Annotated in this window: 59 protein-coding genes (2 of these 59 running past the window's edge); 24 read left to right on the plus strand and 35 right to left on the minus strand. The window is 61.2% G+C overall.

The window, feature by feature from the left end; all coding sequences use genetic code 11:
- Together AC3WMV_RS21605 and AC3WMV_RS21610 are read right to left on the minus strand one after the other, a co-directional pair.
- Positions 1–1,435, minus strand: partial view of a TonB-dependent receptor gene (locus tag AC3WMV_RS21605; RefSeq protein ID WP_103368872.1) — the 5' portion only. It extends 698 nt beyond the left edge of the window; only the first 1,435 of its 2,133 coding nucleotides appear in the window; the start codon lies at positions 1,433–1,435; its stop codon lies beyond the left edge, outside the window.
- A 92-nt stretch (positions 1,436–1,527) separates the two neighbouring features.
- Positions 1,528–1,917, minus strand: coding sequence for a DUF2946 domain-containing protein (locus tag AC3WMV_RS21610; RefSeq protein ID WP_097090306.1), 390 nt, complete (start codon positions 1,915–1,917; stop codon positions 1,528–1,530).
- A gap of 94 nt (positions 1,918–2,011) precedes the next feature.
- Between AC3WMV_RS21610 and AC3WMV_RS21615 the strand changes: the two genes are divergently transcribed.
- The gene (locus AC3WMV_RS21615; protein WP_103368871.1) at positions 2,012–2,452 is read left to right on the plus strand and encodes a DUF3995 domain-containing protein; all 441 of its coding nucleotides are present in this window, start codon (positions 2,012–2,014) and stop codon (positions 2,450–2,452) included.
- Positions 2,453–2,568: 116 nt separating this feature from the next.
- Here the strand turns inward: AC3WMV_RS21615 and AC3WMV_RS21620 are convergent, their stop codons facing one another.
- The 7 genes from AC3WMV_RS21620 to AC3WMV_RS21650 form a co-directional block, all read right to left on the minus strand.
- A complete protein-coding gene (locus tag AC3WMV_RS21620; protein ID WP_095136490.1) occupies positions 2,569–2,931 on the minus strand; it encodes a Na+/H+ antiporter subunit G in 363 nt (120 codons plus the stop codon).
- Positions 2,928–3,206, minus strand: a complete 279-nt coding sequence (locus AC3WMV_RS21625) for a K+/H+ antiporter subunit F (protein WP_003225959.1) — start codon at positions 3,204–3,206, stop codon at positions 2,928–2,930. Before AC3WMV_RS21625 ends, AC3WMV_RS21620 begins: the two co-directional genes overlap by 4 nt.
- Positions 3,203–3,691, minus strand: a complete 489-nt coding sequence (locus AC3WMV_RS21630; protein ID WP_097090308.1) for a Na+/H+ antiporter subunit E — start codon at positions 3,689–3,691, stop codon at positions 3,203–3,205. Before AC3WMV_RS21630 ends, AC3WMV_RS21625 begins: the two co-directional genes overlap by 4 nt.
- Positions 3,688–5,367 carry a monovalent cation/H+ antiporter subunit D gene (locus AC3WMV_RS21635; protein WP_096796381.1) on the minus strand — a complete coding sequence of 560 codons (1,680 nt, stop codon included), beginning with the start codon at positions 5,365–5,367 and terminating at the stop codon, positions 3,688–3,690. The genes AC3WMV_RS21630 and AC3WMV_RS21635 overlap by 4 nt, the downstream gene beginning before the upstream one ends.
- Entirely contained in the window at positions 5,364–5,708 is a 345-nt protein-coding gene (locus AC3WMV_RS21640) for a Na+/H+ antiporter subunit C (RefSeq protein WP_003225953.1), read from the minus strand. The genes AC3WMV_RS21635 and AC3WMV_RS21640 overlap by 4 nt, the downstream gene beginning before the upstream one ends.
- Complete coding sequence (locus AC3WMV_RS21645; RefSeq protein WP_095136487.1) at positions 5,708–8,626, minus strand: monovalent cation/H+ antiporter subunit A; 2,919 nt, start codon at positions 8,624–8,626, stop codon at positions 5,708–5,710. The genes AC3WMV_RS21640 and AC3WMV_RS21645 overlap by 1 nt, the downstream gene beginning before the upstream one ends.
- A 189-nt stretch (positions 8,627–8,815) precedes the next feature.
- Positions 8,816–9,751 (minus strand): DMT family transporter, encoded by a 936-nt coding sequence (locus AC3WMV_RS21650; RefSeq protein ID WP_103368870.1) that lies wholly within the window; start codon positions 9,749–9,751, stop codon positions 8,816–8,818.
- Positions 9,752–9,836: 85 nt separating this feature from the next.
- Here AC3WMV_RS21650 and AC3WMV_RS21655 point away from each other — a divergent pair, with 85 nt between their 5' ends.
- From AC3WMV_RS21655 to AC3WMV_RS21665, 3 genes are all read left to right on the plus strand, one after another.
- On the plus strand, positions 9,837–10,400 hold the full coding sequence (locus AC3WMV_RS21655; protein WP_103368869.1) for a helix-turn-helix domain-containing protein: 564 nt from the start codon (positions 9,837–9,839) through the stop codon (positions 10,398–10,400).
- A complete protein-coding gene (locus AC3WMV_RS21660; protein WP_103368868.1) occupies positions 10,401–11,795 on the plus strand; it encodes an FAD/NAD(P)-binding protein in 1,395 nt (464 codons plus the stop codon).
- Positions 11,796–11,929: 134 nt separating this feature from the next.
- On the plus strand, positions 11,930–12,265 hold the full coding sequence (locus AC3WMV_RS21665) for a hypothetical protein (protein WP_096796386.1): 336 nt from the start codon (positions 11,930–11,932) through the stop codon (positions 12,263–12,265).
- A gap of 122 nt (positions 12,266–12,387) precedes the next feature.
- Here AC3WMV_RS21665 and ppnN read toward each other — a convergent pair whose 3' ends face one another.
- Positions 12,388–13,761 (minus strand): nucleotide 5'-monophosphate nucleosidase PpnN, encoded by a 1,374-nt coding sequence (ppnN, locus tag AC3WMV_RS21670; RefSeq protein ID WP_103368867.1) that lies wholly within the window; start codon positions 13,759–13,761, stop codon positions 12,388–12,390.
- 223 nt (positions 13,762–13,984) lie between these two features.
- Here ppnN and AC3WMV_RS21675 point away from each other — a divergent pair, with 223 nt between their 5' ends.
- Positions 13,985–14,512: a DUF3087 domain-containing protein gene (locus AC3WMV_RS21675; RefSeq protein WP_103368866.1), complete on the plus strand. Its 528-nt coding sequence runs from the start codon at positions 13,985–13,987 to the stop codon at positions 14,510–14,512.
- Here the strand turns inward: AC3WMV_RS21675 and AC3WMV_RS21680 are convergent.
- The gene (locus AC3WMV_RS21680) at positions 14,509–14,895 is read right to left on the minus strand and encodes a DUF2784 domain-containing protein (RefSeq protein WP_103368865.1); all 387 of its coding nucleotides are present in this window, start codon (positions 14,893–14,895) and stop codon (positions 14,509–14,511) included. The genes AC3WMV_RS21675 and AC3WMV_RS21680 overlap by 4 nt on opposite strands.
- Before the next feature lie 152 nt (positions 14,896–15,047).
- Here AC3WMV_RS21680 and AC3WMV_RS21685 point away from each other — a divergent pair, with 152 nt between their 5' ends.
- From AC3WMV_RS21685 to AC3WMV_RS21695, 3 genes are all read left to right on the plus strand, one after another.
- Positions 15,048–15,746: an AzlC family ABC transporter permease gene (locus AC3WMV_RS21685; RefSeq protein ID WP_103368864.1), complete on the plus strand. Its 699-nt coding sequence runs from the start codon at positions 15,048–15,050 to the stop codon at positions 15,744–15,746.
- A complete protein-coding gene (locus AC3WMV_RS21690; RefSeq protein ID WP_166497451.1) occupies positions 15,746–16,057 on the plus strand; it encodes an AzlD domain-containing protein in 312 nt (103 codons plus the stop codon). Before AC3WMV_RS21685 ends, AC3WMV_RS21690 begins: the two co-directional genes overlap by 1 nt.
- A gap of 62 nt (positions 16,058–16,119) precedes the next feature.
- Positions 16,120–16,263, plus strand: coding sequence for a hypothetical protein (locus AC3WMV_RS21695; RefSeq protein WP_178085259.1), 144 nt, complete (start codon positions 16,120–16,122; stop codon positions 16,261–16,263).
- Between the two features lie 43 nt (positions 16,264–16,306).
- On the opposite strand, the gene AC3WMV_RS21700 is transcribed toward AC3WMV_RS21695, so the two are convergent.
- The 4 genes from AC3WMV_RS21700 to AC3WMV_RS21715 form a co-directional block, all read right to left on the minus strand.
- Entirely contained in the window at positions 16,307–16,579 is a 273-nt protein-coding gene (locus AC3WMV_RS21700; RefSeq protein WP_095136479.1) for a hypothetical protein, read from the minus strand.
- A gap of 339 nt (positions 16,580–16,918) precedes the next feature.
- Positions 16,919–17,608: an SOS response-associated peptidase gene (locus AC3WMV_RS21705; protein WP_103368624.1), complete on the minus strand. Its 690-nt coding sequence runs from the start codon at positions 17,606–17,608 to the stop codon at positions 16,919–16,921.
- A gap of 48 nt (positions 17,609–17,656) precedes the next feature.
- Positions 17,657–18,502, minus strand: a complete 846-nt coding sequence (locus AC3WMV_RS21710; protein ID WP_103368623.1) for an ABC transporter permease — start codon at positions 18,500–18,502, stop codon at positions 17,657–17,659.
- 60 nt (positions 18,503–18,562) lie between these two features.
- The gene (locus AC3WMV_RS21715) at positions 18,563–19,549 is read right to left on the minus strand and encodes an aliphatic sulfonate ABC transporter substrate-binding protein (protein ID WP_103368622.1); all 987 of its coding nucleotides are present in this window, start codon (positions 19,547–19,549) and stop codon (positions 18,563–18,565) included.
- Between the two features lie 292 nt (positions 19,550–19,841).
- On the opposite strand from AC3WMV_RS21715, the gene AC3WMV_RS21720 reads away from it, so the two are divergent.
- From AC3WMV_RS21720 to AC3WMV_RS21730, 3 genes are all read left to right on the plus strand, one after another.
- Positions 19,842–20,789, plus strand: coding sequence for an ABC transporter substrate-binding protein (locus tag AC3WMV_RS21720; protein ID WP_103368621.1), 948 nt, complete (start codon positions 19,842–19,844; stop codon positions 20,787–20,789).
- A 131-nt stretch (positions 20,790–20,920) separates the two neighbouring features.
- A complete protein-coding gene (locus AC3WMV_RS21725; protein WP_103368620.1) occupies positions 20,921–21,820 on the plus strand; it encodes a polysaccharide deacetylase family protein in 900 nt (299 codons plus the stop codon).
- 109 nt (positions 21,821–21,929) lie between these two features.
- Complete coding sequence (locus tag AC3WMV_RS21730) at positions 21,930–22,172, plus strand: DUF1652 domain-containing protein (RefSeq protein WP_103368619.1); 243 nt, start codon at positions 21,930–21,932, stop codon at positions 22,170–22,172.
- A 4-nt stretch (positions 22,173–22,176) separates the two neighbouring features.
- Here the strand turns inward: AC3WMV_RS21730 and AC3WMV_RS21735 are convergent, their stop codons facing one another.
- A complete protein-coding gene (locus AC3WMV_RS21735; protein ID WP_098964369.1) occupies positions 22,177–22,539 on the minus strand; it encodes an NUDIX hydrolase in 363 nt (120 codons plus the stop codon).
- Positions 22,540–22,761: 222 nt separating this feature from the next.
- On the opposite strand from AC3WMV_RS21735, the gene AC3WMV_RS21740 reads away from it, so the two are divergent.
- On the plus strand, positions 22,762–22,959 hold the full coding sequence (locus AC3WMV_RS21740) for a DUF2188 domain-containing protein (RefSeq protein ID WP_096796397.1): 198 nt from the start codon (positions 22,762–22,764) through the stop codon (positions 22,957–22,959).
- Positions 22,960–23,021: 62 nt separating this feature from the next.
- On the opposite strand, the gene AC3WMV_RS21745 is transcribed toward AC3WMV_RS21740, so the two are convergent.
- Positions 23,022–23,261, minus strand: coding sequence for a hypothetical protein (locus AC3WMV_RS21745; RefSeq protein ID WP_027612987.1), 240 nt, complete (start codon positions 23,259–23,261; stop codon positions 23,022–23,024).
- Positions 23,262–23,447: 186 nt separating this feature from the next.
- Between AC3WMV_RS21745 and AC3WMV_RS21750 the strand changes: the two genes are divergently transcribed.
- Together AC3WMV_RS21750 and AC3WMV_RS21755 are read left to right on the plus strand one after the other, a co-directional pair.
- The gene (locus AC3WMV_RS21750; protein WP_003225912.1) at positions 23,448–23,783 is read left to right on the plus strand and encodes a hypothetical protein; all 336 of its coding nucleotides are present in this window, start codon (positions 23,448–23,450) and stop codon (positions 23,781–23,783) included.
- Positions 23,784–23,967: 184 nt separating this feature from the next.
- Positions 23,968–24,573, plus strand: coding sequence for a DUF6338 family protein (locus tag AC3WMV_RS21755; RefSeq protein ID WP_103368618.1), 606 nt, complete (start codon positions 23,968–23,970; stop codon positions 24,571–24,573).
- Positions 24,574–24,713: 140 nt separating this feature from the next.
- Here the strand turns inward: AC3WMV_RS21755 and AC3WMV_RS21760 are convergent, their stop codons facing one another.
- The gene (locus tag AC3WMV_RS21760; RefSeq protein WP_103368617.1) at positions 24,714–25,598 is read right to left on the minus strand and encodes a LysR substrate-binding domain-containing protein; all 885 of its coding nucleotides are present in this window, start codon (positions 25,596–25,598) and stop codon (positions 24,714–24,716) included.
- 159 nt (positions 25,599–25,757) lie between these two features.
- Between AC3WMV_RS21760 and ydiJ the strand changes: the two genes are divergently transcribed.
- Positions 25,758–28,784, plus strand: a complete 3,027-nt coding sequence (ydiJ, locus tag AC3WMV_RS21765; RefSeq protein ID WP_103368626.1) for a D-2-hydroxyglutarate dehydrogenase YdiJ — start codon at positions 25,758–25,760, stop codon at positions 28,782–28,784.
- On the opposite strand, the gene AC3WMV_RS21770 is transcribed toward ydiJ, so the two are convergent.
- Positions 28,717–29,406 carry a paraquat-inducible protein A gene (locus AC3WMV_RS21770; RefSeq protein ID WP_103368616.1) on the minus strand — a complete coding sequence of 230 codons (690 nt, stop codon included), beginning with the start codon at positions 29,404–29,406 and terminating at the stop codon, positions 28,717–28,719. The two genes, ydiJ and AC3WMV_RS21770, sit on opposite strands and share 68 nt — an antisense overlap.
- The gene (locus tag AC3WMV_RS21775) at positions 29,403–29,999 is read right to left on the minus strand and encodes a paraquat-inducible protein A (RefSeq protein ID WP_003225887.1); all 597 of its coding nucleotides are present in this window, start codon (positions 29,997–29,999) and stop codon (positions 29,403–29,405) included. The genes AC3WMV_RS21770 and AC3WMV_RS21775 overlap by 4 nt, the downstream gene beginning before the upstream one ends.
- 182 nt (positions 30,000–30,181) lie before the next feature.
- Here AC3WMV_RS21775 and AC3WMV_RS21780 point away from each other — a divergent pair, with 182 nt between their 5' ends.
- The gene (locus AC3WMV_RS21780; RefSeq protein ID WP_097090324.1) at positions 30,182–31,351 is read left to right on the plus strand and encodes an acetyltransferase domain-containing protein; all 1,170 of its coding nucleotides are present in this window, start codon (positions 30,182–30,184) and stop codon (positions 31,349–31,351) included.
- Positions 31,352–31,354: 3 nt separating this feature from the next.
- On the opposite strand, the gene AC3WMV_RS21785 is transcribed toward AC3WMV_RS21780, so the two are convergent.
- Positions 31,355–32,251 carry a LysR family transcriptional regulator gene (locus tag AC3WMV_RS21785; protein WP_103368615.1) on the minus strand — a complete coding sequence of 299 codons (897 nt, stop codon included), beginning with the start codon at positions 32,249–32,251 and terminating at the stop codon, positions 31,355–31,357.
- Between the two features lie 102 nt (positions 32,252–32,353).
- Between AC3WMV_RS21785 and AC3WMV_RS21790 the strand changes: the two genes are divergently transcribed.
- Positions 32,354–33,898: an MFS transporter gene (locus AC3WMV_RS21790; RefSeq protein ID WP_103368614.1), complete on the plus strand. Its 1,545-nt coding sequence runs from the start codon at positions 32,354–32,356 to the stop codon at positions 33,896–33,898.
- A gap of 132 nt (positions 33,899–34,030) precedes the next feature.
- Here AC3WMV_RS21790 and AC3WMV_RS21795 read toward each other — a convergent pair whose 3' ends face one another.
- Complete coding sequence (locus AC3WMV_RS21795; RefSeq protein WP_027612996.1) at positions 34,031–35,422, minus strand: aldehyde dehydrogenase family protein; 1,392 nt, start codon at positions 35,420–35,422, stop codon at positions 34,031–34,033.
- Positions 35,423–35,525: 103 nt separating this feature from the next.
- Here AC3WMV_RS21795 and ptrR point away from each other — a divergent pair, with 103 nt between their 5' ends.
- On the plus strand, positions 35,526–36,404 hold the full coding sequence (ptrR, locus tag AC3WMV_RS21800; RefSeq protein ID WP_103368625.1) for a putrescine utilization regulator PtrR: 879 nt from the start codon (positions 35,526–35,528) through the stop codon (positions 36,402–36,404).
- Positions 36,405–36,487: 83 nt separating this feature from the next.
- Positions 36,488–37,150, plus strand: coding sequence for a M24 family metallopeptidase (locus AC3WMV_RS21805; RefSeq protein ID WP_027612998.1), 663 nt, complete (start codon positions 36,488–36,490; stop codon positions 37,148–37,150).
- Positions 37,151–37,153: 3 nt separating this feature from the next.
- Here AC3WMV_RS21805 and AC3WMV_RS21810 read toward each other — a convergent pair whose 3' ends face one another.
- Both AC3WMV_RS21810 and AC3WMV_RS21815 read right to left on the minus strand, forming a co-directional pair.
- Positions 37,154–37,777 (minus strand): glutathione S-transferase family protein, encoded by a 624-nt coding sequence (locus AC3WMV_RS21810; protein WP_103368613.1) that lies wholly within the window; start codon positions 37,775–37,777, stop codon positions 37,154–37,156.
- 104 nt (positions 37,778–37,881) lie between these two features.
- On the minus strand, positions 37,882–39,297 hold the full coding sequence (locus AC3WMV_RS21815; RefSeq protein WP_103368612.1) for a purine-cytosine permease family protein: 1,416 nt from the start codon (positions 39,295–39,297) through the stop codon (positions 37,882–37,884).
- 344 nt (positions 39,298–39,641) lie between these two features.
- On the opposite strand from AC3WMV_RS21815, the gene AC3WMV_RS21820 reads away from it, so the two are divergent.
- Positions 39,642–40,553, plus strand: coding sequence for a LysR family transcriptional regulator (locus AC3WMV_RS21820; RefSeq protein WP_027613001.1), 912 nt, complete (start codon positions 39,642–39,644; stop codon positions 40,551–40,553).
- A 24-nt stretch (positions 40,554–40,577) separates the two neighbouring features.
- On the opposite strand, the gene argE is transcribed toward AC3WMV_RS21820, so the two are convergent.
- The 5 genes from argE to AC3WMV_RS21845 form a co-directional block, all read right to left on the minus strand.
- On the minus strand, positions 40,578–41,726 hold the full coding sequence (argE, locus tag AC3WMV_RS21825; protein WP_103368611.1) for an acetylornithine deacetylase: 1,149 nt from the start codon (positions 41,724–41,726) through the stop codon (positions 40,578–40,580).
- The gene (locus AC3WMV_RS21830) at positions 41,723–42,400 is read right to left on the minus strand and encodes a DUF1028 domain-containing protein (RefSeq protein WP_103368610.1); all 678 of its coding nucleotides are present in this window, start codon (positions 42,398–42,400) and stop codon (positions 41,723–41,725) included. Before AC3WMV_RS21830 ends, argE begins: the two co-directional genes overlap by 4 nt.
- A gap of 129 nt (positions 42,401–42,529) precedes the next feature.
- Entirely contained in the window at positions 42,530–42,946 is a 417-nt protein-coding gene (locus AC3WMV_RS21835; RefSeq protein WP_095136459.1) for a RidA family protein, read from the minus strand.
- Positions 42,947–43,004: 58 nt separating this feature from the next.
- Positions 43,005–44,324, minus strand: coding sequence for a flavin-containing monooxygenase (locus AC3WMV_RS21840; protein ID WP_103368609.1), 1,320 nt, complete (start codon positions 44,322–44,324; stop codon positions 43,005–43,007).
- Between the two features lie 251 nt (positions 44,325–44,575).
- On the minus strand, positions 44,576–44,806 hold the full coding sequence (locus AC3WMV_RS21845; RefSeq protein WP_103368608.1) for a hypothetical protein: 231 nt from the start codon (positions 44,804–44,806) through the stop codon (positions 44,576–44,578).
- A 41-nt stretch (positions 44,807–44,847) separates the two neighbouring features.
- On the opposite strand from AC3WMV_RS21845, the gene AC3WMV_RS21850 reads away from it, so the two are divergent.
- A complete protein-coding gene (locus AC3WMV_RS21850; protein ID WP_103368607.1) occupies positions 44,848–45,216 on the plus strand; it encodes a lysozyme inhibitor LprI family protein in 369 nt (122 codons plus the stop codon).
- A gap of 37 nt (positions 45,217–45,253) precedes the next feature.
- Here the strand turns inward: AC3WMV_RS21850 and AC3WMV_RS21855 are convergent, their stop codons facing one another.
- From AC3WMV_RS21855 to AC3WMV_RS21875, 5 genes are all read right to left on the minus strand, one after another.
- Positions 45,254–47,383 (minus strand): TonB-dependent receptor family protein, encoded by a 2,130-nt coding sequence (locus AC3WMV_RS21855; RefSeq protein ID WP_103368606.1) that lies wholly within the window; start codon positions 47,381–47,383, stop codon positions 45,254–45,256.
- 203 nt (positions 47,384–47,586) lie between these two features.
- On the minus strand, positions 47,587–49,131 hold the full coding sequence (locus AC3WMV_RS21860) for a methyltransferase regulatory domain-containing protein (protein WP_103368605.1): 1,545 nt from the start codon (positions 49,129–49,131) through the stop codon (positions 47,587–47,589).
- Between the two features lie 203 nt (positions 49,132–49,334).
- Positions 49,335–49,829, minus strand: a complete 495-nt coding sequence (locus tag AC3WMV_RS21865) for a PaaI family thioesterase (RefSeq protein ID WP_098964346.1) — start codon at positions 49,827–49,829, stop codon at positions 49,335–49,337.
- 8 nt (positions 49,830–49,837) lie between these two features.
- The gene (locus AC3WMV_RS21870; RefSeq protein WP_103368604.1) at positions 49,838–50,995 is read right to left on the minus strand and encodes a GGDEF domain-containing protein; all 1,158 of its coding nucleotides are present in this window, start codon (positions 50,993–50,995) and stop codon (positions 49,838–49,840) included.
- Positions 50,996–51,098: 103 nt separating this feature from the next.
- Positions 51,099–51,347: a hypothetical protein gene (locus AC3WMV_RS21875; protein ID WP_103368603.1), complete on the minus strand. Its 249-nt coding sequence runs from the start codon at positions 51,345–51,347 to the stop codon at positions 51,099–51,101.
- A 170-nt stretch (positions 51,348–51,517) separates the two neighbouring features.
- On the opposite strand from AC3WMV_RS21875, the gene AC3WMV_RS21880 reads away from it, so the two are divergent.
- The 3 genes from AC3WMV_RS21880 to AC3WMV_RS21890 all read left to right on the plus strand — a co-directional run bounded on the left by AC3WMV_RS21880 (position 51,518) and on the right by AC3WMV_RS21890 (position 53,762).
- On the plus strand, positions 51,518–52,162 hold the full coding sequence (locus tag AC3WMV_RS21880; RefSeq protein ID WP_103368602.1) for a class II glutamine amidotransferase domain-containing protein: 645 nt from the start codon (positions 51,518–51,520) through the stop codon (positions 52,160–52,162).
- 87 nt (positions 52,163–52,249) lie between these two features.
- The gene (locus tag AC3WMV_RS21885; protein ID WP_095136448.1) at positions 52,250–52,591 is read left to right on the plus strand and encodes a YajG family lipoprotein; all 342 of its coding nucleotides are present in this window, start codon (positions 52,250–52,252) and stop codon (positions 52,589–52,591) included.
- Positions 52,592–52,808: 217 nt separating this feature from the next.
- A complete protein-coding gene (locus tag AC3WMV_RS21890) occupies positions 52,809–53,762 on the plus strand; it encodes a bifunctional helix-turn-helix transcriptional regulator/GNAT family N-acetyltransferase (protein ID WP_103368601.1) in 954 nt (317 codons plus the stop codon).
- On the opposite strand, the gene AC3WMV_RS21895 is transcribed toward AC3WMV_RS21890, so the two are convergent.
- On the minus strand, positions 53,754–54,309 hold the 3' portion of the coding sequence (locus AC3WMV_RS21895) for a TetR/AcrR family transcriptional regulator (protein ID WP_097090341.1). 83 nt of this gene lie beyond the right edge of the window; 556 of the gene's 639 nt are visible here — the last part of the coding sequence; the start codon falls outside the window, past its right edge; its stop codon occupies positions 53,754–53,756. The genes AC3WMV_RS21890 and AC3WMV_RS21895 overlap by 9 nt on opposite strands.

Below are 54,309 nucleotides of genomic sequence, written 5' to 3' on the forward strand. Positions count from 1 at the left end.
CGCGCCCGGTGACCGGCTCCCAGCTGCGCTTGAGGTGCTTGGGATTGGCGGCCGTCACGGTGCGATGGTTGGTCACGTCGAGGTCGATGTCGTCGTAACGCAGGCCAGTGAGCAACGCCAGTTTGTCGGTCAGTGCCAGGCGGTTTTCCACGAACAGCGCCTTGGTGGTGACCTCGTTGGTCTTGTCGCTGATCAGTGTCGGGTTGGTGCCGGGAATATCGTAGAAATGCCCCGGACGGTAGTTGTTCGGATCGACCGTGCTTGCGCCTTTGATATTCAGCGGCGAGTTGGTGGTCTGGTTGACCTTGTACTCGAAACCACCGGACCAAGTGGTGTCGAGGCCGAACAGGGTGTTGTCGTGGCGCAGCTCGAACTGGTTGCCGTTCTGCTCACCCTGATGGCGTACTTGATAGGCGGTGGAGCGGTTCACTGCGGTGTTGTCGGCGTTGTACTGATAGGTTTCGAGGTTGCGGTAGTCGCGTTGGCTGTCGAGGTGATACAGCGTATTGCGCAGAGTGGTGCTGTCGTTGATCCGGTAATCGATGATCGAACGCACCCAGATCGTGCGCTGTTCGTAGCGCCCGTCCTCGACGTTGTAGTTGTTGAAGCGGTTGTGTTTGTCGATCTTCAACTCGCCGGCCTTGGGGTTGAGCACCGGCGTGCCCCAGTAGGGGCTGTCTTCGTGTTCATCCTGATATTCCAGGGCCAGGGTGTGCGACAGATCCGGCGTGAGGTCGCTGAGCAACGAGAACGCCACGCTCCAGGCATCGCGCTCCTGACGGTCGATGTAGCCGTTGCTGGTGTTGTGGCTGACATCGAGCCGCGCGTAGTGCTGCACGTCGGCGCTCGGGTCGGTCAGCGCATGGTTGAGGCCGAACGCGGTTTCGGTGGTGTCGTAACTGCCGTAGCTGACGCGACCTTCGGCGGCTTGTTCGTCGCGGGTCGCCAGTTTGGTCACATAGTTCAGCGAGCCGCCGACCGAGCCTGCGCCGTTGATCAGTGACGAAGGCCCGCCCACCAGTTCGACTCGATCATAGATCCACGCATCCACCGGTCGGGCGAGACCGCCGGAGACGTTGATGCCATTGAACATCTGGGTGATCTGGCTACTGGTAAAACCACGGTAGGAGACGAATCCGCCAAAGCCCGGTGGTGCGCTGGCATTGACCCCGGGCAGGGTGTTGGCGGCGTCCTGAAAGTTCTGCGCGTCGTGGCGTTCGATGTCGTTGCGGTTGGCGACGGCAACTGACGCAGGTGTGTCGCGCACGCTGAGACCGAGGCGCGAGGCCATGCCGCTGGATTGATCGAGGCTCAGGCCTGGTTCGCTGGTGGATTCGCCGTCGATGGTGATCGGCGCCAGGTCTACGGTGGATTGCGCCCAGGCGTTAAGGGACAGGCAGCCGCACAGGCTGGCCAGCAGAGGAATATGTTTCATCGTTGAATCCTGAATGCTTGTCTGGGAATCAGCGCACAGGCAAACGCCGCGCGTTGGCGCAGTGGGCTGAAAAATCAAAAAGGCAAAGACACTCAGGCGAGCGGTGGGGCGCGAGGATTGGCCGAAGGCCAGGTGAAGCGGGCAGGGAGGTCGGCGCTGACGATGGGCGCAAGCGGCGGGCTGTGTTGCTCGGGCAGCACCGCGAGGGTCAGGCTGGAGTTGAACGCCGGGCCCATGCCGCCGCCGACCGAGCACAGCGGGCAGCCAAACGCCTTGGACAGGGTCGGCAATTGTTCTTCGCCGGGATTGCTGGTCAGTGGCGCTTGGGTGGCCGGGTCGACCGTACAGAACTGGCCGCCGATGCCGTTGAGCTGCATCCCGACCATTTGCCCGTGACCGATGCTGCAGGCGAACACGTTGAACAGGACGCAGCAATAAAGCATCCAGGCCAGCAGTGAGCGATCGGAACGGGTGAATTTCATGGGGCGGCACTTTACCGTACCGCTGATCGGTCGTGCACTTCAAAAAATGCCGACTAGGATGTTTTGTTCAAATCCCTCGAAAGGATTCTCGACCATGACCTTTGTGTTGGCTCAATGGCTGGTGACGATATTTGCGGCAATCAGCCTGGTACACGTGTATTGGGCGCTGGGTGGGCAGTGGGCGGCGGTGGCGGCGGTACCGCAAGTGCCGGTGCGAGGACTGGTGGCGACGGTGCGACCGGCGTTCAAACCGTCAGGCTGGATTACCTTGCTGGTAGCGGCAGCATTATTGGTGATTGCCGCGCTGGTGTGCATCCGGGTCGGCTGGGGCATGCCGGCGGTGCATCACAAAGCGTTGCAATGGGTGATCAGTGCGATTGCGTTATTGATGTTCGCCCGGGCGATCGGCGATTCGAATCTGGTGGGGTTTTTCAAGGAAGTGAAGGGGTCGCGGTTTGCGCGGCTGGATACCTGGGTGTATTCGCCGCTGTGTCTGGTGTTGGGGGCGGGGTTGTTGGCGGTGGCTTGGGTCTGAGGTTTGAGGTGATCTGGAGATTGCTATCGCGAGCAGGCTCACTCCTACATTTGGAATGCGTTCCCCTGTAGGAGTGAGCCTGCTCGCGATGGCGTCATTGCAGACTATATAAAACTTCAACTACCACTCTCGGTCCTGCGGCTACTCACCTCAGCCGGCACATCATCCCCGGCCATGCGCTTGCGGAACAACGCCGCCCGCGCCAGCAGCAGGGTGGTCACCGGCACGGTGATCGCCAACAGAATCGGAATCAGCCAGGCATGCATCACTGGCCCGGACTTGAGTGCAGAAAAACAGATGATCGAAGCCAGCGCCACGCACCACGCGCCCAGTGTCGAGGCCAGCGCCGGCGGGTGCATGCGTTGGAAGTAATCTTTCATGCGCAGCAATCCGGTCGCGCCGATCAGCGCAAACACCCCGCTGAGCACCAGCAGGATCGCGACCGGAATCTCCACCCACAATGACAATTCAGCAGTCATTCGATCACCTCGCCACGCAGCAGGAATTTCGCCAAGGCAAACGAGCCGACGAAGCCGAACAGCGCGATCAGCAGCGCCGCCTCGAAGTAAGTGTCACTGGAATAACGAATGCCCAGGGTCAGCATCATCAGCATGGCGACGATGTACAGGTAATCCAGCGCGAGTACCCGATCCTGTGCCGACGGCCCCTTGAACAGGCGAATCAGGGTCAGGACCATCGCCAGTGAAAACAGGAACAGCGTCAGCAGAATCGCGTTCGACAGCAACGGGCTCATTCGAAAATCTCCATCAACGGCTGCTCGTAGGCAGTCTTGAAGTGGTGGATGAAGTGCGCCTCGTCATCCAGATCCCAAACATGCAGCAGCAGAATGCTGCGATCCAGCGCCAGCTCCGACCACACGGTGCCCGGCACCACGGTGCAGATCATCGCCAGCGCCGCCAGACCGTTGGCGTCGCGCAGGTCCAGCGGCACTTTGACGAAGCCTGAGCGCGGCGGGCGGCGACCGGCGTTGAGCACGCCCCAGGCGACGATTAGATTGGAGAGGATCACGTCACGACCGACCATCACGAACAGGCGCAAAATCGTCAGCGGACGGCGGATGCGCACCTGTTTCGGGCGCAGCTTGCGCATCATCAATGGTGCGGCGAACCCGAGGATTGCACCGAGCAGCAGGTTGCCCGGGCTGACGGAGAGGTTCAGCGTCAGCCACAAAACCCACAACGCCAGTGACAGCAATGGTGCCGGAAATACGCGCTTCATGGCTGCACCTCCAGCATCGCCGCTTTGGCTTCAGGGCTGGGAACGGCGCGGGTGCCGAGCACCGCCATCACGTATTGCTGCGGGTTGTTCAGCGCGTCGGCGGTGGCCTGGGTGTAACGCAGCAGCGGCTCGGCCTTGAAGGTCAGCGCGATACTCAATCCCAGCAGCAGGAAGATCGGCGCGCATTCAAGCTTGCGCAGCAGCGGCGACGGGCGCTCCTCGGGCGTCCAGAAACGCTGGATGCCCATGCGCGCGAATGCCATCAACGAGGCCAGTCCGGAGAGGATCAGCAGCGCCAGCAACGCCCAGGCCGCGTTGGAGATCGGCGCCTCGCCGCCCAGCCCCAGCGGATTAAGCAGCGCACCGATCAGGTTGAGCTTGCCGATGAACCCCGACAGCGGCGGCATGCCGATGATCAACAACGCGCAGGCAATGAAACTCAAGCCGAGAAACGCCATGGTCCACGGGATGACCTGACCGACCACGGCTTTTTGCTCGTCATCAAGGTTGATGCCCTTGGGCGGTTGCAGGGATTCCTGCGGACGCGGCAGCAACTCGCTTTCGTCCTCCAGCGGGATTTCGTTGGCCGAACGCGAACGCTCGATCAACTCCGCCAGCAGGAACAGCGCACTCAATGCCAGGGTCGAGCTGACCAGATAGAACAGCGCTGCGCCGATCAGGTTTGGCTGGGCGAAACCCACCGCCGACAGCAGAATCCCGGCCGACACCAGAATGCTCAGGCTGGCCATGCGCTCCAGGCGTTGCGCGGCGAGAATCGCCAGCGCCGCGCAGGCGATGGTCGCCATGCCGCCGTAGATCAGCCAATCGCCACCGAAAAACGCCGAAGCCCCGGCTTGCCCGGAGAACAGCAGCGTCCACAGACGCAGCAGGGTATAGACGCCGACCTTGGTCATGATCGCGAACATCGCCGCCACCGGCGCACTGGCCGAGGAGTAGGCCGGCACCAGCCAGAAGTTTAGCGGCCACATGCCGGCCTTGGCCAGGAATGCCACCGCAAGAATCCCCGCACCGGCGTGCAGCAAGCCACGGTCGGCTTCCGGCACCAGCGGGATCTTCAGCGCCAGATCGGCCATGTTCAGGGTGCCGGTGACGCCGTAGATCAGCGCCGCGCCAATCAGGAACAGCGACGAGGCCAGCAGATTGATCGAGATGTAATGCAGCCCCGACGACACCCGCGCCCGACCCGAACCGTGCAGCAACAGGCCATAAGAGGCGGCGAGCAGCACTTCAAAGAACACGAACAGGTTGAACAGGTCGGCGGTGAGGAAGGCGCCATACAGGCCCATCAGCTGAATCTGGAACAAAGCGTGGAAGCTCGATCCCGCGCCGTCCCAACGCGCCATGGCGAACAACAGGGCGCTGACGCCGATGATCCCGGTCAACACCAGCATCAAGGCCGAGAGGCGATCAACCACCAGCACGATGCCGAACGGCGCCTGCCAGTTGCCCGGCAGGTACACGCCGATGGAACCGGGCACGCCGGTGGTTTGCGTCCACTGCAGCAGCATCACCGAAATGAACAGGCCGACGAGGCTGGAGAACAGATTGATTTTCGCCTTCAGCGGTCGGTGCTTTTCGCCGAGCATCAACATGATGGCGGCGGTCAGCAGCGGCAGCAGGATCGGTGCGGCGATCAGGTGAGTCATCGCCATCATTCCTTGGGCTCCCGGCCGTCGACGTGGTCGGTGCCGGTCAGGCCCCGCGACGCCAGCAGCACCACCAGAAACAGCGCGGTCATGGCGAAGCTGATGACGATCGCGGTCAGCACCAGTGCCTGCGGCAGCGGATCGGTGTAGTGCAGCAGGTCCTGGGTCACGCCGTCCTTGATCACCGGCTCTTTACCGATGAACAGGCTGCCCATGCTGAAGATGAACAGGTTGACCGCGTAGGACAGCAGGCACAGGCCCATGACCACCTGAAACGTCCGTGGTCGCAACACCAGCCAGACCCCGGAGGCGGCGAGCACGCCGATGGCGATTGCGATGACTTCTTCCATCAGACGGCTCCTTTGCTGGCGACGGACTTGGGCAGCGACGCGGTCTTGTGACCCCGCACCGATTGGTGGGCGAGGGCGGTGAGGATCAGCAGCGTCGAGCCGACCACCACGGCGTACACGCCGATATCGAAGAACAGCGCGCTGGCGATATGGATCTCGCCCAGCAGCGGCAAGGCGAAATGCCAGGTGTGGGTGGTCAGGAACGGATAACCAACCGCCATCGCCCCGAGACCGGTGGCGGTGGCGAACAGCAGCCCGGTGCCCATCCAGCGCAGCGGTCGCAGGCTCATTTGCGCCTCGACCCACTGCGTGCCGGCGACCATGTATTGCAGGATGAACGCCACCGACATCACCAGTCCGGCGACGAAACCGCCGCCCGGCTGGTTGTGACCGCGCATGAACAGGTAGCACGACACCACCAGCGCAATCGGCAGCAACAGGCGCACCAGCACCGCCGGCACCATCATGAAGCCGAGCGCGGTGTCGCTGGCGCTGCGCGGGTTGACCAGATCGGTGACCACGTCCGGCGCGAGCAGGCGTTGCTGGGCCGGCAGTTGCAGGCTTTCTTTCGGCGGGCGGAAGCGTCGCAGCAGGGCGAACACGGTCAGCGCCACGGCCACCAGCACGGTGATTTCACCGAGGGTGTCGAAGCCGCGGAAGTCCACCAGCATCACGTTGACCACGTTGCTGCCACCACCCTCGGGCATGGCGCGACTGAGGTAGAACGAGGAAATGTCGTTGGGCGTTTGCCGCGTCAGCATCGCGTAGGACAGCAGCGCCATGCCGGCGCCGACGGCAATCGACAGCAGCAAGTCGCGCAAGCGGCGCACGCGGGCCTTGCGCAGGCTCGACGGCAGTGGCGAGACTTCTTCGATGCGTCGCGGCAGCCAGCGCAGACCGAGCAGGATCAGCACCGTGGTCACCACTTCCACCGCCAGTTGCGTCAGGGCCAGATCCGGCGCCGAGAACCAGACGAAGGTCACGCAGGTCATCAACCCGCAGACGCTGACCATGGTCAGGGCGGCGAGACGGTGATACTTGGCCTGCCATGCGGCGCCGAGCGCGCAGGCGATTGCCAGCAGCCACAGGGTGACGAACACGATCGAACCCGGAATCTTCGGCCGGTCGCCCCAGCTCAGGCTGCTGTGCAACATCGGGATCAGGCCGGCGAGCACTGCCGCCAAGACCATCAGGAACAGTTGCATTTGCAGGCGGCGGGTGCCGAGTCGGCGTTCGACCCGACGGGCCATGCGCATCATCAGCACCAGACTGCGCTCGAACAGGCGCTTGCCGTTGAAGCGACCCACCAGCGGCGGGTATTTGAAGCGGCCCCGCTTGAGCTGGTTGCGCAGCAGCAGATAGACCACGATGCCGCCGGACATGGCGATCAGGCTCATGATCATCGGCGCGTTCAGACCGTGCCAGATCGCCAGGCTGTATTCCGGCAGCGTCCCGCCCACCACCGGCAGCGCGGCAGCCGCGAGCAGCGGGCCGACCACTTGCGCCGGGAAGATCCCGACGACCAGACAGGTGAACACCAGCAGCTCGACTGGCGCACGCATCCAGCGCGGCGGTTCGTGCGGGGTGTGCGGCAGGTCGGTGGCGGTAGGGCCGAAAAACACGTCGACGGTAAAGCGCAGCGAGTACGCGACGCTGAAGGTACCGGCGATGGTCGCGACAATCGGCAACGCTGCTTCGACCCACGCAGTGGCGTTGATGAACACGGTTTCGGCGAAGAACATTTCTTTCGACAGGAAGCCGTTGAGCAGTGGTACGCCGGCCATCGACGCGCTGGCGACCATGGCCAATGTCGCGGTGAACGGAATCAGTTTGATCAGGCCGCTGAGTTTGCGGATGTCACGGGTACCGCTTTCGTGGTCGATGATGCCCGCGGCCATGAACAGCGAGGCCTTGAAGGTCGCGTGGTTGAGAATGTGGAACACCGCGGCAACAGCTGCCAGCGGACTGTTCAGGCCCAGCAGCAAGGTGATCAGGCCCAGATGGCTGATGGTCGAGTAGGCCAGCAGGCCCTTGAGATCGTTCTGGAACATCGCGCAGTAGGCGCCGAGCAACAACGTACACGCACCGGCGCCGCTGACGATGTAGAACCATTCTTCACTGCCGGACAATGACGGCCACAGACGCGCAAGCAGAAACACTCCAGCCTTGACCATGGTCGCCGAGTGCAGATAGGCCGAAACCGGAGTGGGCGCCGCCATGGCGTGCGGTAGCCAGAAATGGAAGGGGAACTGGGCGCTTTTGCTTAGGGCGCCAATGAGGATGAGGGGAAGCAGGATAGGGTAGAGGGCATGTGCGCGAATCTGATCGCCGGCGGCCAGGACCTTGTCCAGGTCATAGCTGCCGACGACATGGCCGAGGATCATGACCCCCGCCAGCAGGCATAGTCCCCCGGCACCGGTGACCATCAGCGCCATGTAAGCGCCACGTCGGGCATCGGAGCGGTGGTGCCAGTAGCCGATCAACAGGAACGAGAAGAGGCTGGTCAGCTCCCAGAAGAACACGATCTGGATCAGGTTGCCGGAGATCACCAGCCCGAGCATGGCGCCCATGAACGCCAGGAAAAAGGCGAAGAAGCGCGGCACCGGGTCGTCCGGCGACATGTAATAACGCGCATATAAAGAGACCAGGGCCCCGATGCCCAGCACCAGCAACGAGAACAACCAGGCGAAGCCGTCCATGCGCAGGACGAAATTCAAACCGAGGCTGGGCAGCCACATGAATTCTTCGCGGATCACCCCGCCGTGGGCGATTTGCGGATACAACAACGCGACCTGCACGGTGCCGATCAGAGCGACCAGACCTGCCAACAGGGATTCGGTATTACGCGCGTTGTGTGGCAGCACCGCTGCCAGACAGCTGCCAATGAATGGCAGAAGCAGTAGAACTATCAGGGACATAGGCTTCTAATCTGCGGAAGTTTGTGAAGCATCATACGTGCCAGCTCCCTGATTACCAAACGCCAGGATGTCTCAGAATCCTACAAAGTAGTCTGGAATTTTCTGTTTGGCATTGTTTCAGGTAGATGGATATTGCTTGGAATGGCCTGCTCGCGATAGCTACGGTTCAGGCACTAAAGATATTGCGGATTAACCTTGGGGCTCCCGCTCCAGCTCAGCGTCTTCTTCGACAACCTTACCCTTGGTCTTCAGCTCGCTGACAATCACCGCCGCCACGATCAACCCTGCGCCCACCAAGGCAATCGCCGGCAAGCGCTCCCCGGCAAGCCGCCCGACGATCCCGGCCCACACCGGCTCACCGGCATAGATCAACGTCGCCCGGGTCGGCGAAACGCTTTTCTGCGCCCAGTTCATCGCCACCTGAATTGCCGCACTCGCCGCACCGAGACCCAGCGCGGTCACCAGCAAGGTCCAGGAAAAATCCGGAAGCGTTTCACCGGTCGGCACCACCAGCAGGAACGACAGCACCGAGGTCGCCGCCAGTTGCACCACGGTCACCCGGCGTACATCGACTTGACCGGCATAGGTGCTGATCAAAATGATCTCGGCGGCTATCGCGATGGCGCTGATCAGCGTGGCGATTTCGCCGGGGCTGAAGTTCAGCGCGGCCCCGGACGGCCCGGACAACAGCATCAAACCGGTAAACGCCAGCATGATGCCAATGCTCGGCATCAACCCCGGCCGACGGCCCAGCACCAGCCATTGCAGCAACGGCACGAAGGGCACGTACAGTGCGGTGATGAATGCCGACTGACTGCTCGGGATCGTTTGCAGACCAACCGTCTGCAAGCCATAACCGAGCATGATCGCCACGCCGATGAACGATCCGGCCTTGATCTCGAACAGGGTCAGTTCACGCAAGTGGCGCCAGGAGAACAGCGCAACAATGGCGGCCGCAGCGGCAAAGCGCAGGCCGACAAAGAACATCGGGCCGCTGACGGTCATTGCGTGGTGCACCAGCAGAAACGTACCGCCCCAGACCATGGTGATCAGCACCAGCACGCACTCGGCCTTGCTGAAACGGGAGAAGCGAAGAGGCGTAGGGGAGCTGTTCACTGACGTCATGTCCTTGCGCACTATAAAAGGCAGGACGCACAATGCGCCCAACGTTGCGCAGTATACTGCCCAACCCCACCGAGTGAGCAATATAGTGCACAAAGATTCCAGCCAACGGGCGTCCGTCCTGCAACACGTCAGTCACAACGTCCGGCGCCTGCGCCACGCTGCCGACATGAGCCAGACCGCGCTGGCGGAAAAGTCCGGCGTCAGTCGGCGCATGCTGGTGGCGATCGAGGCCGGGGAAAAGAATGTCAGCCTGACCACTCTCGATCGCGTTGCCGAAGCGCTCGACGTGGCCTTCAGCGACCTGATCCAGGCCCCAGACGCACGCGATACCAGCCGCATCAACGAGGTGGCGTGGGCCGGGGTGATTCCCGGGAGCAAAGCGGTACTGCTATCCAAGGCCACCGCCACCCGTGAAGTCGAACAGTGGGAATGGTGTCTGCAACCGGGGGAGGTCTATCCGTCGCAACCCGACGCCGATGGCTGGAGCGAGCAGATTTATGTGTTCGAAGGTTGCCTGACGCTAACGGTGGGTGATGTGACCAATACCATTGCGAGCGGCGAGTTTTTCATGTTTGCCAGCAACCAGCCCCATGGCTATCGCAATGACGGGCCGGTGGCGGTGCGCTTTGTGCGCAATGTGGTGATTTGAATGAGTCAGAACGCAGACATCCTGATCATCGGCGGTGGCCTCAGCGGCACGATGCTGGCCGTGCAATTGCTGCGACTGCCCGGCCAGCGTCGGATCCTGATCATCGAACCGCGCGCCGAACTCGGTCGCGGTGAAGCTTACAGCGCCGTTGAACTGGGCCACACGCTCAACGGCAATGCGGCGCGCATGAGTGTCGACCCCGATAACCCCGATGACCTGACTCAATGGCTGACCGCGCACATCGCTGCCGGTGGCTGGCCGGAATCTGCCGAGCAGAATGTGCCAATCAGTGAGCTGTTCCCTCCACGCGGGCTGTTTGGCGTGTATGTGCAGCAGCGTCTGGCCGAGGCGCGCGTCGTTGGTGCGCAGCATGGTTCGACCGTCGAGCACGTTCGCGCTGAAGTCGTCGATCTGCAAACTGATGCGGATTCGGTGCAAATGAGCTTGAGCAATGGGCAGACTCTGCGCGGCGCCTATGCCGTGCTCGCCACGGGCATGTTCCCCGCCGCACGCACGCCGCAGAAAGAGTCCAGCGGCCTGAATGCCGCAGCGCTTGATCCGTGGGATGTCGCCGCCATGCGTCAGCTCGATCCGCAGTCAACCGTGCTGATCATCGGTTCCGGCCTGACCATGGTCGATGCAGTGGTTTCGCTGGAGCAGGCCGGGCATCGCGGGCCGATCGAAGTGTTTTCCCGTCACGGACTGTTGCCCCATGTGCGTCGGCAACCGCCGGCGTGGGTGGATTTTCTTGCCGAAGATCAGAGCATTCGCACACCTCGACAGTTGTTGCGTGAGCTGCGCAGGCATTGCCGCGAGGCGATCGCTCAGGGCATCGATTGGCAGGCGCCGCTGGACACGGTGCGGGCCCATATCGGACGGCTGTGGAGTCAGGCGACTGACGTGCAGCGTCGACAATTCGTACGCCATGTGCGGCCGTGGTGGGAGAGTCATCATCACCGGTCGCCGCCGCTGAGTGCCCAATTGGTCGAGCGGTTGCAGGGCGAAGGGCGGTTGCGGATTCAGGCAGCGTCGTTCAAAGGGTTAGAGCCTGGCGCGGAGGGCGGCGTGAGCATTCGCATTCGTCGCCGTGGTGAAGCTGAAACCTGCTTAGTTCATGGCGCAGCGCTGATTAATTCCAGCGGCATTGAATATGACTGGCGTCGGGTCGCGCGGCCATTGCCGCAGCAGTTGTTGGCGCGCGGACTGGTGCGGTCGGGGCCGTTGGCGTTGGGGATCGCGGCTGCGATTGATGGTGCGGTGCTGAACGAACACGGGCAGGTAGCGAACCGGCTGTTCGCCATGGGCCCTCCGTTGCGAGGGATGTGGTGGGAGAGTACGGCGGTGACGGATGTGGCGTCACAGGCGAAGGCGTTGGCTCTGAGGCTGGTGCGGTGAAGTCGAGGTTGCCGTTGGTCGGAATAAAGGCCCCGCCTGTAATTTCTGACAGTTGTGGACCTCCGGCGGCAGGGTCCTAATGGCTACGCAGCGATACCTTCGCGTGCTCAACCTGTTTTTAGAGGAATAAAGAAATGGCTAAGAATCTTGAACAACTTGTAATCAAAGAAGCTGTAGGCGGCATCGTAAAAATGACCGATGTCCCTGAGGGTGCTACTGCACAGATCCCGCCGGGTTTTTTGGCGGAGAGTGATCACATTCCATTTTTCGTTCAGGTTATTTTAGATGGCACGTGGATCGGTGAAAGATTTTCCGGTACCACTCCTTATTCGGAGACTATCGAGATAAAAGTACCTCGCGAAGACTTGCTAGAACATGCAGGCCCGCAGGGCGCTAAGTTTGCCTATGTGGTGAATTTGGGCGGAAATGAAGTGGACGCACCTTTTACGGAGTACAAAATTATTCATTAGGTTAGAGGTCTGTCGGGAAAATCCATTGGCATCCGGCGTTTAGGGCGCCGCATGTCAATGGAAGTCTTGCTTTGATCGCTGGCAAGACAGCTCCCAAGGTTTTGGGTGTGCCTGAACGTGAGTTACGCCACCACCCTATAGCACGGCACATACGCCGCGCCGCCCGGCAGTTTCATCCGGTGCTGGGCGACGAAGGCTTTGAGCAGCGAATCGAGCGGTTGCATGATCGCCGCGTCACCACGGATCTGGTACGGCCCGTGCTCTTCGATCAAGCGGATGCCCTTGTCCTTGACGTTGCCGGCGACGATCCCGGAGAACGCGCGGCGCAGGTTGGCCGCCAGTTCGTGGGGCGGCTGGCCGCGGTGCAGCTTGAGGTTGGCCATGTTCTCGTGGGTCGGATCGAACGGGCGCTGGAAGCTTTCGTCGATCTTCAGCAGCCAGTTGAAGTGGAACGCGTCGTTGCGCTCGCGGCGGAACTGCTTCACCGCTTTGAGGCCGGCGGTCATCTGCCGCGCGACTTCGGCCGGGTCGTCGATGATGATCTCGTAGTGCTGCTTCGCCGCATCGCCGAGGGTGGCGGTGACGAAGGCATCAAGCTGTTCCAGATACGGCGCGGCATGTTTCGGCCCGGTCAGGATCACCGGGAACGGCAGGCCGGCGTTGTCCGGGTGCATCAGGATACCCAGCAGGTACAGGAACTCTTCGGCGGTGCCAGCGCCGCCCGGGAAGATGATGATGCCGTGGCCAACACGCACGAACGCTTCCAGACGTTTTTCGATGTCCGGCAAGATCACCAGCTCATTGACGATCGGGTTCGGCGCTTCGGCGGCGATGATCCCCGGCTCGGTCAGGCCGAGGTAGCGCCCACCGTGGATGCGCTGCTTGGCGTGGGCGATGGTCGCGCCCTTCATCGGGCCTTTCATCACGCCGGGGCCGCAACCGGTGCAGATGTCGAGGCTGCGCAGGCCCAGTTCGTGGCCGACTTTCTTGGTGTATTTGTATTCTTCGGTGTTGATCGAGTGACCGCCCCAGCACACGACGATTTTCGGTTCCACACCCGGACGCAGGGTGCGCGCGTTGCGCAGCAGGTGGAACACGTAGTCGCTGATGCCTTGCGAGGTGCTGAGGTCGATGCGTTGGCTGTCGAGTTCGTTTTCGGTGTAGACGATGTCACGCAGGGCGCTGAACAGCATCTCGCGGGTGCTGGCGATCATTTCGCCGTCGACGAACGCGTCGGCCGGGGCGTTCAGCAGTTCGAGGCGCACGCCGCGATCCTGCTGGTGAATGCGGATTTCGAAGTCCTTGTAGGCTTCGAGGATGGTCTTGGCGTTGTCGACATGCGCGCCGGTATTGAGGATGGCCAGGGCGCACTGGCGGAAGAGGGTGTAGGTGCTGCCGGATCCGGCTTCGCTCAGTTGCTGAACTTCACGTTGAGAAAGAGTTTCCAGGCTGCCTTTCGGGCTGACCGAGGCATTGATTACGTGTCGTTGGGTCATGCAATGATCCTTAAAACGATGTCATCCCTGAACCAGGCGGATGGCATCCGAATAGTGTGTATCCATGAATGAAGATGGCACGATCTGCGCTGTACCGCCATGTCCCCGTTGGACGCTGAAGAGATGAAAAGGGCCCCCAGCATAGCTAAATCGCGGAGAGAGGCGATAATGCGCAGCGAGTTTTTTCCGTTGCCCTTTTTATCGCTCAAGGAAGTCATGCCTGATGTTCGAGATCCAGCCGATGGACCCAGCAACGTTTCGCCAGCAGACCCGGCGCAGCACGCTCATCATCGTGGTGCTGTTCCTGGTGCTGGCGATGGCGCTTTCGACGGCGGCGGTGGCGCTGTTCGGCGAACCCGGCGGGGATAATCTGCGCTTCAACGTCGGTGGGGTGTTCGTCGCGTTTCTGCTGACGGCGGCGCTGATGCGCGGGCAGTTCTGGCAGCAGCCGTGGATGGCCCCGGCGGTCTATAGCTGGCGGCTCAAGCGCAGCCTGATGAGCGTGACCAACGTGATGCATCAGGTGACCGCAGCAGTCGAGAAGAACGATCCGACCGCGATGAAGGTGCTGCGCTTCTATCATCTGGGACTGACCCAGATGCACGAACTGGACGGCAACTCCAGCGATCATGCGCAGTTGCACCGGGAAGTCGAAATGCACAAGGAGCGGATGCAGGCACTGGGCCTGGAGATCGACCAGAAGCGCCTGGATCCGGCCTGGCTGCAAGCCTTGAAACCCGCCGCGCGTTAAAACGGAATACGGCTGGCGCGGCGCAGTTTCCACGCACGGGCCAGACGCCCGTAGACCAGCAGGTTGATCACCAGCACCACGCTGCCCAGCACCAATTGGATCTGCGGCGTCAGACCTGCGGGATAGATGATCGGCCAGATGTAGTGCTCGATGAAGCCGCCGGCGTATTCGGTCTGCCCGGCGGCGTGGCGCATCAGGTTTTCCCAGTAAGTCAGCGGACAGGTCAGGTGCAACACCTCGACCGCCACGCCCCATGCAGCCGCCGGCAGATGCAACCACATCAGGCGTGGCCACTTGAGCACCAGCAACCCGCCGAACAGCACGAACAGAATGAAGCACAGATGAAACAGCACCAGCCCGTCGGCTGCGATTCGGTACAGCATGTCGTCTCCCTGACGCGGTTGTGAAGGTCTCCATGGTACGCCGACAGCAACGCCGGGGCGCGGTGATTTGGCGCAAGTGCGCAAGATTGTTCAAGCCGCGAAGGGGCATTTGCTGGCAGAGTCTGCGACCGTTTCCTCGGTTGAAGAACGTTATGTCTGACTCAATTATGCCGCGCAGTGCGTTTCTTCGCGGCGCTGCGGCGATCATGCCGTTATCACTGGCGACGGCGCCGTGGGGGCTGCTGGCCGGTTCCATGGCGATCGAAGCCAATCTCACGCCGTTACAGGGGCAGGGCCTGTCGAGCATCGTGTTTGCAGGGGCCGCGCAACTGGTGGCGATCGGTATGCTCAAGGGCGGTGCCGGGATTTTCTCGATCCTGCTGACCACGCTGCTGCTGACCTCGCAGCATTTGTTGTACGGGATGAGCATGCGCTCAGTGATTTCGCCGCTGCCCGGGCGCTGGCGCATCGGCCTGGGCTTTTTGCTCACCGATGAGCTGTTCGCCCTGACCAGTCAGCATGACCGTCAGCAGTTCAACCGCTGGTACGCCTTGGCCGTCGGCCTGACGTTCTATATCGCCTGGAACCTGTTCACCCTGGCCGGCATCGTGTTGGGCAGCAGCATTCCGGGGCTTGAGCACTTGGGGCTGGATTTCTCGATTGCCGCCACTTTCATCGCATTGATCACCCCGGTGGTGCGTAACGTGCCGACCGTGGTGTGTGTGGCGGTGTCGCTGTTCTGCTCGGTGCTGTTCAGTTATTGGCAGTGGGGCTCGGCACTGGTGTTGTCGGGCCTGGCGGGGATGACCGCAGGATTTGTCTGCAACAAGCTGTATCGGGGGCGCACATGATGGTCTGGGCAGTGATTTTCGGCATGGGGATTCTGGTGTTCCTCAACCGTTACGTGTTTCTCGAACCGCGCCTGCCGCTGCGTTTGAGCAGCAACGCACGGCAGTTTCTCGGGTTTGCCGTACCGGGAATGCTCACGGCGATCTGCGGGCCGATCGTGTTCATGCCGGACAAACAGTTGAATCTGCAGTGGGATAATCCTTATTTACTGAGTTCGCTCGTAGCGATCGGGCTGGTGCTGTACACCCGCAATACCTTGCTCAGCATGCTCTTGAGCATGGCGTTTTTCTTTTTGCTGCGCTGGTGGTTGTAAGTTGCTGGGAAAAAACTGTTCTACGCTGGTTGGATGACTATTTTCGACAAGTCGAGGTGCACATGACGACCGAGCAAAAGCGTCCTGATGAAGACGAAGAAGTAGACGAGCCCAGCGAAGAAGAAATCGAGCGTGAGAAACGCAAGGAACAGACGTGGAAGCACGACGATGGCAAGGAGCTCACCGGGCCTGACGTGAAACTCTGAGAGCCATCTGCAAGAAGCCCCGCAATAGCGGGGCTGCTTTTTTTCAGAGGTCTTCCAGGTGCGGGAAGTCCGGGTGTGAAGCCCGATAGCCCAGGGTCTTGTCGAGCCACGCATTGAGCTCGTTGACCATCACCGGTGGGTGCCCGGGATAGCTCTGGAGGGTCGTGCGCAAGACGCGTTCGATGTCCGGCACCGAACGCAGGTTTCGGGTCTTGATGTAGTGGCCGATAAAACAGTCGAGTTGAAAGCGTTCTGTCATGGACAGATAAATACACTCCAGGCCGTTGGCCTGTTTGATTGCAAAATCGTCGCGCAACTTAGTTCTCTGCAAGGTTTGTTAAAGTTGTAGGGGATTCCTGGTTTTGCTGACTCTTTGGTCAACTGGTATGCCAAATGGAAATGCGGCGCGCATGCTATCCGTAGTGCATGTAAATGTATGTATGACGGTTGAAATGTCAGACAGGCGGTTAGGTCGCTCAAACGACTGTTTTTTCCGGGCTGTCTCAGCGATGAAACACCAGCTGTAAAGATCGAGTGTCACCTGTAATCACCTGTAGGAGCTGCCGAAGGCTGCGATCTTTTGATCTTGCTTTTAAAAAATTAAAAATCAAAAGATCGCAGCCTGCGGCAGCTCCTACAGGGTAAACGCGTGAGATCACGGATCTTTAAGCCATTCTTCAATCAGCCCTGCACCCTGATTGCGTGAATTGCCGACTGCCTTGCCGACTTTGTGCCAGGCGAAGGCATCACTGGGTTCGCCTTCAAACAGGAGCATCTGTTCGGCGCGTTCAACAGGCGTGGCGCTGTCGAGCCACTCGGCAGCCATGTCAGCGCGAAAGACCACGGGTCTTCGATCATGGATATCGAGCAGGCCCCCGATGCTGTCGGCGGTGATGATCACGAATCCATCGTCGTCCCGACCATCGCTGCCGGGTGTCGGAAACTGTCCGATGGCCGCACAGAAAACCGGCCCTTGATCGGCACGACGGATCAGCCACGGCTGTCGGGTTTTGTCCGGGCCGTCGACCCATTCGAACCAGTTGTCGACCGGCACGATCAGCCGATGACGCCAGATCGCCCGGAAGAACGGCCCATGGGCGACTTTCTCCACGCGCGCGTTGATCGGCGCCGCGCGATCCTTGGCCCAGTGCGGGCGCCAGCCCCAGCGCAGGTTGTCGGCATACAGGCGTTGATCATGTTGATGGAGCACCGCGAGTGACGTGGTCGGCGCCGCGTTGTAGCGCTCCAGCGCGGCGTCGCCGACGTGATTGATCAGCGCATCGGGAATGCTCAGCACCGCGACAAAGTCGTGAATGCCGCGGTACTGCGAGAGTCTTCCGCACATGCGCCGAATCTCTGGATGGACGCTTTCAGCATAGTTGGCTCTGGCCAATCAATCCTGCGCCTCCTGACCGGTGAACGTGTCGCGCCAGATCAGCCAGCGGCGTTCCAGCACTGCGAGCAAACCGTCGCTGAGTTTGCCGAGCAAGGCGAGCACGATAATCGCCGCCAGCACGATGTCCGGGCGCGAGGTTTCGCGGCCGTCGCTGAGCAGATAACCGAGGCCCTTGGTCGCGGCGATCAGCTCGGCGGCCACCAGAAACATCCACGCCAGACTCATGCCGCTGCGCAGCCCGGTGAACAGGCCGGGCAGGGCGGCGGGCAATAGAATCCGCCGCACCAGTTGCCAGCGGCTGAAGCCATAGATGTGTCCGACTTCGACCAGTTTGCGATCGATGTTGCGAATCGCCGCGACCACGTTGACGTACACCGGAAAGAACGCGCCGATGGCGATCAGCACGATCTTCGAGGTTTCATCGATGCCCAGCCACAGCAGCAACAGCGGCACCCAGGCCAGACTCGGAATCGAACGCAGCGCGGCGAACGTCGGTTCCAGATACGCCTCGGCCTCACGGCTCAGGCCGACCCAGGCGGCGAACACCAGCGCAAGGCTGGCGCCAATTGCAAAACCGAGCAACACCCGCAACAGGCTGGCGCTGATGTGTTTCCACAGGGCGCCTTCGGCGAGGTCGGTGAGGGTCAGGGCGATCTCGCTGGGCGCCGGCATTTGATAGGACGGAAGCCAGCCGAGACGCACGATGAACTCCAGGGCGACCACGATCAGCAGCGGCAGGGCCAGACCTTTCAGGCGCCGGCGCCATGTCGGGTTGAGAGATGAAGGACGCGGCCTCGGCAAGCTGCGAGGCGGCGCGGGCAGTTCGTTACTGCGAGTGCTCATACGTGGGCTCCGCTCACAGCGAATCCGCGCCGGGCGCGGATGGGCTGTGAGTCTGGTCGATTACTGGCGGGCGACGGCTTGCTGCACTCCGCTGTCGAGCAACTGATCGATGACTTGATCGACATTCACTCCACGCCGCACCAGTTCCTCAGACACCAGAATCGGTGCCGCAGCTTTCGACGCTTGCACATCGTTGGCGGTCAGTTGCGGACTGCTCAGGTCGGTGCGCGACAACTGCAGTTTGGCCACGTCCAGCGGCAGACCGGATTCCTTGGCAAGCAGCGCGGCGAACTCGTCGGGATTTTTCAGCGCCCAGTCCCGCGCCTGCTCGTAGGCTTTGATCACGGTGTCGATGGTTTGCGGATGCTCCTTGGCGTACTGCTCGGTGACGCTGACCACGCCGTAGCTGTTGAACGCCGGGTTGCGATACAGCAGACGCGAACCGGCCTGCACCTGGCTGGCGGCCATGTGCGGATCGAGTCCGGCCCAGGCGTCGACATCGCCTTTTTCCAGCGCGGTGCGCCCGTCCGGATGTTGCAGGTGCACCAGTTCCACGTCGTCTTTCTTTAGCCCGGCCTGTTGCAGGCTGCGCAGGGTGAACAGGTACGGATCGGTGCCTTTGGTGGCAGCGATTTTCTTGCCCTTGAGGTCGGCGACGCTCTGGTAGGGCGAACCCTTGCGTACCACCAATGCGGTCCATTCGGCGCGGCTGTAGACGTAGACCGACTTGATCGGGCTACCGTTGGCCCGGCTCAGCACAGCGGCAAGGCTGGCGCTGGAGGCGAAATCGACGCCGCCACTGTTCAGGTATTCCAGCGAACGGTTACTGCCCTGACTCAGCACCCAACTGACTTTGGTTTGTGGCAGGGCCTTTTCTAGAAAACCGAAATGCTTGAGCACCAGGCTCACCGGTGAGTAGTAGGCGTAATCCAGATGGACTTCCGCAGGTGGCGCTTCGGCGGCGTGGGCTAGAGGTTGCAGGCTCAACGCCATGGCGCTGGCGAGCAGCAGCGTTTTGAGGCGAGTAAAGGGTAAGAACGATGTCATGGGGCGCTCCGGCAAAGGCTCTGGTTGTTATGTCAAAAAATATATTTTTATCGACGGAATCCTGCATGAATGGAATATTGCAGGCTCTGTGCCATGTACGTGTGGCCCCATGTTTACGGGGTTTTCGCCGGTTTTAGCGCCTTTCAACTGTTGCTTGGGAAACATTGTGGCAAGGCACTGTTGCGCAGCGGACAGTGAGCATTCCGAGCGCTGAGCTTATGCATTAATCGAATTTAAAATCGGTTTATCAACAGCGTTATGGTCTATGCAAAATACCGTCGCAGGACCTCCCATGAAGCTCTCTCGTTTGCTCCGCAGCACACTGATGACCGCGTTATTCACCGCACCGCTTGCCCACGCCGCCGAGCTGTTGGTCCTGCATGTTGGTGACCAGAACTACTACAACATCCGCGCTTCGGTCGAAGCCTCCGGCGTGTTGAAAGACGCGCCTTACAGCGTCGACTGGAAGCACTTCCAGGCCGCCGCGCCACTGGCCGAGGCGTTGCAGACCGGCTCGCTGGATCTGGGCTTTCTTGGCGATTCGGGTTTTCTGTTTCTCGCCGCCAAACAGGCGCCGGTGAAACTGATCGGTGTGTCGCGGCAGAACCCGGACACAATCGCCTTGCTGGTGCCGAAAGATTCGCCGGTGAAAACCATCGCTGATCTGAAGGGCAAGAAAGTCGCCTACTGGCCCGGCGCCTGGAGCCAGCAGCTGACCTTGCGCGCCCTGGAGCAGGGCGGTCTGCCGGAAAGTTACGTCGACTTCGTCAAGTTGATGCCGATTGATGCGGCAGCGGCATTGCCACAGGGCAGCATCGACGCGTTCCCGGTGTGGGAACCGTATATCTCCCAGCAAATCGTGTTCTCCGGTGCGCGGCCGATTCTCACCGCGAAAAACCTGATGCCGGGACTCAGCGCGATTGCCGCGTCGGCGCCGTCGATCGACAGCAAGCGAGCAGCGATTGCCGATTTTCTCGGGCGTTTGAAACAGGCGCGGGCCTGGGTCGACAGCCACACCGACGAATACGCGGACCTGTGGGCGAAGAAAGCCAATCTCGATCAGCAGGTTTCACGGCACTGGTTGCGTCAGGCGCACATGACTGTCGGGCCGGTGGATCAGCAGGCGGCGGTCGACCTGCAAGGCACCGCGGACTTCCTGTTCAAGGTCAAGGCACTGCCGGCGCCGCTGGCCACCGCCGGGGTCATCGATACCTCGTTTCAACAGGCTCTGGCTGACTGAGCGAGCGCCGGAACCAAAGCCTGTGTACCCTATCCAAATCTGGCTTGCGAAGCCGGGCGCAGGGATGGATCAGGGCGAGGGAGTTTTGCCAGTCGACAACAGGGCCGCAACGGTCAGGCGCAAGGCAAAACATGAAATACGCGTTCAATCTTCTCTGTGCAGCGGCCATCGCGCTTGGGCTGGCCGGCTGCATTGCCGCGCCGATCGAGATGACCGCGCAAACCGAAACCCGGCTCAAGGCCCAGGCCCCGGTGCGTTTTCTGCTGACCTTCGATGATGGCCCCAGCGCCTCGAGTTTCTGGAACCCTTCGGCGACCGTGCTCGATAGCCTCAAGGTCAACCCGGTGCAACCGGACATCAAAGCGGTGTTCTTCGTCCAGACCCGCGCGCCTCGCGCCGGTAACAGTGACATTGGTCGCGGCATCATGCGGCGCGAGCACGCCGAAGGGCACATCCTCGGATTCCACACCGCCACCCATTGGCACACCAATCATCGCTCGCTCGATCCGCAAGAACTGGAGCAGTCGTTGCGCAACGGCACGGCGGATATCGCCGCGATCACCGGAGCAGCACCGATCCTGCTGCGCCCGCCATTCTGGAATTACGACAAGCGCACCTTCGCCGCGTATCAGCAGCATGGCTTGCACGTGTTGTTGACCGATTTAAGCGCCAATGACGGCAAGATCTGGGGCTTCAACGCCAGTCCCCGACGTCGGGCGAATATGCTGCGCCAGCTATCGGAAGTCCGCGAGCGCATTGCCCTCGGCGAATTTCCGACCGTAGACGGGGTGATTCCAGTGGTGGTGACCTTTCATGACCTCAACCGCTACACCGCGCGGCATAACCGCGAGTACCTGCAGATCCTGCTCGACAGCGCCGCCGCCACGGGCGTGAGACTGGCGGACAAACCGTTCTACGATGATCACGCGACGCTACAGAAAGCGGCGCTGGCGCGCACGGTTCAGCAGAGTTCGCAGCCGGTGCAGTTGCCGGGAATGTGGAACTGGATCTGGGATCATGACGACCACTGAGGCCGCGCTGGAAATGTGATCGGGTTGGCACTTGTCGGGGCGGCGGGTTGCTGACGGCTCATCTATGCTCAACGGGTCGACCGACTCATCGCCTGCGAGGCGTGCGCCCATGCTAGCCATTGCCGACATCTGCCGGATTGTCGAATCCGGCTTCCCGTCGCTTAAGTGCGAATGCACCCAAGTGGAGCAGGGGCTGCTGCGGATCAAGGTGTACGAGCCGCAGTCCGGGCGAGTCGAGTTGTTGCTCAATGGTGTGTCGCCGGAACATCTGGTGACGATCCGCGAAATTTCCAACTTCATCGGCGAGTTGCGCACGGAAATGAGCGCCGGGCGCCGGGCATTCGCCGGCTGATCCCTCACAAGCGCCGCTGAAACGCCTGCACGATGCGCAACGTCGCGTCGCTGGTGGGCAGATTCTGCACCGCGTCCAGCGGATGCCAGATGCATTCGGTGATCTCGTTTTGCGGACGCAACTGCTCAAGATCGAGCACCGACGCCTCGTAGACATGATGCTGGGTGCTGCCGCTGTGCAGTTCCATCAGATACAACATCTGCTCGGCATCCAGTGCTGTTTCTTCCTGCAGCTCGCGCGTCGCCGCCCCGGCTTTGGTTTCCCCAGGCTCGACCTTGCCGCCGGGCAATGTCCAGCGGCAGCGGGGTTTGCGCACCAGGAGAACGTGTCGATCCTGCTCGCAAATAACGGTGGCGCGTACTTTCATCTGTTACCTGTTTACTGCGTGTCACATAAATGAAATAAAACTGCAATATTCGAGCCGGGCCCGGATTCAAAGGTTCCCTTGGGGTTTTGAGTGTTTGGCGTGGCTGAAAGTGCCAGAGCCTTGGCGCCTCGCGATGGCGACATCCGGTCGGCACAACTGCGGCATCCGGGTGTAAGTTAAAAAGGCAGAGCTGACTCCACCGTCGGCAAAAAGGAGGTACCCATGAGCATTCCGGTCTTGAACAAAATGCACATGAACGGCTACGACGTACTCAGCGTGAACAACGGCCCGTGGCGGGTTTGTACTCAAGGCGATCGGCTTGCGTCGTTCGGTAGCAGAGAGGAGGCGCTGGCCTATGCCGCTGCGTTGCCGGGTTACAGAAAACGCTCGGTGCGAGCGCGAAGTCACACTGCAAGTTGAAGCAAATGTAACGAAAGAGCCCCGGTGATTGCCGGGGCTTTTGTTGAGGGCAGGGGGTGGTATCAGTGGACCTTGGTCCGGCTGATGGAGCGCGTCTTCACTTCCCTGGCATACAGCTGCAGGCGTTCTTCATCACTTTGCAGCACCTCGCAGGACCTGAGTACCGCCTGGGCATCCGCTTCATTGCCGCTCTTGCGCAGCTGTTCGGCGATGCGTTTGAGGTCGACCGCCGACCATCTCAGATCCGATGCAACGGCTTGCAGGTCGCGCTGAAGTTCGTGTTCGTATTCATTGAGCCGCATGATCACCTCCGGAACATTCTCGGTAGAACAGAGTAGTCGCATTTTTCATCGCCGAAGCGCAGCTCGTCTGCCACCGGGCTGCATGCATGTAAATATTTGTCCAATCTCCCTTGTGGGCGACGTGCCGCGCTGGATGTACACCCGGTTACACGTTACATTCGCGTTTTTTAAGATCAGGGAAACACCATGCGGATATGGATCGGGAGTTTGGCGTTGGCATTGCTGGCGGGTTGCTCATTGCCAGCATCGCTGGTGCCGGGCGAGCCAAATCTCAGCAAAACCACCACCAAAGCGCCTAAAGACTATGCCGCGTGCTTGTTGCCGTTGTGGCAGCAGGACATTCCTAAGACCACGCAGACGTCCATTTCCAACGGCTACCGGATCAAGGCGCCGAGCCTCGTCACCGCCGACGAGATTCTCGACATCATTAAATACAAGGACGGCAGCCGCGTTTCCCTGTATCAGGGACCACCATGGGCCAAGTCCGGGTCGTTGCGCAAATCGGTGCGTGACTGCCTGTAAAGCCCAGCCTCCGCTGCAAAAGCCAGCCCCACAAAAAGCAGAAACCGGATCAATGGTTTCTGCTTTTTTTTGCTTTGCGAAATGCGCTGTGACAGATCGGCACGAGGCGTATCCCCAGTGTGCGCTAGGCTTTTGAGTGCCGCCCGGTAACCGGAGGGGCATGCCTTTCAAGGAGCCACGGATCATGGATGATCTGGTCAAAGAAGTTATTCCGTTGTTGCAGTACCTCATTCCCGGATTTGTCTCGACCTGGATTTTTTACACGCTCACCGCGTTCAAACGGCCTGATACGTTTGGGCAGATTGTGCAGGCGTTGATCTTTACGTTTGTGATTCATGGGGCTGTATTGGGGATAGGTGCAATCTGTCTATGGGTGGGGACGAAGGGATTTTCTGTAGGAATATGGGATGGCAAGGCGCAGACAATATGGGCGTTCTTGGTGTCAGTGACGCTCGGATTTCTTTCCTGCAATCTCGCTTCAAATGACAAGTTGCATGCTTGGTTACGGTTTCGAAATGTAACCAGAAAAACGTCATTTCCCAGCCAGTGGTACAGCACCTTTGCACGCCACGATCGGCTCATTACGCTGCATTTGAACGACGAAAGGCGCCTGTTTGGCTGGCCTTGTGAATGGCCTGCCGAACCTGCGAATGGACAGTTTGTGATGCAGAGCCCGAAATGGTTGGGTGACGATGGCGTTGCCAAGCCTTTTGACGCCGACCTGTTGGTGATAGATTCGTCGAAAGTTCAGTGGGTTGAATTCACCACCATAAAAGAGAGCCAGCCATGACCGCCGAAGCACCGAGACCCATGCCGCCAGATGTGGCACGCTACCTTGGCTCGAACGACAGGAACTCGCCGCAAACTGCCCGTGGTCCTAGCGCTCCACCACCTCCCAAGCGGTGAACGTTGCTCGGGCGAGACGATCTGTCATAACGATCGTACCAGCCAATCCCTGAACGCTTTCAGTGACGGCAACGCCTCATTACGCGGCGGATACACCAGGTAGTAGCTGCGCCGGCTGGTGATCGGCTCCCCCAGTTGCTGCAGCTCGCCGTTAAGCAATTCATCCTCCAGCAGAATCCGTGGCACCAGCCCCACGCCAATATTCGCCCGGACGGCCTGAATCAGGTGCGAAGTCATTTCAAAGCTCGGCCCGATGCGCATGCTGCGGTGTGGCAAACCATGATGGGTGAACCATTCCGCCCAGGCCTGGGCATTGCTGCTGACATTGAGCAGTAACTGCCCGGCGATGTGCTGTTCAGCTTCATCGCGTTCGGCCAACGACAATTGCGCACTGGCAATCACCACCAGTTCTTCAGTGTGCAGGGGCAGGGCGCTCAAGCCCGGCCAGTCCCCCGCACCGACACAGATCGCCGCATCGATTTCGCTGGTGTCGAAGTCGATCGCTTCGATGCGCGAATGCAAGTGCACGGTCATGCCGGGGTGTGCGGTGTAGAAGTCCTTGAGTCGCGGCAGCAGCCATTTCGAGCCGAAGGTCGGCAGCGTCGCCAAACGCAAACTATGAATGCCGGAACCGAACGCCATGGCCTGCAACGTCGCGCTGCGGATCTGCCCGAGGGCTTCGGCCAGTTCGCGCTGATACATGCGCCCGACATCGGTCAGCACCACTTGCCGGCCCTCGCGACTGAACAGGCGCATGCCGAGCATCTTTTCCAGAATCTGCACCTGACGGCTGACCGCGCTTTGCGTCAGCGACAGTTCGTGGGCAGCGCGGGTGTAGCTTTCATGGCGTGCGGCAGCCTCAAAGGCCAGCAACAACGACATGGAAGGGGTGAGGGTTCGCGGATTCATTCGTTTTAGTCATGGATTACGGGTCGATTTTACGTTTGTCCCGACGGCGCCAAGCAATGAACATAAGCACCATGAGATGGCGGGAGCGTGACGCAATCATTCATTGCGCACAACTGTTCACTGCCACACGGCCCGATTTTGACCGAGATTTCCTCACCGATGATTGCCCAGCTGTCACCCACCACCGCATTGACCACTGATTACCAGCAGTTTCTCAAAGCCCTGAAAGCCAGTGGTTTTCGTGGCGAGATCAGTGCCGATTACGCCAGTCGCGTGGTGCTCGCCACCGACAACTCGATCTACCAGCGTCTGCCGCAAGCGGCAGTGTTTCCGATGGATGCCGAGGATGTGGCGCGAGTCGCACGGCTGATCGCCGAACCGGCTTATCAGCAAGTGGTGATCACTCCGCGTGGCGGCGGCACCGGCACCAACGGTCAGTCGCTGACTGACGGCATCGTCGTCGACCTGTCGCGGCACATGAACCGCATTCTGGAAATCAACGTCGAACAGCGCTGGGTGCGGGTGCAGGCCGGGGTGGTCAAGGATCAGCTCAACGCCGCGCTGAAATCAGCCGGGCTGTTTTTCGCCCCGGAGCTGTCGACCTCCAACCGCGCCACCGTCGGCGGCATGATCAACACCGACGCCAGCGGCCAGGGCAGTTGCACCTACGGTAAGACCCGCGACCATGTGCTGGAACTCGACATGGTCCTGCGCGGTGGCGAGCGTCTGCACGGCGCAGCGCTGGCGGAAGACGACCTGACAGCGCTGTGCGCCCGTGAAGATCGGGTGGGTGAAGTTTATCGCTGTGCGCGGCAGATCATTGATGAGCAGGGCGAGCTGATCAAACAGCGCTTCCCGGATCTCAACCGCTGCCTGACCGGCTACGACCTGGCGCATCTGCGCGAGGCTGACAACCGCTTCAACCTCAACAGCGTGTTGTGCGGCGCCGAGGGCTCACTCGGCTTTGTGGTTGAGGCGAAGCTCAACGTACTGCCGATCCCCAAACACACGATGCTGGTGAACATTCGCTACGCCGGGTTCATGGATGCGTTGCGCGATGCCCGGGCGCTGATGGCGCTCAAGCCGCTGTCGATTGAAACCGTGGATTCCAAGGTGTTGCTGCTGGCGATGCAGGACATCGTCTGGCACGGCGTCGCCGAGTACTTCCCGGAAAGTGCCGAGCGGCCGACGCTGGGGATCAACCTGGTGGAATTCTGCGGCGACGATCCAGAGGATCTGCAACGCCGGGTCGAAGCCTTCCTCGAACATCTGAGCAGCGACGCAACAGTTGAACGCTTGGGGCATACGCTGGCCGTCGGCCAAGCGGCGGTGAACAAGGTCTATGGCATGCGCAAGCGTGCGGTGGGCTTGCTGGGCAACGTTGCCGGTGAAGCGCGGCCGCAGCCGTTCGTTGAAGACACCGCCGTGCCGCCGCAGCACCTGGCCGAGTACATCGCCGAACTGCGCGAACTGCTCGACAGCCACGGTTTGCAGTACGGCATGTTCGGCCACGTTGATGCCGGTGTGTTGCACGTACGGCCGATTCTCGACATGAAGGATCCGCAGCAAGCGGCGCTGGTGCGCCCGGTGTCCGACGGCGTCGCGGCGCTGACCCAACGCTACGGCGGCCTGTTGTGGGGCGAACATGGTAAGGGTCTGCGCTCGGAATACGCGCCGGCGTTTTTCGGTGAGCTGTATCCGGCGTTGCAGGCACTGAAAGCTGCGTTTGACCCGTTCAATCAGTTCAACCCGGGCAAGATCGCCACCCCGGCCAATACCGGTGCGGCGTTGCTGAAAATCGACGAAGTGACCCTGCGCGGCGAACTCGATCGGCAGATCGACGAAAAGGTCTGGCAAAGCTACGGCGCGGCCATGCACTGCAACGGCAACGGCGCCTGCTACAACTTCGATCCCGACGACGCCATGTGCCCATCGTGGAAAGCCACCCGCGAGCGTGCGCAATCGCCCAAGGGTCGCGCATCGCTGATCCGCGAATGGCTGCGTTTGCAGGGCGAGGCAGGGGTGGATGTGCTGTCGGAGGCGATCCGTCGTCCGGCATTTTTCCGCAACCTGTGGACACGCTGGCGCAACAGCCGCGCGCAGGACGCAGACTTTTCCCATGAGGTGTATGACGCCATGGCCGGTTGCCTGGCGTGCAAGTCCTGTGCGGGGCAGTGCCCGGTCAAGGTCAACGTGCCGGAATTCCGTTCGCGTTTCCTTGAGCTGTATCACAGCCGTTATCTGCGCCCGGCGCGGGATTATCTGATCGCTTCGCTGGAGTACAGCATTCCGTACATGGCGCGGATTCCGGCGCTGTACAACGGTTTGATGGGCGCAACCTTTGTGCGCAAACAGTTGGAGCGTCTTGGCGGCATGGTCGATGTGCCGTTGCTCAGTCGCTTTGATTTCCACGCTGCGCTACGCCGCTGGAAGGTGCAGCCGGCGACGGTTGCCACGCTGTCGGCGCTGACCCCGGCCCAGCGCGGGCGCAGTGTGGTGCTGGTGCAGGATGCCTTCACCCGTTACTTCGAAGCGCCGCTGCTAGCGGATCTGCTGGAGCTGATTTCACGACTTGGCTATCAGGTGTATCTGGCACCCTTCAGTGCCAATGGCAAGCCGCTGCATGTGCAGGGTTTCCTGTCAGCGTTCAACCGCGCGGCACTGCGCAATGCGCGGCAACTGCGAGAGCTGGCGGATGTTGGCGTACCGTTGCTGGGGCTGGATCCGGCGATGACGCTGGTCTACCGCCAGGAATACCTGAAAGTGCCGGGTATGGAGCAGTGCCCGGAAGTCGCGCTGGTACAGGAATGGCTGCTCCAAGTGATGCCGGAGCAGGCGAATAACACATCGGCAAGTGCATTCCGGCTCCTGGCACACTGCACCGAGAAAACCAACGCGCCGGCCACCACTCGCCAGTGGGAGCAAGTGTTCGAGCGAGCCGGATTGAAACTGGCGACGCAGGCCACCGGCTGCTGCGGCATGTCCGGCACCTACGGCCATGAAGCGCGCAACCGCGAAACCTCGGCGGTGATCTACGAGCAATCGTGGGCGCGGCAGGTCGAAGCCCCGGCGGATCAGGGCGAAGCACTGGCCACCGGCTATTCGTGCCGCAGTCAGGTCAAGCGCCAGTCGGATCGGGCACTGCGCCATCCGTTGCAGGTGCTGCTTGAGGTGGTGCGTCGCTGAGCGGTTCGTCGTCCGGGGCATTGTCCCATATCAGCCGTGGGTCGAAACTCATCGCCGAGAGCATGGTGAACACCACCACCATGCCGAAAAACAGGATGCCCGGGCGTGGTTCGATATCGCCCAGCGCCTGGAACTTCACCAGCGCCGCGACCAGTGCGACCACCAGCACGTCGAGCATCGACCAGTAGCCGATCAGCTCGACGAAACGGTACAGCTTCGAACGCTCACGGCGCGCCCAGTCGCTGCCCCGCTGCACGGTGATCAGCAGCAGCGACAGGGCGACGAATTTGATCCCCGGCACCGCGATGCTGGCGATGAAAATGATCAGCGCAATGTCCCACGCGCCGCCCTCCCAGAACTCCAGCACGCCGCTCATGATCGTGCTGTCGGCGCCGTTGCCGAGCATCACCGTGTTCATCACCGGCAGTAGATTGGCCGGCACGTAAAACGCCAACGCGGCGAACAGATAGGCCCAGGTGCGCGTCAGGGAGTTGGTCTTGCGCCGATGCAGCGGCGCATCGCAGCGCGGGCACTCGTGCGGCTCGTCGGTCATGTCACAAGCCAGCCCACAGCTGTGGCACAGGCACAGATTCAGTTCGCTGGCGGTCGCGGGTCGCTTCATAGAATGTCCCACAGATCACGAATGTCGCGGCCGGCAATGCGGATCATCATCAGGCTCAGCACCGCCAGGGCGAACAGGCCGATACCCGGCAGCACATCGAGCAGCCCGGCCAGTTTGAATACCGCGACCATCGCCCCCAGCAGACACACTTCGAGCATGCTCCACGGACGCAGGGTTTCCAGCCAGCGCATGCACAGCTTGAAGCCCGGTGCCCGGCGCGATGACAAGGCGAAACTCAGCACCCAGATCAACAGCACCAGTTGAAACGCCGGGGCGATGATGATCGAAATCGCCGCGACCATCGCCATGAAGGTGATCGGCCCCTGACTCAGCGCCAGTACCGAATCCCACAGCGTCGCGCTGTTCTTCAGGCCCTTCATGCTGATGCTCATCACCGGATAGAAATTGGCGAACAGCCACAGCATCGCCGCAGTGAAACTCAGGGCCAGCCGCTGCTCGACGGTCAAGCCGTTGTAGCGCTGCAGCACGCCGCCGCACCGCACGCAGAGGGTTTTCTGGTGTTTGCCGAGCACGACCTTTTCGTACACACAGTCGCAATGCTCGCAGATGATCAGGTGTTCGGTTGAGGTCATGGGCAACGCTCGACAGCAGGCGCAAAAGCGCAGGGGGCGCCTGATCACTATAGAAGCCTGACGTGATTGGGCAAATGGCGTTTGGCTTGGGAATCGACTTTTAGTGTTATAGAGTAACGCGAATTTTTGGCGGGGCGTGCGGTTGCGATCCCCTGATTCATTTGCTCGTTGGCGAAATCTCCATGACGATTGTGTGTACCCGTTCCAACCCGCTGCCGACCGGCCGCTTGCTGTCCATTGATGCGTTACGCGGTCTGGTCATCCTGTTCATGCTGCTGGATCACGTGCGTGAAACGTTTCTGTTGCACCGTCAGGTGTCCGACCCGATGGACATCGCCAACACCGAGCCGGCGTTGTTTTTCAGTCGCACGTTGGCGCATCTGTGCGCACCGGTGTTCGTGTTGCTGACCGGATTGTCTGCGTGGCTGTTCGGCGAGAAGTACGCGGGCAAGGCCGATGTCAGTGCCTTCCTGTTCAAGCGTGGGCTGTTTCTGGTGGTGCTGGAATTCACCTTGGTGAATTTTGCATGGACGTTTCAGTTGCCGCCGAGCGTGATCTATCTGCAGGTGATCTGGGCGATTGGCCTGAGCATGATCGGGTTGTCGCTGCTGGTCTGGTTGCCACGCTGGTTGTTGCTGACGTTGAGTCTGGCGATCATTGCCGGGCATAACCTGCTGGACGGGCTGCATTTCGCGCCGGAGTCGGCACTGCATGTGCCATGGGCGATCCTGCATGATCGGGGCTGGATCGAGGTCGGTGACAGTCTGCGCTTGCGCACTTCTTATCCGCTGTTGCCGTGGATCGGCGTGATCGGTCTGGGTTATGCGCTGGGCCCATGGTTTGCCCGTGCGGCCGACGCCGGAGTTCGTCAGCAGTGCCTGTTGCTGGCTGGTATTGCCGGACTGCTGGGTTTCGTCGGACTGCGGCTGCTCAACGGATACGGCGAAAAGCCTTGGGCGGTTGAAGACACGACCGTGCAAACGCTGATGGCGTTTTTCAACATCACCAAGTACCCGCCATCGCTGCTGTTCATCACCCTGACGGTGAGCATCGGATTGCTGTTGTTGCTGGTGTTCGAACGGCTGCAGACCCGGCGCTGGATTCGCTGGCTGACGGTCTTCGGTTCGGCGCCGATGTTCTTTTATCTGTTGCACCTGTACGTGCTGAAGGTGCTGTATGTGATTGCCGTGGCGCTGTTCGGACTGAATCAGGGCAGCTATTTCGGCTTCGATTCAGTAGCGGCAATCTGGCTGGTGTCGATGCTGTTGGCGCTGGCACTGTATCCGGCGGTACGCTGGTTTTCCGCACTGAAATCGCGGCGCCGTGACATCGCCTGGCTGAAATATCTGTAAGCCCTAGTGACCACTGCGCTCGCGCGCAAAGTCGATAAAAGCCTTGAGCGGCGCCGGTACGTGGCGCCGGCTCGGGTAGTACAGATGCAGGCCCGGATAGTAAGGGCACCAGTCGGCCAACAGCTGAATCAGACGCCCCGATGCCAAGTGTTCGCTGACCATGTCATCGAACACATACGCCAATCCCAGGCCTTGCAGTGCAGGGCCGACCATCAAGCTGACGTCGCCCAGGGTCAGCGGGCCGTTGACCTCGATTTCCTGGGCAATGCCATCGCGTTCGAATTCCCAGCGATACAGGGCGCCACTGGGGTAGCGGTGGCGCAGGCACGGCAAGTCGTGCAGATCTTCGGGTTTTTGCGGCGCAGGATAGCGTTCGAGGAATGCCGGCGAAGCGACCACCACCGAACGCATCGCCGGGCCAATCGGCAGCGAGACCATGTCGGCCTGCAGTCGATCGCCAAAGCGCACGCCCGCATCAAATCCGCCAGCGACGATATCCAGCAACGCTTCGCTTTCGACCACCTCCATGCGAATGTCCGGATACGTCTGCAAGAACTCGCTGGCAATCGGCAGCAATACCAGTTCGCACGCCTGGCGTCCGCAGGTGATACGCAGGTTGCCGGTGGGTTTGTCGCGAAAATGGTTGAGGTCTTCCAGTGCATCGTCAATGTCGCGGAACGCCGGTTTCAGGCGCGCGTAAAAGCGCTCACCGGCCTCGGTCAACGCCACGCTGCGGGTGGTGCGATTGAATAGACGCACACCGAGGCGATTCTCCAAAGCCTTTACCGAATGGCTCAGGGCTGACGGGGTGAGCCCGAGTTCGACGGCGGCCTTGCTGAAATTCAAGTGCTGCGCCGTACAGAGAAATACGCAAAGGTCTGCCGCTGAGGGTGATTTCATCTGTGAATCCCTTTCACAAAGTCATGCAAAATTGCTGGGATTATCGCATCAATCTAACGGCCTTAAAGTCGCAGCCTGGCAATTTCTTTAAAGGATGAATGCATGACAACGGTCGCTCATCAACCAGGCGCGCATAACAAGGTGCTGATCCTCGCGGCCGTGTGCCTGTCGGCATTGGTACTGCCCTTGAGTTTTACCGGTGGCGCGGTGGCGACGCCCGCCATTGGTCGTGATCTGGGCGGCAGCCCCGTGGCCCTGACCTGGATCACCAATGCGTTCATGTTGTCATTCGGCAGTTTGCTGATGGCGGCGGGAGCGTTGGCCGACGTCTATGGGCGTAAACGCCTGTTCAGCTTCGGCATGTTGCTGTTCACCGCAGCATCGATTGCGCAGAGCCTGGCACCGTCGGTGTACTGGCTGGATGGGCTGCGTGCAGTGCAGGGCGTGGCCGGTGCTGCGGCGTTGGCCAGCGGCTCAGCGTCGCTGGCGCAGGAATTCGAAGGCCATGCGCGGACCCGCGCGTACAGCGTACTCGGCACCACATTCGGCATCGGTCTGGCTTTCGGGCCGCTGCTGGCCGGTGCATTAATCGAGGCGTTCAACTGGCGGGCGATTTTTGTTTTCACCGCGCTGATCGGCGTGATCGCCATGGTCTTCGGCCTGCCGCGCATGCGCGAAAGCCGCAACCCGGATGCCACGGGACTGGATTGGCCGGGCACGATCACCTTCAGCACGATGCTGGCGCTGTTCACCTTCGGCGTGATTCAGGCCCCGGAAAGCGGTTGGGACAGCCCGCTGGTGGTCGGTCTGCTAAGTGCTTCGGCATTGTTGCTGGGGTTGTTCGTGATGATCGAAAGGCGCGTCAAACATCCGATGCTCGATCTGACCCTGTTGCGTTTTCCGCGCTTCATCGGCGTGCAGATGCTGCCGATCGGCACCTGTTTTTGCTACATCGTGCTGGTGGTGATGTTGCCATTGCGCTTTATCGGCGTGGAAGGCTTGAGCGAAATCGATGCCGGCCTGCTGTTGCTGGCGCTGTCGGCGCCCATGCTGGTGGTACCGATGCTGGCGGCGTCGCTGACCCGGTTTGTCTCGGCGGGGATTCTCTCGGGGATCGGTTTTCTGATCGCTGCGGTGGGCTTGCACGGGTTGAGCCTGTACAACGTCGGCGAGCCAAAATCCGCCTTGGTCATTGCGATGCTGTTGATCGGGATTGGCACCGGTTTGCCGTGGGGCTTGATGGATGGTCTGTCGGTCAGCGTCGTACCGAAAGAGCGCGCGGGGATGGCGGCGGGGATCTTCAATACCGTGCGCGTGGCGGGTGAGGGTATTGCGCTGGCGGTGGTGGGCGCCGTGCTGACTTCGCTGCTGCATACCGATCTGACGGGGGCAGTGGCAGGCAGTGTCGATGCGGCGTTGATTGCCGAGACCGCGCACCGGGTCACCACGGGGGACATGGCGCATGCGCTCAACACCGTTCCGGGGCTGGCCAAAGAGCGTCTGGTGCAGGGTTATGCCACGGCGTTTCAGTACCTGTTGCACATCCTTACGCTGATTACCCTGGCCTCGGCGGCGGTGGTGCTCGGGCTGTTGAGCAAGGATCGGGCGGTTACGCAGCCGCAAAAAACAGCGCCCGACTTGCTATAGCGGTGTGTGCGGAATTTTCGAGTGTGGGAGCGGGCTTGCTCGCGAAGGCGTCAGGTCAGTCACTATCAATGCTGAACATGCCGGCCCCTTCGTGAGCAAGCCCACTCCCACCAGTGCGTGTTGGAGTCCTGATTATTTGCGATCCAGCCACACCGTCTGCGCGTTGCAGAACTCGCGCACGCCGAAGTGCGAGAGCTCGCGACCGAAACCGCTTTTCTTCACGCCACCGAAAGTCACGCGCGGGTCGCTGGCGGAGTAGCCGTTGATGAACACGCCGCCGGTGTCCAGTTCGCTGCTCAGTTGCTGGGCCAGCGCGACGTTGGCGGTGTAGATCGTCGCGGTCAGGCCGAAGTCGCTGTCGTTGGCCAGGGCGATGGCGTGGGCGCAATCGCGGGCAGTGATGATCGACGCCACCGGGCCGAACAGTTCCTGTTTGAACGAGGTCATGCGGTCCGTGACATCGGCCAGCACGGTCGGCTCGTAGTAGTTGCCCGGGCCTTGGGCCTTACCGCCGCCGAGCAGCAGGGTGGCGCCTTCTTCGAGGGTGTCGCGCACTTGCTGGTCGAGTTCATCACGCAGATCGAAACGCGCCATCGGCCCGATGTAGGTGTCGGCGGACAGCGGATCGCCGACTTTCAATTGACGCGTGGCCTCAACGAATTTGCGGGTGAATTCCTCGACCACACCTTCTTCAATGATCAGACGCTTGGCCGCGGCGCAGACTTGGCCGGAGTTCTGGTAGCGACCGATGACGGCAGCCTGCACGGCCTCATCAAGATCCGCATCATTGAGCACGATGAACGGGTCGGAACCACCCAGTTCCAGCACGCACTTCTTCAGCGCGGCACCGGCCTGAGCACCGATGGCCATGCCGGCACGGACGCTGCCGGTCAGGGTGACAGCGGCGATGCGCGGGTCGGCGATGGCGGTGGAAACGCCTTCCGGGGTGACGTTGATCACTTCAAATACGCCATCGGCGAAACCGGCGCGCTTGAACGCGTCGCGCAGCAGGTAGGCGCTGCCCATCACGTTCGGCGCATGCTTGAGCACGTAGGTGTTGCCGGCGATAAGCGCCGGAACGGCACCGCGCAGCACTTGCCAGATCGGGAAGTTCCACGGCATCACCGCGAGGATCGGGCCGAGTGGTCGGTACTCGATACGCGCCTTGCCGCCTTCAACCTGAGTCGGTTCGGCGTCGAGCATGGCCGGACCGTTTTCCGCGTACCACTCACAAAGCTTGGCGCATTTCTCGATTTCGCCACGGGCCTGGGCGATCGGCTTGCCCATTTCCAGGGTGATCATGGTCGCCATGGCTTCGGCGGTTTCGCGTAGGGCGCCAGCGAGGGCGGTGAGGGCGCGGGAGCGATCCTGCAGCGGCTTGCGTTTCCATTTCGAGAAACCGAACGCGGCGCGGGTCAACGCGGCGTCGAGGGCTTCGGCGGATTCAAAGGCGTAGTGAGCGATCTGCTCGCCGTTGGCGGGGTTGATCGAGATGGCGTGGGTCTGGCTGGAAATCTGGCTCATGGCTGGCTCCTGCGAGTTCAGTGGATGGGCCTAGAGTAGGGTGGCGTTTGTTTTCTGGAAACTGAATAATAAAGATCGTTTCTTTCACGATTGGAGAATGATTGTGGATCTGGTGCAGCTGGAAATCTTCAAGGCCGTTGCCGAGCACGGCAGCATCAGCGCCGCCGCGGCGCAGATTCATCGCGTGCCATCGAACCTGACCACGCGGATCAAGCAGTTGGAGCAGGACTTGGGCGTCGACCTGTTCATTCGCGAGAAAAGTCGTCTGCGTCTGTCACCTGCTGGCTGGAGTTTTCTCGAATACGCGCGGCGCATTCTCGATCTGGTACAGGAAGCGCGGGCCACGGTCGCCGGTGAAGAACCGCAGGGCGCATTTCCCCTCGGTTCGCTGGAAAGTACCGCCGCCGTGCGCATCCCCGAACTGCTCGCGGCGTACAACCAGTTGCATCCCAAGGTCGATCTGGATCTGTCCACCGGCCCGTCCGGGACAATGATCGACGGCGTACTCGCCGGGCGCTTGGCGGCGGCGTTCGTCGATGGCCCGGTGCTGCACCCGGCGCTGGAAGGTGTTCCGGCGTTCGAGGAAGAGATGGTCATCATCGCGCCACTCAATCACCCCCCGGTGCAGCGCGCGGCGGATGTGAACGGCGAGAACATCTACGCGTTCCGCTCCAACTGCTCCTATCGTCATCACTTCGAAAAATGGTTCAGCATCGACGCCGCCGTGCCGGGCAAGATTTTCGAAATGGAGTCCTACCACGGCATGCTCGCCTGCGTCAGTGCCGGCGCCGGGCTGGCGCTGATGCCGCGCAAAATGCTGCAGAGCATGCCTGGCAGCGCAACCGTGAGCGTGTGGCCGCTGGCGGCGGATTTTCGCTATCTGACCACCTGGCTGGTGTGGCGCCGGGGCACGGTGTCGCGCAGCTTGAGCATGTTCGTGCGTTTGCTGGAGGAGCGCGGTGTGGTGCGTGCGGAAGAGTAATTGACACGTTGTGTCATGGCTGTATCTTGATCGGCGTTTCGCAATATAAAAAACTACACAGCGTAGCCATGAGGAACAAGCAAATGAGTGCAGCCCTGAGCGGTAAAGAAGCAGTCGGTGAGCGGTTTGTGCTGGAGACGATGCGCCACGCGCAGAATCTGACCTGGAACGCCGTTGACGCCATCGCCCAGGTGATCAAGCCCGGCATGCGTGAGTCCGAAGCCCAGGAGCGGGGCAAGCAGATTCTCGCCGAACTGGGCATGGACCGCATCTGGCATCCACTGCTGATTCGCTTCGGCGCCAATACGCTGAAGGCGTTCAAGGAGCGTTCCGAAGGCGATCCGGTGCTCGGTGACAACGATATTTTCTTCATTGACATGGGCGTGGTCTGGCAGGGGCACGAAGGCGATGCCGGCGCAACCTTCACCACCGGCTCCGATCCGGAAATGATCGCCTGTGCAGCGGCGTCCAAAGAGCTGTTCAAGCGCGTCGAGGCGTTATGGCGCCAAGGCGTGAGCGGTGTCGAGTTGTACCGTTACGCCAGCGATCAGGCTGAAACCATGGGCTGGAAACTCAATCTCGACATCAAGGGCCACCGCGTCAGCGATTTCCCTCACGCGATCCATCGCGGCGGCAATCTCGGCGATTTCGACCAGACGCCAAATGCCGGGGTGTGGATTCTGGAAATCCAGATCGCCCACCCGCAGCGACCGTTCGGCGCGTTTTATGAAGATCTGTTGATCTGATTGTCACGGCGTACCGTTTCTGCCGTACAGGCGAAAGCCTTCGCGTTGGCTCAGACGCTGGTAATACGCGCTGACGGCGGGATAGTCCGGATGCGCGAGCGGCGTTTCGAACCAGCGGTTGACTGACAGCCCGATGGGGATATCGGCGAGGGAAAACCGGTCGCCACTGACGTAGGCGCCAGTCTTCTGTAATTGCTGATCGAGGATGCCCATGGTCTGCGACCATTGCTCGATGCCCTTGGCCAGAGCGGCGCTGTCCTCATAATTCGCTGACTGGCGCACCAGCGACATGAATGCATACGACCACGACCGGTTCAACTCCGACGCTTGCCAGTCGATCCACTGATCGACCCGCGCACGAACTCGCGGCTCGGCGGGGTAGAGGTCTGCGCCGCCATAGTTGCCTGCCAGATAACGAATGATCGTGTTCGATTCCCACAGGGTGAAATCGCCGTCCTGAATCACCGGCACCATGGCGCAGGGGTTGAGGGCGAGAAACTCCGGGGTGTCGGTGGGTTTGAAGCCCGAGCCCCAATCCTCACGCTCGAACGGGATCTGCAGTTCAGCGCAGGTCCACAGCACTTTGCGCACGTTGATCGATGACGCCTTGCCCAGAATTCGCAGCATGAGTTTTCCCTGTCTCGTGGGTGCCTGTCGGGGCAACAAGAAATACCACACCACAACGCAGAAGGCCCGCGCATGGCGGGCCTTCTTTTTACATCGAATCAATCTCAGTGACTGCCCACCAGTTTCCCGCCCATCATCCGCCGCCGATAGGCGCTGTCACGACTGGCCAGCCAGAAGTACAGCGGCGAGGTCACCAGCAGCCCCACCAGCCACGACAGGTCGGCGCCGTTGATGTGCGCCGACACCGGGCCGACGTACAGCGGGGTGTTCATGAACGGGATCTGCACCGCAATGCCGATCGCATAGGCCAGCAACGCCTGCGGGTTGTAACGTCCGTAGATGCCACCGTCGACCTGGAAGATCGACTGGATGTCGTACTGGCCCTTGTGAATGGCGTAGAAGTCGATCAGGTTGATCGCGGTCCACGGCACCAGCACCACCAGCAGCACCAGCACCATGTCGACGAAGTGGCCGATGAAGTCCTTCGACGCGCCGACGGCGGCGAAGCAGCAGGCCAGCAGCACGATGATCGAGATCACCGCACGGCTCTTGGCGGTCGGAATCCAGCGATAGGCAAAGGTCTGCACCAGAGTGATCAGCGACAGCACCGCGCCGTACAGGTTGAGGGCGTTGTGGCTTATCACGCTGAGCAGGAACAGCACCAGCATCAGCGGGCCGATCGAGCCAGTGGCGAGCTTGACCGCATCCATGGTGTCAATGCCCACGGGTGTCGCGAGCACGGCGACGGCACCGAAGATGAACGCCAGACTTGAGCCCAGCGCCGAACCCAGATACGTGGTCCAGAACGTCGACGAGACTTTGACGTCGGCCGGCAAATAACGCGAATAGTCGGACACGTACGGCGCAAACGCGATCTGCCACAGCGCGGCGAGCGACACGGTGGCGAGCCAGCCGGAGAGGTTGAAGCTGCCGCGGGTGAGGAAGTCATCGGTTTGAATGTGGGTGAAGATGTAGCCGAAACCGACGACGATGCCGATCCCCAGCACCCAGGTGCCGATGCGGTTGAGCACGTGGATGAATCGGTAGCCGATGATGCCGATGATCCCCGACCCGAGAGCGCCGATGACGATGCCGACCGGGACCGGCACGCTGTCGACCACGCCGTGCAGCGACTTGCCGGCCAGCACGATGTTGGAGGCGAAAAAGCCGATGTACATGACCCCGGCAATCAGCACCACCAGCAGCGCGCCGAGCGAGCCGAACTGTGCGCGGCTCTGGATCATCTGTGGAATGCCCATCTGCGGGCCTTGCGCCGAGTGCAGCGCCATCAGCACGCCGCCGACCAGATGACCGACCAGAATCGCGACGATGCCCCAGACCAGATTCAAGTGGAACAACTGCACGCCCAGCGCGCCGGTGACGATGGGCAACGGCGCGATGTTGCCGCCGAACCACAGCGTGAACAGATCCCTGACCTTTCCGTGGCGATCTTCGGGGGGCACGTATCCTATCGTGTGTTTTTCAATGAGCGGCGCGGATGTTGTTGCAGAGGTGGACATGACGAACTCCAAGGCAAGGATGAGTACGTGGACGTACTTCGGTAAGCGCCGACACGGACGGCGCATTTCTTGTTGAAGCGATCATGTGCAAAGGCCCGGGATAGATAAATTAGTAAGTTTGTTGCTTCAGACCTTAAAAAATATATGCCGCGTGTAATGCGTAGCTCCGGTATGTTCAGGCTTCACTCTGTCCTGGATTTACACAGTTTTGTGGTGAGGGGATTTATCCCCGATGGGCTGCGAAGCGGCCCCTCTTTTGACTTTAGAAACAGGGGCCGCTTCGCGCCCCATCGGGGATAAATCCCCTCACCACAAAAGCGTTGTCTCACTTGCAGAGGTTTTATATGGCTGCCTACAACCTGCGCCAGCTCAAATACTTCGTCACCACCGCCGATTGCGGCAGCGTCGCCGAAGCCTCGCGCAAGCTTTATATCGCCCAGCCGTCGGTCTCCACCGCGATCAAGCATCTGGAAGAAAGCTTCGGCGTGCAGCTGTTCATCCGCCATCACGCCCAGGGCGTGTCGCTGACGCCCAGTGGTTCGCGTTTCTATCGCAAGGCGCTGGAATTGCTGCGAGTGGCGCATGAGTTCGAGCAGAACGCGCTGGCGGACAACGACGTGGTTTCCGGACAGATCGATATCGGCTGTTTCGAAACCGTCGCGCCGCTGTACCTGCCGCGCCTGATCGCCGGGTTCAAGCAGCGCTGGCCGGGGGTGGAAATCCGTATTCGCGATGGCGAACAGCAGGAACTGGTGCAGGCGCTGACCGCCGGCAGCATCGATGTGGCGATGCTCTTTGAACATGACCTCGACACCACCATCGACACCATGCCGCTGATGCCGCCGCAGCAGCCCTATGCGTTGCTGCCGGCCGACCATCGCTTTGCACAACAGGCTAAAGTCTCGCTGCACGATCTGGTGCTGGAGCCGATGATCCTGCTCGACGTGGTGCCCAGCCGCACCTACTTCGTGAGCATTTTCGAGGAGCGCGGACTGACCCCGCACATCGTCTTCAGCTCGCCGTCGATCGAGATGGTGCGCGGCATGGTCGGGCGCGGTTTCGGCTTTTCGATTCTGGTGACCCGACCGTTCGGCGAGTACACCTACGACGGGCAGAAAGTGGTGTGCGTGCCGCTGGCGGAAACCGTGACCGGCTCGGGCTTGTCGGCAGCCTGGCTGCGTCGGGTGCAACTGACCAAACCGGTGCAGTTGTTCGTTGATCATTGCCGTGAGGAATTGGCCCGACTGCACGCTTGAAGGCAGGCAGTCAGGCCGAAAGGATCAGGCGCGAATCGAGGCCAGCATCCGTTGCAGCATCGCATCGCAGGCATCGAGTTGCGCACGACTGACAAACTCGTCAGGTTTGTGCCCCTGATCCATGCTGCCGGGGCCGCAGACCACCGTGGGAATACCCGCCGCATCGAACAGCCCGCCCTCGGTGCCGAACGCCACGGTGGTGAATTCCCGTGAACCGCAGAACGCCGCGATCAACTCCGCGGCCTGACTCTGCGCATCGGTAGCCAGGCCGGGATAAGCCGACAGCTCACTGAAACGAATCGCACTGTGCTCACTCACTGCCCGCATGCGCGGCAGCACTTGCTGCTCGGCATAAGCCTGCAACTGCTGCGCTACCAGGGTTGGATCTTGCGAGGGCAGGGCACGGATCTCAAAGTCGAAGCGGCAATCGGCAGGCACGATGTTCAAGGCCTTGCCGCCGCTGATCACCCCGGTCTGCACCGTGCTGTAGGGCGGATCGAAGCGCGTGTCGTGATGCTCGGGTGCTTTCAGTTGCTGGCCGATGCGCCCCAGCTCACCGATCAGCTCGGCGGCGTACTCGATGGCGTTGACCCCCAGCGGTGCGTAGGCCGAATGACACGGATGGCCGCGCACGTCGCAGCGCATCGCCAGTTTGCCTTTATGGCCGAGCACCGGTTTCAACTCGGTCGGTTCACCGATGATGCACAGCAGCGGTTTGACCGGCCGCTGCTCCAGCTCGGCGAGCAACGAGCGTACCCCGAGGCAGCCGACTTCTTCGTCATAGGACAGGGCGATGTGCACCGGCATGCGCAGCTCTGCAGCGACCAGCGCCGGCACCAACCCCAACACGCAGGCGATGTAGCCCTTCATGTCGGCGGTGCCACGCCCGAACAGCTTGCCGTCGTGTTCGCAGAGTTCGAACGGCGCTACTGTCCATGGTTGACCATCGACCGGCACCACATCGGTGTGCCCCGAGAGCACGATGCCCGGTTGCTCGGCCGGGCCAATGGTCGCGAACAGATTGGCCTTGCTGCGCTCGGCGTTGTAGATCAGCTCGCACGGCACATCGAAGCCTGCGAGGTAATTACGCACGAACTCGATCAGCTGCAGGTTGGATTCGCGGCTGGTGGTGTCGAAGCCCACCAGCGTCCTGAGCAACCCGACGCTGTTCATCGATCATCACCGGCAACGCCATAGCCCGGTGCCTTGGCCGGATCGAGGGCGCGATCAATATAGTCCTGCAACTGCGGCTGATAGGCGTCCCAGAGCTTTTGCAGTTGGCCGATCGGGTCTTCGTCGGCCCAATCAACGCGCAAATTGACGATCGGCCACGTCTGTTCGCCGACCACCACCACAGCCGCCGAATGCACCGGCCCGGCTTCGCCACCGAGGGCTTGTGCGGCGTGCAAGGCCTCAAGCAAGCGGTCGGCCAACTGGCCTTCGCCGTCCTCAAAGGCACTGACCATCGCTTCGATTACCGAGCGCCCGGCGAGCATGTTGCCGGCGGCCACGCATTGTTCGCCGGAGACCGCGTTGTGCACGCCGAGGGTTTGCGCGCCGCTGAAATGCGCGGTCTGGCCGAGGTGGTTGATCGCGGTGATCTGCCGGTATTGGCTGTAGCCGTTGCGAGTCAGCACCTGGTCCAGCGCAGCGTCGGGCGCGTGGCCTTGCTCCATCAATGCAAGGACTTCCGGGCCGAGGGATGGCAGGGTGATATTCTGGCTCGACACCGCGCCGACACCCGGCAACAGCCACGGACAACGCGCGCCGACGGCGATGCTGGAGGAACTGATGGCGACACCGAACTGGCCGGTTTCGGGGCAACGGGCTGCGATTGAAAAGGTCATGGTCTAACTCCTTTCGAGGAATTTGTTGTCCTTGCGGGCCTCTTCGCGAGCAAGCTCGCTCCCACAGTTGGCATGTATTTCCCTGTGGGAGCGAGCTTGCTCGCGAATGTCGCGACTCGGTTTTCAGGGTTAATCGGGAATCACCGCCACCACATCAATCTCCATCAGCCACTGCGGCTGCCCCAGTGCCGACACCACCAGCCCGGTGGAAATCGGGAACACGCCTTTGAGCCACTTGCCGACTTCCTGATACACCGGCTCGCGGTAGCGCGGGTCGATCAGGTAGGTGGTGGTCTTGACGATGTGGCTCATGTCGCTGCCGGCTTCTTCCAGCAACTGTTTGACGTTGCGCATCGCCTGTTCGGCCTGCGCGCGCGGATCACCGAGGCCCACCAGATTACCGTCGAAATCGGTGCCGACCTGACCTCGGACGTACACCGTGTTGCCGGCGCGCACGGCCTGGCACAGGTCGTTGTCCAGCGTCTGATTCGGGTAGGTGTCCTTGGTGTTGAACATACGGATGCGAGTGTGGGTTGGCTTGCTCATGTACAGCTCCAGACTAGGTGTTCAGCGGCGCACCGGGCACCGCCGCGAAAGAGGGAAATCAAGCGTCGACGGGGTCGGCGGCTTTGCTGTGGTTCGGCGCATGCAGGGCGGCTTCACGCTGCTCGGCATCCTGGTATTCAAGGTATTTACGCTGGGTGGCGATGTGATCGGCCACGTGTTTGGCGTCGTGCCACACGCCCCAGATAAACGACGAGCCGCGCCGCGACTGCCATGGCAGCCCGAGGAAATACACCCCCGGCTCAGTGGACACGCCGCGCTGATGCTGCGGTTTGCCCTTGTCGTCAAACGCCGCGACCTGTAGCCAGGAATAATCCACGGCGAACCCGGTGGCCCAGATGATCGAGGTGATCCCGGCTTCGGCCAGATCCAGATCGAGCAGCGGATTTTTCACGCACTCGGGATCCGGATAGGTTTCGCGCGCCTCGGGTTCTTCGGGCAGATCCAGGCCATTACGTTCGATGTAGGCATCCGCGGCATCCAGCAGCGCCAGATAGTTTTCGTCGCCACGCTTGAGGTTGTCGCGCAGATCCTGCTTGAAGGTCACCACGCCGTTGCTGAACGACTCGGTGACGCCGACCAGGGTCATGCCGCGATGGGCCAGACCACGAAAATCGATGGTGCGCCCGCCATGCGCGCCGCTGACCGCGATGGTCACGTGCTCACGGCCGGGTTTCATTGCTGCCTGATCCCACTCGCCGAGCACACCCAGCCACCAGCAGAAATCACGGTTGCGATAGGCACGCGGCGGACGGTCATGCGCACCGACCGACAGATAGACCTGCTTGCCGGAACGCTGCAATTCATCGGCAATCTGCACGCCCGACGAACCGGCACCGACCACCAGCACCGCGCCGGCGGGCAGTTGCTGCGGATTGCGATAATCAGCGGAGTGGATCTGCAACAGACGTGGGTCTTGCGGCGCGATCGGCGGGATCACCGGGCGCTGGAACGGGCCGGTTGCCGCGACCACGCGGCTGGCCTCGATCACGCCTTCGGAGGTCTCGACGGTGAAGCCCGGACGTCCGACATTGCGCACCACGCTTTTGACCTCGACCCCGGTGCGGATCGGCGCGTTGAATTTCTTCGCATAGGCTTCGAAATAGTCCGCGACGCGCTCCTTGGGGGCGAAACCGTCGGGGTCGACATCATCGAATTCCAGCCCCGGAAAACGGTCGTGCCACGCCGGACCGTTGGCCACCAACGAGTCCCAGCGCCCGCTGCGCCAGCGTTCGGCAATGCGGCTGCGTTCCAGCACCAGATGCGGCACACCGAGTTTGCTCAGGTGCTCGCTCATCGCCACACCGGCCTGTCCGGCGCCCACGACAAGCGTGTCTGTTTTTATTATTTCAGTGGTCATTTCTACATCCTTCCTGGCAAGGCAAGTGGATTCGGATCGCTTCAGGCTTGTCCGTTTTGCTTGCGGTCAGACTAGGCAGGAGGGGGGTATCGGTAAAATATTATTAAGCTGGGCTGTGAATACAAATTGCTGAAGCAGACAGGGAAAACCCAGTAAAACCGAGGGTTTCAGGGCAGGGGGAGAGTTGTCCCGGGCAGGAATACCCGGGACAGAGAGGAGAAAACTCTACATTCAGGACGGGGAGCGTCGCGTCAGTTGCCGTCGGCGACCTTGCGTTCGATCGCATCGGTCTTGCGCTTGAGTTCTTCGGCGTCCTGTTCCTTTTCGCGAATGGACGTCGGTGTAATCACCTCATCCACGGCGCGGGTGTCGTCGTCGCTGTCCTGCAGATCGCGGCAAACCACATCCACCGGTTTGCCCGAGGAATCGAGCGGTGGCGCGTTATGCGGTGTTGCAGGCTTGCTGTCGTCGGTGTTTTTCATTTCTCATACCTCCATTGACTTACAACGTTGGATACGACGACATGACGCGAGTTCGAGAAATTTCACGGGTGACCGCTGCTGCCCTCGGCTGTGCGCTGCTGATCGCTGCCAATTCAACTCAAGCTGCCAGTTTCGACTGCGACAAGGCCAAATCCATGGACGAAAAAGCCGTTTGCGCCAACCGCGCCTTGAACGACCTGGACGTCACCATGGGCGAGTTGTTCAGCCTCGACAAACGCCTGCTGCCGATGGGCGGGCGCGATGCTTTGATCGGTGAGCAGCAGGCCTTCCTCAAAAGCCGCAAGGCCTGTGGTGCGAAGGTCGATTGTTTGACTGAGCTGTATCAGAAGCGCGTCGTTGCGTTGCGCAACATCATCGAGACGCGAGTGATGACGCAGGGGCCGTTTTGACCCGCTGCGTTTTTCTGCTGCTGGTCAGGTCATGCCGTCAAAGCAAACTCCACGACACCCCGACATAGACCCCCAACCCTTCACCCGGCGTAGACCGCGCCGCATCCAGGCCCTTGTCGTCATACCCCGGTGTGACCGTCGCGGCGTAGTGCTTATTGGTCAGGTTGCGCAGGTCGAGCCAGGTTTGCCAGTCGTTTTTCGGCGCGTTGTAGCCGACGGTGGCGCCGAACAGTGCGTAGGGATCGGCGTAGTAGCTGTTGGCGTAATCCACCGCGACTTTGGACACCAGCTGCGTGTTGACTGCCGCGAAGAAACCCTGCGGCCAGTCGTGGCGCAGTTCGCCCTGGTAGTAGTGCATCGGCAGGCCGGGCAGGCGGTTGTCGCCGAAGCGCTGGTCGTCGCGGTAGTGGAAATCGCTGAAGGTGTAAGCCTGACGCAGGCTCAATTTACGTCCGTCGGCGGCCGACCACAGCGTGCTTTGCAGACTGGCTTCCACGCCTTGGTGCACGGTGGGGCTGGCGTTGAGTTCGTACGGGGTGACGGCATTGGCGTCCGGCAGTACCGACAGCAATTCGTGGCGCACTTGGGCGTAGTACCACGCCAGGCTCCACTGGCCGAGCGCGCTGTCGCCGCGACCGCCGAGTTCGAGGGTGGTCGCGGTCTGGTTCTGCAGTTTGATCGGGTCGCTCTGAGTGCCGGTCGCCGCACCGTTGCCGGCCGGGAAGCGGATGTTCGAGCTGTAGATCAGCGACCATGGGTGCGGTGCTTCGACCGAACGGCTGAGGTTGCCGAACACTTGCAGGTCCGGCGTGACCTGATAGCGCAGGCCCAGACGTGGCGCGTAATCCCAGTCGTTCAGGCTGGTCTTGCCGCCGCTTTGCGGGTAGGTGACGGCGCTTTCGCGGCGGGTGTAAATGGCGGCGAGGCCCGTGGTCAGCCACAGGTCGTCGGCGATTTCCAGGTCGTTGCCCACGTGCAGAACGGTGTCCGAACCCTGATAGGTGAAGTTGCGCATGCGGGTGCCCGGCGCATACGCGGCGGTGTTGCCGGACGGGATGCGCACGAACTCACTGGCGCCGTCGTTCGGCAGGTGTTTGGTGGTGCGCAGGCCTACAGTGCTGCGGCTTTCCATGCCGAACAGGGTGTCGCGGCGCTTGTAATCGAAGGTGCCGCTGACATCGGTGTAGGCCACTTTCAGACGGTTCGGGCCTTCGCGCAGGTCCATCGGGTAGTCGTGATAGACCAGCCCGGTCTGGATGCTCGAATCGTCGTCGATGTAGTAGGTGGTCTTGTTGCCGATGAAGGCGCTGCCCGGTTGTTTGCGGCTGTCATCGCGCGCCACGTAGGCAGGGTTGGCCGCCCGTGGAGTGTGCTCGATCGAGTGCTTGGTCACGCGGCCGGCGAGGTCGTTGTCGGTTTCGCGATAGCGGAAGTAGAAGCGGGTTTCCAGGTTCGGATTGAAGCGATAACCGAAGTTGGCGATCACGCCTTTGCTCTCGCTGGCGGTGTGATCCTGATAGCCGTCGGCGTTCGAGTCGGTCAGCGACACGTAGTAATCGAAGTCGCCCAGCACCTGCCCGGAACTCACCTGACGCTGCTGATAACCGTGGCTGCCGGTGGCATAGCGCACCTGCAATTTCGGCGCGTCGTAGCCGGTGTGGCTGACGTAATCGATGGCGCCACCCAGCGCCAGTGCACCGCGATCAAAGCCGTTGGCGCCGCGCAGCACCTCCACATGGTCGAGCCACAGCGGTTCGAGCAATTCGTAGGGCGTACCGCCGGGGCCGGTCAGCGGCAGGCCGTCGAGCATCGTGTACAACCCCGAGGCATGCGCGCCCGGTGCGCGGTTGATCCCCGAACCACGAATCGAGATTTTCACCCCTTCATTACCCGCCGATTGCGCGTAGACCCCCGGCTGATACGCCAGCACATCCTGATTGCTCGCCACACGGCCCTGCAACGGCTGGCGCAGGTCAACCACGTTGCTGCCGCCTGGCACCTGCGCCAGACGCGATTGGGCCTCGGCCACAGAGGCGTCGACGCCGCTTTGTTCTTCAGCCGAAATCAGCACCTGTCCCAACTCCATGCTTTGGGGTTCCTCGGCCATGACCGGGCAGGCGAGGGCCAGGCCCAGCAGGGCAGAGGGCAGGGATTTGGGCGACGGCATCGAAGAAACTCCAGGCAGACAGGAACGGGCAATGAACAGTGCGACGCAAGAAGGAACGACGGAAACACATGGCAATTTTGCTTTTTTAACGGGGCGCTGCGTGGCAGGCGGGGGCAGGATTGCTCAGGAGGCGGCAGTCAGGGCCATACACGCAGACGACTGGCCGCGTTCTATCGCGGTCAGTCGTCCGGCGTATATCTGGATCAAGCAATCTTCAGCGCCATGAGAATGTCCAGCGGTGTCTGGGCAAATGCCCGGGCCTGTTCGGTCATCTCGGCAAGGTTTTCTTCGGCTGTGAGCAGCGGCTGGTCACCCTTGTGCAGCACTTCGCCCTGATCACCGATGACGGCCCACGCCAACTGCGCCCAGTCTTGCGGGTCGGTCATGCCTTGCTTGATCGAAATCAGGAACAGCTGCTGCACGCGGCTGATCGGCACGCCACCGCCGGTGACCGGGCTGGCCAGCACCTGAATGTTGCTGTTGAACAGGGCGCGCTTGCACAGTTGCAGGTTGAGGGTGTCGCAACGTTCCTGCACCTGCCTTTCGGCGGCTTCGCTCTGGCACGGCGCGGCGACGCCCATGCCGATCAGCACGGTGACAGCCTGCACCAGGTCGTCATAAGCAACGGCGCCGACGGCTATCGACAACTGCTGCAAGGTTTTCGCTTCGTAGGCATTGGCGGCGAGCGCTGCGAGCACCGGGCGGTAAATGTCCGCTTGTAAAGACGCCTCGCCCGCAGGGCCTGTGACCGAGCCGGGAATGCTTTCGATGGCTTGCAGCAGGACAAAACGGCTTCTCAGCAGGCCATCGCGTTGTTCGGCGGCAGACAGCCGATTGGCGCCGCGTACGTACAGATCCCGGCGGAAGTTCTGATTGATAAAGTAGTCGCGCGCCTGTTCGCGCATGATCGGGTGCTCGATACCTTCCAGAAAGTCCATGCCTTCTGCACTCAGGTTCAGCGCAGCCACGGTGTCCAGCGGTACGGCCGTAGTGGCGTAGTCGAGTTTGGCCGCGGTCATGGCATCGACCACGTCGATGAAATACATGCAGTCCCAGTTGCGATTGAAATACTCATGGGCCACGTACTGACGGTTCTGGCCCTTGATGCTCTGCAACTGGGCACCCAGGGCCGGCGCCGCTCTGGCGTACTTCGGATTGGCCGCCAGCAGCGTTTCGGAAAACTCCATCGCGGCATCGATGCGTTTGGCCGGGCTGGTCGAGGCCTGGCTGGCAAAGCGATTGTGCAGGCTGAACAGATTGCGCAGGGGCGCTGAAGGCGACCAGCCCGGGAAGCAGTTGTAGCTGACGTATAACATGCCGCCGGGCTTGAGGTGGCGACGGGCGAACTCGACGATCAGTTGCTGATTGTCGCGGCTGACCCAGGACCAGATGCCATGCAGGCTGATGCTGTCGAAGGCCGGCAGATCATCGCGGGCCAGCAGTTGCTCGAAGCTGTCGTCATACAGACGGGCCTGGCTGTTCCAGTCGTTTGCCAGCGCCATGGCATGTGCGGCCTGGGACGGCGTGAAGTCGGTGCCGACGTAGTTGCCCGGGTTGGCGGCGGCGTGGATGTTGATCGAGACACCCTGGCCAAAGCCCAGTTCGCAGTGGTAGCCGCCGCTGCCTTCCAGGGTGGCAAAACCGCGCAACAACAAACAAAAACGCTGGAACACCGGGTTGATTTCCCGGCTGTACGAATAGGTGTAACCCTCGTCGGTGAAATACCCTTCGTTCCAGGCATTGCTCATGGGTGCATCCTTCAATTCGCGAGTGAGAGCCGCTCTTATAAGGGGTTGGCAATGTGCACCACAAGCGGAAAAACATGTAAGTGAATCTTACGATTGCCGAGGCGTTTAGACGTCTGTCTGCCATCGCTGCTGTGGGCCGCAAATCGGTTATGCAGTCTTCGGGGCAGCGCCCGGGTTAATTCGAGCACCATGCCCTGTAGGAGTCAGCGCCCGTGCGCCGCGTCCGCCAGTTGCCCGGTATCGACCCGCACGAATACCGAATCGCCCACCGCCGTCAGCACTTCCCCGGCGTACACCTCGCAGATCACCCGAGTTTTGCGCCCGACGTCGCCTTCGACCCTGGCGCGCAAGGTCAGGGTGACGCCCATCGGTGTGGGTTTGATGAACTTGAGGCCGAGGTTGCCAGTGACGCAGTCGATGCGCGGCAGGCTGCCCGGTGCACGCTGTTCGGCGCGGTAGTGGTAAGCCATCGCGGTCCAGTTGGAATGGCAGTCGACCAGCATTGCCAGCAGGCCGCCGTATACCAGGTCTGGCCAGCCGCAGTATTTGTCGTCCGGCAGGTGTTCGGCCATGACGTGCACGCCGTCTTCGTGCCAGTAGCTTTTGACGTGCAAGCCATGGGGGTTGCGGCTGCCGCAGCCGTAGCAGACGCCTTCGGGGGCGGCGAGGTCTTGCAGAGGCGTTTCGGAACGGGTCATGGGTCTGATCATCCTGAAGTGGTGAGCCCGGTCAGGCGCAGGCGGTTGCGCCCACCGCGCTTGGATTCATACAGCGCGGCGTCGCCTTGTTCGATCAATGCCGCGAGGCTGGCCGGTGGCTGGTTGAACAGGGTGGCGCCGATGCTCAGTGTCACCGGTTCGGCGGTGGGGAATGCCTGGGCGGCGCTGCGCTGAAATTGATCGCGCAGGGCATCGCCCAGTCTGACGATGTGATCACTGGGCGCGTTGCTCAGCAAAATCACGAACTCGTCGCCGCCCAAACGGGCGGCCAGCGCCTCATCGGTGGTCTCGGCGCGGATCATTTCGCTCAACGCCACCAGCAAACGGTCGCCGGCGCTGTGGCCGTACTGATCGTTGACCGATTTGAAGTTGTCGATATCGATCAATAGCAGGGCGCCGGGATGCGCCGCAGACACGCCCCGCAGCAGGCCCGGCGCGCGCATGTCGAGGGCGCGGCGGTTGTAGAGCGCGGTCAGTGGATCGCGGGCGGCCAGTCGGGCGATCTGCTCCTCGCGCCGGTAGCGTTCGGTGCCGGTCATCGACAGTGCGATCAGCATGATCGCCATCGCGCCCTCGACCAGCGAGATCTGGATGATGACGCCACGGAACGCAGCCAGGTCGATCAGCGTGCCGGGGATCACTACGGTCAGGGCCTTGGCCACATAGAAAATCCCATGCCCGAGCAGCACGTAGCGCAATTGCACCGCACCGACGCTCAGCGATTTGCCATGCGGGCGCAGCAGCAGGCTGGCCTTGAGCGTCGAGGCAGCGACCAGCAGCGAGTTGGCGGCGAGCATGACTTTCGACCATAGCGGCCCGTCCGGCAGCAACAGCATCACCAGCCAGCAGACGAAGATCAGGTACCAGGCCGGTGACAGGCGGATCTGCGTAAAGCGCGCCACCCCCAGCAGAAACAGGAAGTGCGCGGTCACCAGCAAGCCGTTGGCGAACCAGATGCCGATCAGCAAAAAGCCGTTGCTGCGCAGCAGGGCCAGGGTGGAACCGACGGTGATGGTGGCGAAACCGGCGCTCCAGAACAGCAGCGAAGGCTCACGAATGCTGCGCCACTCGACCGCCAGATACAGCGCGGCGGCGGCTGCGAGAGCGATCGAGATGGTCAGCATCGTTGGTGGGTCGAGCGGCATTTCCGGGGGAGCCTGTCAGAAGGTCGGTAAGGCCGCCGATTGTAAGCGTTCGGGGCCGTTTTGGCAGGCACCGCATACGATCGTCACCGACCGGCGTCCACGCTCATTCGTGAGGCGTGAGCCAGGTGTCGACGACCCGCCGGTCCAGTTCTTCCCAATAAGCCATGCCCAGCACCCGCGTGGTGTTCAACCCGCGCAAATAGCCACGCAACTGATTGGCGGTATCGCGCTTGAGCTGCGCATCGGTGATGTTCTTGTCCAGCAACACCTTTTCGTACTGCACCAGGTATTCCGCCACCCGCTCGCGAAAGTCGGGCAAAACCGCGTCGCGGATCAGGTCAAAGGTTCTCAAATCGGCTTCCTCACTGTTGTTTTATTCATTGTGGATGAGTGTGTACCCGTCTTTATCGTGCGCAACTATCGCTAGAAGTAATAGTGACCATCACGAAACGCAAGTTCAGCTTTGCAGGCAATAGGCGGAAAATTGCCCTCATTGAAAACGCAGCTCAAGGAAATTGCGCGATGAAGACCCTGACCCGACTGGCGCTGACCGCTCTGCTGATGAGCGGCATGGTAGCCACGGCACCGTCTTACGCCGACGACGCCTGTGCGTGTCATCTTCAGCCAATCGCCGGCAGCAGCGCGACTTTGCAGCATTCACAGACCGTGGGTGTGTTGTACAGCGAAAACACCCGGGAAAACCTGCAATACCTGACGCGCTACCACGATACGGCGCTGCACGGGGCCAAGGATGCACTGGATCCGCGAATTCGCGCAGCCTTTGTCAGCAGCTCCGACCCGGAACTGGCGATCGACTGGTTGCTCAGCTCGTTGCAACGCCAGTTTCTGTCGGTGACCGTTTACGACAACCTCGATGCACTGATTCTGGCGCATCCGGACATCGTGGTGAAACTGGACACCTTCAACCGCTTGCTGACTCAGCAGAACAGCCTGTACGAGGCGCATTTCATCGCGCGTTTCTACGATGCCGACCTGCAGTACATCGGCAAAGCCGAGGGCTCGGTGGAGAAACAGATTTCGTCGGTCTGGGTACACGACAAAGCGGCGCACGAGATTGCCGCGCAGATCGAGCAGCAACGTGACCTGCAACTCAATGCCTTGAAGCAGTTCGATGCCTCGCTCAAGGCGCTGGTGGCTTCCAGCTGAACACTCAAAACCAAAAGGGCAGCGGCGGCGCCGTGACGCTGAACCGCTGCCGGTTGAACCGAACCTTTATTTTCAGGATGACCCCCGATGCGTGCTTTGTTTGCCCCGACCCTGGCCGTTGCTTCCTTGCTGCTCGCCGGTTGCGCCTCCGCACCGAACGACCCGACGCTGACCTTGCAGACCAACAAGACTCCGGCGCAATACGCCGATTGCGTGGTGCCGAAGCTGCAGGGCAGTGCGCTGAACCCGACCGTTTCGCAGACCCAGCGCAGCTACCGAATTGTGGTGCCGAGCAAGGTGTCGGCAGACAACGTGCTGGAAGCCTATAAGGCCGGCAACGGCGGCAAGGTGTTCATCTACGAGCGCCACTTGCTGGCTTCGAACTTCCTGCCTTCCAGTTTTGAACGCGCCGCCCAGGACTGCATCTGACCCGGCTGCGCAAACCGTTTTAACCGAGCTCCTTTGGTTGGCCGCAACCAACCAATACTTTGCCCCGCACCTCATTCGGTTGCGGGGCTTTTTTTGTCTGACGTTTGCTGCTGTGGCGACGCCGACAATCGACCGCTCGCCCGGAGTCGTCGGCTTCTTGCACCGTCATATTGAAATATGGTTGTATAGTACAACTAAATTTCAGCGGTGATGTGTCATGAGTATCCCTACAGCCTTGATCGAAGAAATCCGTACAGCGTCGCGCACGATGGTGCGTGAATTCGGTTTCCTGCGCGCCACCCTGGCGGCGACCGACTATTCCGCCTCCGGCGTGCACGCATTGCTGGAAATCGAGGCCGGGGACGGCGTCAGCGCTGCACAGCTGGCGCAAAGCCTTGGTCTGGAAAAGTCCAGTGTCAGCCGCATGGTCGGCAAACTGATCAAGGCCGGGGAGATCGAGGAGCGTGCCGCCGAGGACGCGCGGGTCAAGCATCTGCACTTGACGCCGCAGGGCCGGCAGACCGTCGCCGACATTCATGCCTATGGCCAGGCCCAGGTCAGCAAGGCACTGGACACGCTCAATCCGTCGCAACAACAGAGCGTGGCGCAGGGCCTGTCAACCTACGCGCATGCGCTCAAGACCATCCGTTTGGGCGCCGACCGGCCACTCACGCCGAACCTACACATCAGCGCCGGCTATCGCCCCGGTCTGATCGGCCGCGTGGCGCAAATGCATGCGGATTATTATTCGCGGCATTCCGGTTTCGGCGCGATCTTCGAAAGCCGCGTCGCCCGTGAAACGGCGGAGTTTGTCGGGCGCCTCGATCAGCCCTGCAACCAGATCTGGGCAGCCACGCTTGATGAGCGCATCGTCGGCTCGATCGCAATCGACGGCCAGGATCTGGGCAACAATCAGGCGCATCTGCGCTGGTTCATCCTCGACGACGGCTGCCGCGGCAGTGGCGTCGGCCGGCAACTGCTGAGCGCGGCAGTGGAGTTTTGCGATCAGCAGGGTTTTGATGCGATCCAGCTCTGGACCTTCAAGGGCCTAGACGCCGCGCGCCGACTGTACGAAGCGGCCGGGTTCGAATTGACCATGGAAGAGCAGGGCAGTCAGTGGGGTAGCGTGGTGACGGAACAGCAGTTCACCCGAACAGCCGTCTCACGCTGAAGGTTGATTCAGCGTCATCACGTAGGCGCTGAACATGTCCGCCAGCCGGTCGGCGAAAGCCGTGATTTCCAGATCGCTGCGCGCAGTGCCGGAAAAGTCTTTGCCCACCGAACTGAGCGTGGTCAGGATCAGATCGCAGGCCGCGATGCGGGTTGGCTCATCGGATTCCGGCAGCAAATGCTGCATGAACGTGGCGAAGATCTGCCGTCCGGCCGTGCGCACTTCGTGGGCCTCGGGCGCATCGCGATACAGCGGCGCCGCGTCATTCAGCGCACCGCGCATCTGCGCTTCCTCGCACTCCGAACGGATGAAAGCCTGCACCAGTGTGCGCAGACGCGTCAGGGGCGGCTGTTGATGATTTTCCAGAATCTGCTGCAGCATCTGCGTGGTGTGCAGCCACTCATCACTTTGTAATCGGAACAGGATCGCCGCCTTGTTGGGGAAGTACTGGTACAGCGAGCCGATGCTCACGCCGGCCTTTTCCGCGACCCGTGCGGTGGTGAATCGGGGCGCGCCATGCTCGGTCAAAACCTGAATAGCCGCCTGC

This window comes from Pseudomonas sp. FW305-3-2-15-E-TSA4, assembly GCF_058787295.1.

Coding starts and splice junctions, on each gene's coding strand:
- AC3WMV_RS21855 (WP_103368606.1), bottom strand. CDS start 47,383: ATGCCGTCGCCCAAATCCCTGCCCTCTGCCCTGCTGGGCCTGGCCCTC.
- AC3WMV_RS21730 (WP_103368619.1), top strand. CDS start 21,930: ATGCTAGCCATTGCCGACATCTGCCGGATTGTCGAATCCGGCTTCCCG.
- AC3WMV_RS21705 (WP_103368624.1), bottom strand. CDS start 17,608: ATGTGCGGAAGACTCTCGCAGTACCGCGGCATTCACGACTTTGTCGCG.
- AC3WMV_RS21805 (WP_027612998.1), top strand. CDS start 36,488: ATGAGTGCAGCCCTGAGCGGTAAAGAAGCAGTCGGTGAGCGGTTTGTG.
- AC3WMV_RS21840 (WP_103368609.1), bottom strand. CDS start 44,324: ATGACCACTGAAATAATAAAAACAGACACGCTTGTCGTGGGCGCCGGA.
- AC3WMV_RS21720 (WP_103368621.1), top strand. CDS start 19,842: ATGAAGCTCTCTCGTTTGCTCCGCAGCACACTGATGACCGCGTTATTC.
- AC3WMV_RS21680 (WP_103368865.1), bottom strand. CDS start 14,895: ATGCTGTACCGAATCGCAGCCGACGGGCTGGTGCTGTTTCATCTGTGC.
- AC3WMV_RS21870 (WP_103368604.1), bottom strand. CDS start 50,995: ATGCCGCTCGACCCACCAACGATGCTGACCATCTCGATCGCTCTCGCA.
- AC3WMV_RS21880 (WP_103368602.1), top strand. CDS start 51,518: ATGAAGACCCTGACCCGACTGGCGCTGACCGCTCTGCTGATGAGCGGC.
- AC3WMV_RS21635 (WP_096796381.1), bottom strand. CDS start 5,367: ATGATGGCGATGACTCACCTGATCGCCGCACCGATCCTGCTGCCGCTG.
- AC3WMV_RS21830 (WP_103368610.1), bottom strand. CDS start 42,400: ATGACCTTTTCAATCGCAGCCCGTTGCCCCGAAACCGGCCAGTTCGGT.
- AC3WMV_RS21725 (WP_103368620.1), top strand. CDS start 20,921: ATGAAATACGCGTTCAATCTTCTCTGTGCAGCGGCCATCGCGCTTGGG.
- AC3WMV_RS21715 (WP_103368622.1), bottom strand. CDS start 19,549: ATGACATCGTTCTTACCCTTTACTCGCCTCAAAACGCTGCTGCTCGCC.
- AC3WMV_RS21820 (WP_027613001.1), top strand. CDS start 39,642: ATGGCTGCCTACAACCTGCGCCAGCTCAAATACTTCGTCACCACCGCC.
- AC3WMV_RS21675 (WP_103368866.1), top strand. CDS start 13,985: ATGTTCGAGATCCAGCCGATGGACCCAGCAACGTTTCGCCAGCAGACC.
- AC3WMV_RS21890 (WP_103368601.1), top strand. CDS start 52,809: ATGAGTATCCCTACAGCCTTGATCGAAGAAATCCGTACAGCGTCGCGC.
- AC3WMV_RS21690 (WP_166497451.1), top strand. CDS start 15,746: ATGGTCTGGGCAGTGATTTTCGGCATGGGGATTCTGGTGTTCCTCAAC.
- AC3WMV_RS21620 (WP_095136490.1), bottom strand. CDS start 2,931: ATGACTGCTGAATTGTCATTGTGGGTGGAGATTCCGGTCGCGATCCTG.
- AC3WMV_RS21615 (WP_103368871.1), top strand. CDS start 2,012: ATGACCTTTGTGTTGGCTCAATGGCTGGTGACGATATTTGCGGCAATC.
- AC3WMV_RS21815 (WP_103368612.1), bottom strand. CDS start 39,297: ATGTCCACCTCTGCAACAACATCCGCGCCGCTCATTGAAAAACACACG.
- AC3WMV_RS21755 (WP_103368618.1), top strand. CDS start 23,968: ATGGATGATCTGGTCAAAGAAGTTATTCCGTTGTTGCAGTACCTCATT.
- AC3WMV_RS21735 (WP_098964369.1), bottom strand. CDS start 22,539: ATGAAAGTACGCGCCACCGTTATTTGCGAGCAGGATCGACACGTTCTC.
- AC3WMV_RS21640 (WP_003225953.1), bottom strand. CDS start 5,708: ATGGAAGAAGTCATCGCAATCGCCATCGGCGTGCTCGCCGCCTCCGGG.
- AC3WMV_RS21780 (WP_097090324.1), top strand. CDS start 30,182: ATGACGATTGTGTGTACCCGTTCCAACCCGCTGCCGACCGGCCGCTTG.
- AC3WMV_RS21710 (WP_103368623.1), bottom strand. CDS start 18,502: ATGAGCACTCGCAGTAACGAACTGCCCGCGCCGCCTCGCAGCTTGCCG.
- AC3WMV_RS21775 (WP_003225887.1), bottom strand. CDS start 29,999: ATGACCTCAACCGAACACCTGATCATCTGCGAGCATTGCGACTGTGTG.
- AC3WMV_RS21685 (WP_103368864.1), top strand. CDS start 15,048: ATGTCTGACTCAATTATGCCGCGCAGTGCGTTTCTTCGCGGCGCTGCG.
- AC3WMV_RS21750 (WP_003225912.1), top strand. CDS start 23,448: ATGCGGATATGGATCGGGAGTTTGGCGTTGGCATTGCTGGCGGGTTGC.
- AC3WMV_RS21785 (WP_103368615.1), bottom strand. CDS start 32,251: ATGAAATCACCCTCAGCGGCAGACCTTTGCGTATTTCTCTGTACGGCG.
- AC3WMV_RS21760 (WP_103368617.1), bottom strand. CDS start 25,598: ATGAATCCGCGAACCCTCACCCCTTCCATGTCGTTGTTGCTGGCCTTT.
- AC3WMV_RS21850 (WP_103368607.1), top strand. CDS start 44,848: ATGACGCGAGTTCGAGAAATTTCACGGGTGACCGCTGCTGCCCTCGGC.
- AC3WMV_RS21745 (WP_027612987.1), bottom strand. CDS start 23,261: ATGCGGCTCAATGAATACGAACACGAACTTCAGCGCGACCTGCAAGCC.
- AC3WMV_RS21665 (WP_096796386.1), top strand. CDS start 11,930: ATGGCTAAGAATCTTGAACAACTTGTAATCAAAGAAGCTGTAGGCGGC.
- AC3WMV_RS21790 (WP_103368614.1), top strand. CDS start 32,354: ATGACAACGGTCGCTCATCAACCAGGCGCGCATAACAAGGTGCTGATC.
- argE (WP_103368611.1), bottom strand. CDS start 41,726: ATGAACAGCGTCGGGTTGCTCAGGACGCTGGTGGGCTTCGACACCACC.
- AC3WMV_RS21695 (WP_178085259.1), top strand. CDS start 16,120: ATGACGACCGAGCAAAAGCGTCCTGATGAAGACGAAGAAGTAGACGAG.
- AC3WMV_RS21770 (WP_103368616.1), bottom strand. CDS start 29,406: ATGAAGCGACCCGCGACCGCCAGCGAACTGAATCTGTGCCTGTGCCAC.
- AC3WMV_RS21860 (WP_103368605.1), bottom strand. CDS start 49,131: ATGAGCAATGCCTGGAACGAAGGGTATTTCACCGACGAGGGTTACACC.
- ydiJ (WP_103368626.1), top strand. CDS start 25,758: ATGATTGCCCAGCTGTCACCCACCACCGCATTGACCACTGATTACCAG.
- AC3WMV_RS21885 (WP_095136448.1), top strand. CDS start 52,250: ATGCGTGCTTTGTTTGCCCCGACCCTGGCCGTTGCTTCCTTGCTGCTC.
- AC3WMV_RS21650 (WP_103368870.1), bottom strand. CDS start 9,751: ATGACGTCAGTGAACAGCTCCCCTACGCCTCTTCGCTTCTCCCGTTTC.
- AC3WMV_RS21625 (WP_003225959.1), bottom strand. CDS start 3,206: ATGAGCCCGTTGCTGTCGAACGCGATTCTGCTGACGCTGTTCCTGTTT.
- AC3WMV_RS21660 (WP_103368868.1), top strand. CDS start 10,401: ATGAGTCAGAACGCAGACATCCTGATCATCGGCGGTGGCCTCAGCGGC.
- AC3WMV_RS21810 (WP_103368613.1), bottom strand. CDS start 37,777: ATGCTGCGAATTCTGGGCAAGGCGTCATCGATCAACGTGCGCAAAGTG.
- AC3WMV_RS21835 (WP_095136459.1), bottom strand. CDS start 42,946: ATGAGCAAGCCAACCCACACTCGCATCCGTATGTTCAACACCAAGGAC.
- AC3WMV_RS21865 (WP_098964346.1), bottom strand. CDS start 49,829: ATGACCCGTTCCGAAACGCCTCTGCAAGACCTCGCCGCCCCCGAAGGC.
- AC3WMV_RS21740 (WP_096796397.1), top strand. CDS start 22,762: ATGAGCATTCCGGTCTTGAACAAAATGCACATGAACGGCTACGACGTA.
- AC3WMV_RS21645 (WP_095136487.1), bottom strand. CDS start 8,626: ATGTCCCTGATAGTTCTACTGCTTCTGCCATTCATTGGCAGCTGTCTG.
- AC3WMV_RS21795 (WP_027612996.1), bottom strand. CDS start 35,422: ATGAGCCAGATTTCCAGCCAGACCCACGCCATCTCGATCAACCCCGCC.
- AC3WMV_RS21845 (WP_103368608.1), bottom strand. CDS start 44,806: ATGAAAAACACCGACGACAGCAAGCCTGCAACACCGCATAACGCGCCA.
- ppnN (WP_103368867.1), bottom strand. CDS start 13,761: ATGACCCAACGACACGTAATCAATGCCTCGGTCAGCCCGAAAGGCAGC.
- AC3WMV_RS21630 (WP_097090308.1), bottom strand. CDS start 3,691: ATGAAGCGCGTATTTCCGGCACCATTGCTGTCACTGGCGTTGTGGGTT.
- AC3WMV_RS21610 (WP_097090306.1), bottom strand. CDS start 1,917: ATGAAATTCACCCGTTCCGATCGCTCACTGCTGGCCTGGATGCTTTAT.